49 protein-coding genes and 6 pseudogenes (1 of these 55 running past the window's edge) are annotated in these 57,671 nt (G+C 68.3%); 25 read left to right on the top strand and 30 right to left on the bottom strand.

Annotated features, from left to right (window positions below; all coding sequences use genetic code 11):
- The 3 genes from ACFYZ8_RS05770 to ACFYZ8_RS05760 all read right to left on the bottom strand — a co-directional run.
- Positions 1-3,188, bottom strand: partial view of an AAA family ATPase gene (locus ACFYZ8_RS05770; protein ID WP_388531980.1) — the 5' portion only. Its footprint begins 1,423 nt before the window's first position; the window shows 3,188 of its 4,611 coding nt (coding positions 1-3,188); it begins with the start codon at positions 3,186-3,188; its stop codon lies off the left edge, out of view.
- Positions 3,185-4,069: a hypothetical protein gene (locus tag ACFYZ8_RS05765; protein WP_388531982.1), complete on the bottom strand. Its 885-nt coding sequence runs from the start codon at positions 4,067-4,069 to the stop codon at positions 3,185-3,187. Before ACFYZ8_RS05765 ends, ACFYZ8_RS05770 begins: the two co-directional genes overlap by 4 nt.
- Before the next feature lie 576 nt (positions 4,070-4,645).
- Positions 4,646-4,840 (bottom strand): hypothetical protein, encoded by a 195-nt coding sequence (locus ACFYZ8_RS05760; protein WP_389049748.1) that lies wholly within the window; start codon positions 4,838-4,840, stop codon positions 4,646-4,648.
- Between the two features lie 527 nt (positions 4,841-5,367).
- Here ACFYZ8_RS05760 and ACFYZ8_RS05755 point away from each other — a divergent pair.
- The 3 genes from ACFYZ8_RS05755 (at position 5,368) to ACFYZ8_RS05745 (ending at position 7,506) form a co-directional block, all read left to right on the top strand.
- Positions 5,368-5,679 (top strand): hypothetical protein, encoded by a 312-nt coding sequence (locus ACFYZ8_RS05755; RefSeq protein ID WP_388531984.1) that lies wholly within the window; start codon positions 5,368-5,370, stop codon positions 5,677-5,679.
- A 6-nt stretch (positions 5,680-5,685) separates the two neighbouring features.
- On the top strand, positions 5,686-6,621 hold the full coding sequence (locus tag ACFYZ8_RS05750) for a helix-turn-helix domain-containing protein (protein WP_388531985.1): 936 nt from the start codon (positions 5,686-5,688) through the stop codon (positions 6,619-6,621).
- 90 nt (positions 6,622-6,711) lie between these two features.
- On the top strand, positions 6,712-7,506 hold the full coding sequence (locus ACFYZ8_RS05745) for a DUF5677 domain-containing protein (protein WP_215171597.1): 795 nt from the start codon (positions 6,712-6,714) through the stop codon (positions 7,504-7,506).
- 571 nt (positions 7,507-8,077) lie between these two features.
- Here ACFYZ8_RS05745 and ACFYZ8_RS05740 read toward each other — a convergent pair.
- Together ACFYZ8_RS05740 and ACFYZ8_RS05735 are read right to left on the bottom strand one after the other, a co-directional pair.
- Entirely contained in the window at positions 8,078-9,046 is a 969-nt protein-coding gene (locus ACFYZ8_RS05740) for a TniB family NTP-binding protein (protein WP_388532135.1), read from the bottom strand.
- Positions 9,047-9,132: 86 nt separating this feature from the next.
- Entirely contained in the window at positions 9,133-10,029 is an 897-nt protein-coding gene (locus tag ACFYZ8_RS05735; RefSeq protein ID WP_388531987.1) for a Mu transposase C-terminal domain-containing protein, read from the bottom strand.
- A gap of 847 nt (positions 10,030-10,876) precedes the next feature.
- Here ACFYZ8_RS05735 and ACFYZ8_RS05730 point away from each other — a divergent pair.
- The gene (locus tag ACFYZ8_RS05730; RefSeq protein WP_388531989.1) at positions 10,877-11,368 is read left to right on the top strand and encodes a hypothetical protein; all 492 of its coding nucleotides are present in this window, start codon (positions 10,877-10,879) and stop codon (positions 11,366-11,368) included.
- 303 nt (positions 11,369-11,671) lie between these two features.
- On the opposite strand, the gene ACFYZ8_RS05725 is transcribed toward ACFYZ8_RS05730, so the two are convergent.
- The 7 genes from ACFYZ8_RS05725 to ACFYZ8_RS05695 form a co-directional block, all read right to left on the bottom strand.
- Entirely contained in the window at positions 11,672-12,601 is a 930-nt protein-coding gene (locus ACFYZ8_RS05725) for a hypothetical protein (RefSeq protein WP_388531991.1), read from the bottom strand.
- Positions 12,598-14,190, bottom strand: coding sequence for a hypothetical protein (locus tag ACFYZ8_RS05720; protein WP_388531993.1), 1,593 nt, complete (start codon positions 14,188-14,190; stop codon positions 12,598-12,600). The genes ACFYZ8_RS05725 and ACFYZ8_RS05720 overlap by 4 nt, the downstream gene beginning before the upstream one ends.
- A gap of 142 nt (positions 14,191-14,332) precedes the next feature.
- On the bottom strand, positions 14,333-14,926 hold the full coding sequence (locus tag ACFYZ8_RS05715) for a hypothetical protein (protein ID WP_388531995.1): 594 nt from the start codon (positions 14,924-14,926) through the stop codon (positions 14,333-14,335).
- Positions 14,923-15,300, bottom strand: coding sequence for a transposase (locus ACFYZ8_RS05710; protein WP_388532137.1), 378 nt, complete (start codon positions 15,298-15,300; stop codon positions 14,923-14,925). Before ACFYZ8_RS05710 ends, ACFYZ8_RS05715 begins: the two co-directional genes overlap by 4 nt.
- Entirely contained in the window at positions 15,192-15,572 is a 381-nt protein-coding gene (locus ACFYZ8_RS05705) for a transposase (RefSeq protein WP_388531997.1), read from the bottom strand. The genes ACFYZ8_RS05710 and ACFYZ8_RS05705 overlap by 109 nt, the downstream gene beginning before the upstream one ends.
- Positions 15,573-16,224: 652 nt before the next feature.
- Entirely contained in the window at positions 16,225-16,458 is a 234-nt protein-coding gene (locus ACFYZ8_RS05700) for a hypothetical protein (RefSeq protein WP_388531999.1), read from the bottom strand.
- A gap of 120 nt (positions 16,459-16,578) precedes the next feature.
- The gene (locus ACFYZ8_RS05695) at positions 16,579-16,761 is read right to left on the bottom strand and encodes a hypothetical protein (protein WP_388532001.1); all 183 of its coding nucleotides are present in this window, start codon (positions 16,759-16,761) and stop codon (positions 16,579-16,581) included.
- 75 nt (positions 16,762-16,836) lie between these two features.
- On the opposite strand from ACFYZ8_RS05695, the pseudogene ACFYZ8_RS05690 reads away from it, so the two are divergent.
- Positions 16,837-17,229: pseudogene (locus ACFYZ8_RS05690) on the top strand (cytochrome P450); the annotation flags it as partial.
- A 131-nt stretch (positions 17,230-17,360) separates the two neighbouring features.
- Here the strand turns inward: ACFYZ8_RS05690 and ACFYZ8_RS05685 are convergent.
- The gene (locus tag ACFYZ8_RS05685) at positions 17,361-17,567 is read right to left on the bottom strand and encodes a hypothetical protein (RefSeq protein ID WP_388532148.1); all 207 of its coding nucleotides are present in this window, start codon (positions 17,565-17,567) and stop codon (positions 17,361-17,363) included.
- Positions 17,568-18,014: 447 nt separating this feature from the next.
- Here ACFYZ8_RS05685 and ACFYZ8_RS05680 point away from each other — a divergent pair, with 447 nt between their 5' ends.
- Positions 18,015-21,593: a HEAT repeat domain-containing protein gene (locus ACFYZ8_RS05680; RefSeq protein ID WP_388532002.1), complete on the top strand. Its 3,579-nt coding sequence runs from the start codon at positions 18,015-18,017 to the stop codon at positions 21,591-21,593.
- Positions 21,594-21,665: 72 nt separating this feature from the next.
- Here the strand turns inward: ACFYZ8_RS05680 and ACFYZ8_RS05675 are convergent, their stop codons facing one another.
- The 4 genes from ACFYZ8_RS05675 to ACFYZ8_RS05660 form a co-directional block, all read right to left on the bottom strand.
- Positions 21,666-21,863 (bottom strand): hypothetical protein, encoded by a 198-nt coding sequence (locus tag ACFYZ8_RS05675; RefSeq protein ID WP_388532004.1) that lies wholly within the window; start codon positions 21,861-21,863, stop codon positions 21,666-21,668.
- Between the two features lie 178 nt (positions 21,864-22,041).
- Positions 22,042-24,615 (bottom strand): M48 family metallopeptidase, encoded by a 2,574-nt coding sequence (locus ACFYZ8_RS05670; protein ID WP_388532006.1) that lies wholly within the window; start codon positions 24,613-24,615, stop codon positions 22,042-22,044.
- Between the two features lie 68 nt (positions 24,616-24,683).
- A complete protein-coding gene (locus tag ACFYZ8_RS05665; RefSeq protein WP_388532008.1) occupies positions 24,684-25,154 on the bottom strand; it encodes a hypothetical protein in 471 nt (156 codons plus the stop codon).
- A 114-nt stretch (positions 25,155-25,268) separates the two neighbouring features.
- On the bottom strand, positions 25,269-25,538 hold the full coding sequence (locus ACFYZ8_RS05660) for a hypothetical protein (RefSeq protein ID WP_388532010.1): 270 nt from the start codon (positions 25,536-25,538) through the stop codon (positions 25,269-25,271).
- Positions 25,539-26,057: 519 nt separating this feature from the next.
- Between ACFYZ8_RS05660 and ACFYZ8_RS05655 the strand changes: the two genes are divergently transcribed.
- Positions 26,058-26,528, top strand: a complete 471-nt coding sequence (locus tag ACFYZ8_RS05655) for a transposase (protein ID WP_388532012.1) — start codon at positions 26,058-26,060, stop codon at positions 26,526-26,528.
- A gap of 183 nt (positions 26,529-26,711) precedes the next feature.
- Here the strand turns inward: ACFYZ8_RS05655 and ACFYZ8_RS05650 are convergent.
- Positions 26,712-26,813: pseudogene (locus ACFYZ8_RS05650) on the bottom strand (IS5/IS1182 family transposase); the annotation flags it as partial.
- Entirely contained in the window at positions 26,783-26,893 is a 111-nt protein-coding gene (locus tag ACFYZ8_RS05645; RefSeq protein WP_388532139.1) for a hypothetical protein, read from the bottom strand. The gene ACFYZ8_RS05645 and the pseudogene ACFYZ8_RS05650, both read right to left, overlap by 31 nt.
- A gap of 483 nt (positions 26,894-27,376) precedes the next feature.
- Here ACFYZ8_RS05645 and ACFYZ8_RS05640 point away from each other — a divergent pair, with 483 nt between their 5' ends.
- Both ACFYZ8_RS05640 and ACFYZ8_RS05635 read left to right on the top strand, forming a co-directional pair.
- Positions 27,377-27,553, top strand: coding sequence for a hypothetical protein (locus ACFYZ8_RS05640; protein WP_359040020.1), 177 nt, complete (start codon positions 27,377-27,379; stop codon positions 27,551-27,553).
- A 211-nt stretch (positions 27,554-27,764) separates the two neighbouring features.
- A complete protein-coding gene (locus ACFYZ8_RS05635) occupies positions 27,765-28,316 on the top strand; it encodes an AAA family ATPase (RefSeq protein WP_388532014.1) in 552 nt (183 codons plus the stop codon).
- A 22-nt stretch (positions 28,317-28,338) separates the two neighbouring features.
- Here the strand turns inward: ACFYZ8_RS05635 and ACFYZ8_RS05630 are convergent.
- Positions 28,339-28,521 (bottom strand): annotated as a pseudogene (locus ACFYZ8_RS05630) (ATP-binding protein); the annotation flags it as partial.
- 279 nt (positions 28,522-28,800) lie between these two features.
- Here ACFYZ8_RS05630 and ACFYZ8_RS05625 point away from each other — a divergent pair.
- Positions 28,801-29,760, top strand: coding sequence for a S41 family peptidase (locus ACFYZ8_RS05625; RefSeq protein ID WP_388532016.1), 960 nt, complete (start codon positions 28,801-28,803; stop codon positions 29,758-29,760).
- On the opposite strand, the pseudogene ACFYZ8_RS05620 reads toward ACFYZ8_RS05625, so the two are convergent.
- Positions 29,705-30,007, bottom strand: a pseudogene (locus ACFYZ8_RS05620) (transposase); the annotation flags it as partial. The gene ACFYZ8_RS05625 and the pseudogene ACFYZ8_RS05620 overlap by 56 nt on opposite strands.
- 222 nt (positions 30,008-30,229) lie before the next feature.
- Here ACFYZ8_RS05620 and ACFYZ8_RS05615 point away from each other — a divergent pair.
- The gene (locus ACFYZ8_RS05615; RefSeq protein WP_388532018.1) at positions 30,230-31,048 is read left to right on the top strand and encodes an IS5 family transposase; all 819 of its coding nucleotides are present in this window, start codon (positions 30,230-30,232) and stop codon (positions 31,046-31,048) included.
- A 223-nt stretch (positions 31,049-31,271) separates the two neighbouring features.
- Here the strand turns inward: ACFYZ8_RS05615 and ACFYZ8_RS05610 are convergent, their stop codons facing one another.
- Both ACFYZ8_RS05610 and ACFYZ8_RS05605 read right to left on the bottom strand, forming a co-directional pair.
- Positions 31,272-31,811: a hypothetical protein gene (locus ACFYZ8_RS05610; protein WP_388532020.1), complete on the bottom strand. Its 540-nt coding sequence runs from the start codon at positions 31,809-31,811 to the stop codon at positions 31,272-31,274.
- Between the two features lie 185 nt (positions 31,812-31,996).
- Complete coding sequence (locus ACFYZ8_RS05605; protein WP_388532021.1) at positions 31,997-32,983, bottom strand: cellulase family glycosylhydrolase; 987 nt, start codon at positions 32,981-32,983, stop codon at positions 31,997-31,999.
- 781 nt (positions 32,984-33,764) lie between these two features.
- Here ACFYZ8_RS05605 and ACFYZ8_RS05600 point away from each other — a divergent pair.
- Positions 33,765-34,927 (top strand): annotated as a pseudogene (locus ACFYZ8_RS05600) (phage/plasmid primase, P4 family); the annotation flags it as partial.
- Positions 34,924-35,233, top strand: a pseudogene (locus ACFYZ8_RS05595) (DUF6009 family protein); the annotation flags it as partial. The pseudogenes ACFYZ8_RS05600 and ACFYZ8_RS05595, both read left to right, overlap by 4 nt.
- Before the next feature lie 11 nt (positions 35,234-35,244).
- Here ACFYZ8_RS05595 and ACFYZ8_RS05590 read toward each other — a convergent pair.
- Positions 35,245-36,053, bottom strand: a protein-coding gene (locus ACFYZ8_RS05590; protein WP_388532023.1) for an IS5 family transposase whose coding sequence is annotated in 2 segments (ribosomal slippage) — positions 35,245-35,703 and positions 35,706-36,053 — 807 coding nt in all. Because the reading frame shifts where the segments join, the coding sequence is not laid out codon by codon here.
- 164 nt (positions 36,054-36,217) lie between these two features.
- On the opposite strand from ACFYZ8_RS05590, the gene ACFYZ8_RS05585 reads away from it, so the two are divergent.
- From ACFYZ8_RS05585 to ACFYZ8_RS05570, 4 genes are all read left to right on the top strand, one after another.
- Positions 36,218-36,652 carry a hypothetical protein gene (locus ACFYZ8_RS05585; protein WP_359040008.1) on the top strand — a complete coding sequence of 145 codons (435 nt, stop codon included), beginning with the start codon at positions 36,218-36,220 and terminating at the stop codon, positions 36,650-36,652.
- 677 nt (positions 36,653-37,329) lie between these two features.
- The gene (locus tag ACFYZ8_RS05580) at positions 37,330-37,644 is read left to right on the top strand and encodes a hypothetical protein (protein WP_388532025.1); all 315 of its coding nucleotides are present in this window, start codon (positions 37,330-37,332) and stop codon (positions 37,642-37,644) included.
- A complete protein-coding gene (locus ACFYZ8_RS05575) occupies positions 37,641-38,384 on the top strand; it encodes a hypothetical protein (protein ID WP_388532027.1) in 744 nt (247 codons plus the stop codon). Before ACFYZ8_RS05580 ends, ACFYZ8_RS05575 begins: the two co-directional genes overlap by 4 nt.
- Positions 38,385-38,791: 407 nt before the next feature.
- Positions 38,792-39,097: a transposase family protein gene (locus ACFYZ8_RS05570; RefSeq protein ID WP_359040000.1), complete on the top strand. Its 306-nt coding sequence runs from the start codon at positions 38,792-38,794 to the stop codon at positions 39,095-39,097.
- A 414-nt stretch (positions 39,098-39,511) separates the two neighbouring features.
- Here ACFYZ8_RS05570 and ACFYZ8_RS05565 read toward each other — a convergent pair whose 3' ends face one another.
- A complete protein-coding gene (locus ACFYZ8_RS05565; RefSeq protein WP_388532028.1) occupies positions 39,512-40,759 on the bottom strand; it encodes a hypothetical protein in 1,248 nt (415 codons plus the stop codon).
- A gap of 636 nt (positions 40,760-41,395) precedes the next feature.
- Between ACFYZ8_RS05565 and ACFYZ8_RS05560 the strand changes: the two genes are divergently transcribed.
- From ACFYZ8_RS05560 to ACFYZ8_RS05535, 6 genes are all read left to right on the top strand, one after another.
- The gene (locus ACFYZ8_RS05560) at positions 41,396-41,752 is read left to right on the top strand and encodes a Mu transposase C-terminal domain-containing protein (RefSeq protein WP_388532141.1); all 357 of its coding nucleotides are present in this window, start codon (positions 41,396-41,398) and stop codon (positions 41,750-41,752) included.
- A 484-nt stretch (positions 41,753-42,236) separates the two neighbouring features.
- Complete coding sequence (locus tag ACFYZ8_RS05555) at positions 42,237-43,031, top strand: hypothetical protein (RefSeq protein ID WP_388532030.1); 795 nt, start codon at positions 42,237-42,239, stop codon at positions 43,029-43,031.
- Positions 43,028-43,330 (top strand): hypothetical protein, encoded by a 303-nt coding sequence (locus ACFYZ8_RS05550; protein ID WP_359039992.1) that lies wholly within the window; start codon positions 43,028-43,030, stop codon positions 43,328-43,330. Before ACFYZ8_RS05555 ends, ACFYZ8_RS05550 begins: the two co-directional genes overlap by 4 nt.
- 413 nt (positions 43,331-43,743) lie before the next feature.
- Complete coding sequence (locus tag ACFYZ8_RS05545) at positions 43,744-44,355, top strand: hypothetical protein (RefSeq protein ID WP_388532032.1); 612 nt, start codon at positions 43,744-43,746, stop codon at positions 44,353-44,355.
- Entirely contained in the window at positions 44,352-45,095 is a 744-nt protein-coding gene (locus ACFYZ8_RS05540; protein ID WP_388532034.1) for an AAA family ATPase, read from the top strand. The genes ACFYZ8_RS05545 and ACFYZ8_RS05540 overlap by 4 nt, the downstream gene beginning before the upstream one ends.
- Before the next feature lie 13 nt (positions 45,096-45,108).
- Complete coding sequence (locus ACFYZ8_RS05535; RefSeq protein WP_388532036.1) at positions 45,109-46,209, top strand: hypothetical protein; 1,101 nt, start codon at positions 45,109-45,111, stop codon at positions 46,207-46,209.
- Between the two features lie 20 nt (positions 46,210-46,229).
- Here ACFYZ8_RS05535 and tpg (ACFYZ8_RS05530) read toward each other — a convergent pair whose 3' ends face one another.
- Positions 46,230-46,784, bottom strand: a complete 555-nt coding sequence (tpg, locus tag ACFYZ8_RS05530) for a telomere-protecting terminal protein Tpg (protein ID WP_359039453.1) — start codon at positions 46,782-46,784, stop codon at positions 46,230-46,232.
- Between the two features lie 222 nt (positions 46,785-47,006).
- On the opposite strand from tpg (ACFYZ8_RS05530), the gene tap reads away from it, so the two are divergent.
- A complete protein-coding gene (gene tap, locus ACFYZ8_RS05525) occupies positions 47,007-49,232 on the top strand; it encodes a telomere-associated protein Tap (RefSeq protein ID WP_388532038.1) in 2,226 nt (741 codons plus the stop codon).
- Between the two features lie 6 nt (positions 49,233-49,238).
- Positions 49,239-49,796, top strand: coding sequence for a telomere-protecting terminal protein Tpg (gene tpg / locus ACFYZ8_RS05520; RefSeq protein WP_359039449.1), 558 nt, complete (start codon positions 49,239-49,241; stop codon positions 49,794-49,796).
- Positions 49,797-50,259: 463 nt separating this feature from the next.
- Here tpg (ACFYZ8_RS05520) and ACFYZ8_RS05515 read toward each other — a convergent pair whose 3' ends face one another.
- The 4 genes from ACFYZ8_RS05515 to ACFYZ8_RS05500 all read right to left on the bottom strand — a co-directional run bounded on the left by ACFYZ8_RS05515 (position 50,260) and on the right by ACFYZ8_RS05500 (position 56,735).
- Positions 50,260-51,603, bottom strand: a complete 1,344-nt coding sequence (locus tag ACFYZ8_RS05515) for a helix-turn-helix domain-containing protein (RefSeq protein WP_388532041.1) — start codon at positions 51,601-51,603, stop codon at positions 50,260-50,262.
- Positions 51,604-51,802: 199 nt separating this feature from the next.
- Positions 51,803-52,045 (bottom strand): hypothetical protein, encoded by a 243-nt coding sequence (locus ACFYZ8_RS05510; protein WP_359039445.1) that lies wholly within the window; start codon positions 52,043-52,045, stop codon positions 51,803-51,805.
- Positions 52,046-52,208: 163 nt separating this feature from the next.
- Complete coding sequence (locus ACFYZ8_RS05505) at positions 52,209-53,132, bottom strand: hypothetical protein (protein WP_359039443.1); 924 nt, start codon at positions 53,130-53,132, stop codon at positions 52,209-52,211.
- Positions 53,133-53,669: 537 nt separating this feature from the next.
- Positions 53,670-56,735: a Helicase associated domain protein gene (locus ACFYZ8_RS05500; RefSeq protein ID WP_388532043.1), complete on the bottom strand. Its 3,066-nt coding sequence runs from the start codon at positions 56,733-56,735 to the stop codon at positions 53,670-53,672.
- Positions 56,736-57,671: the final 936 nt, after the last annotated feature.

Here is a 57,671-nt window from a genome sequence, read left to right as displayed (position 1 = left end):
TCGAAGACCTCGAACGTGCTGTTCCTGCCGCCCGCGGCGAGCAGCGTCCTGCCCGAGGGGAGCTGCAACGTCGCCAACGCCTTGACTGAGGGGCCCATCACACCGTCGAGGGGCCTGAGAGGCAGGACCGGTGTCTCCTCGTCGAAGGGATCACAGATGATCAGTCCCGTGTCGGTTCCGACGGCCAGCCGGACCCGTCCGGTCCTAGTCCTGAAGGCGGCGAGGGCGAACACGGCTCCTGTCACCGGGAGCCGGGCCGCATCGCCGCTCTGCGGGTCGTAGATCCAGACGCCGCGGGCGGTGCCCACCGCGAGCAAAGGGCTCTCCGCGGGGGCGGTCAGCACGGCCAGGGCGCGTACGTACGGGGCCGGCCGGAAGGGCAGGCCGAACTCCGTTCCCGTGCGCGGGTCCCACACGCGCACCTCACCACCATGGTCGCCCGCCGCGACGAGCGGGCTGCCGTCCGGAAGGGTGAAGGACACCAGCGAGGCGAGAGGGGTCGACATACGTGCCAAGAGGTTGTCGGGCACCCGCAGTTGGCTCCACCGCGGTGTGATGCCGGAGCGGTAGAGGGGTAGGGGCCGTGTCGCGACCATGTTCCCGGCGGCACCACGCCCGACAGCCGTGCCCAGGAGGGACAGGCGGAGGCTGTCGGCCCGGGCCGCCGCTCCTGCATCGCCCAGAAACGCTTCGATACGGGCCCACGCGGCGAGGCACGCGGCACCGGTGTGGAAGTCGGCGGGGAGTCCGAGGGCTGCCCGGACCGTGCCGCTCGTCTCCCATGGCAGGAAACGCCAGGGGACGTGCAGGTCGTCGACCAGCCCGGCGGCGGCGACGTGCGCGATGAGGTGGCGTCGTAGGTACGGGTGTGGGGGCTGGTCCGGTGCCGGAGGGAGCAGCTCTCCGAAAGCCCATACGAGTTGCGCGTGCGTGGCGGTGATCGAGATCTCGGGGAAACGCTCCGCCGGGTCCGTGTCCGGGAGACCGAGTAGGAACTGCGGTGAGTACCGGAGGGTTTCGCTGATTCGTTCGTGGATCGGCCGGTACACGGTCCGCTCGTCCTCGACCGCGGTGGTCAGGTAGCCGTTGAGACGACTGGCCATCACTTGGCGGATGACCGCGTCCGGGTCGGCCACGGGGGTCAGGCACAGCGCCCGCACCGCGGCGGGCCAGATGTCGGCCCAGGGCAGTCCCGCCCCCTGCCCGAAGGCGGACGTCCGCAACACGGTCATCAGGTGTTCGGCCGGGGTGTCGTGCCAGCGGGCCACCTCACCGAGGTCCTCGCGAAGGAGCGCCTCGGTCCCCTTGCGCAGGGTCCGGCGCCACGGAGGGTCGTCGGGGCTCGGCAGAATACGCATCGAGCGAAGTCGCTCGGCGGCGATCCGGGCGTCCAGGAAGGACGGGGACACCTCTTCGGCGACTGCTGCGGCCAGCGAGCGGTGCTGGTACCGGAGCTGGGGCTGGGCGGGGTCCAACCCCAGGAGCTCCGGCCGCCCTTCCTCGGCGCCGCCTTGGCCTTCGTACGGGGCCTGGAGCAGCGCGCGGACGTACGCGGCGATGTCGCCCATGGTCGCCTCGACGTCGTCCGTGCGAATCAGGTTCCCGGAGTGAGTGGCCCGGATGAGAAGCCCGAGCAGGTCGGTGGAAGGGGCTGTGGGGGTTGAGGTGGAGGGGCGCCGCGCTTCGCTCTCGGCGACCGTCGTGTACTTCCTGGGGCTGCGGACGCCCAGAAGCAGCCGGACAGCGGGACGTCCGTCCGTTTCCATGCGCAGTTGGGTGAGGGGGCGGAGCAGGTCGGTGATGACGCGCGTCGGGTTTCTGGCCTCGTCGATGCCGTCGACCACGAGGGTCAGGGGCCGTCCCCGCAGCAGGGCGAGCTCCTCTACGAGCTTGCACAGGGCCACCACTGGACCCTCCTCCAGGGGCTTCGCCGGCCCGCTGGATGCCGTCCGGGGGCGTGCCGTACGCGCCGTGCCGAAGACGCTCGGGGAGCCGCCGAGCGCCTCGTACAGGGTCTGGGCGAGTTCGTCCGGATCGGAGTTGCGAGCGAGGAGGGCCGCGTCCACCGACCCCACCGGGACGTCGAGTTCCTCGGGGATGTCGGCGATGAGCGGACCGTAGTGCGGGTCCGCGCGGAAACGGGCGTCGCTGAGGGTCACCATGCGGGCCAGGAGGGCGGACTTCCCCGAGCCGGCCTCGCCAGTGACGATGAGTACGTTCTCGGTGCCGACCAGGAACGCGAGCACCCGCTTGACCAGCTCGGTGCGCCCGGTGAAGTACCAGCCGGGGGCGCCGGCTCCCGGCTGACCGGCGGCGCGTGAGATCCAGTACGTGTCGAGCTCGGTCCGGGTCCACCCGACCTGGCTGAGGGAGGCACCGAGTACGGGTTCGACGGCCGTGTAGCTGGGGTTCGGAAGGCAGGGGCTCGGCTGTTGGTGCGCCCTCTGGACTGCGGCGGACGGGGTCGGCCAGATCTCGTGGACGTCGGCCATGGTGTTCGCATCGAACACCGCGCCGACGATGCCCTTCCAGTCCTGCCAGCTGAGGTGGGACCCGGCGTAGCCGTTGGCCTGGTCGGAGCAGTATTCGTGGGCGGCCCGGAGCAGGTTGGTGAACTGACCGAGCCGGGGTCTGCTCTCGTCGTTCCCGGCCGCGAGTACGACGAGCGAGCCGAGCGAGCGGCGCCCCTCTCGGAGAGCCTTCAGGTTGGCCTTGAGCTCGGTTTCGAGCCTGCCGGAGAAGCAGGAGTCGACCATCACTAGGGCGTGCGTGGCCCGGGAGTCGAGCACGGTCGCGATCAGTTCGGCGGTTGGGAAGGCAGTGCTGAGCGGCCGGTCCTCGTAGGAGTCGGGCAAGCGCAGGAAGTGCTGTGGGGAGTTGGCGGGGGCCAGACCGTGGCCGGTGATGTAGACGACGAGGGCTTCGTCGTCGTCTACCTCGGCGAGTTCCTCGTCCAGGAGGAACTCGCGCAGGTCCCTCAGGTTATGGAGCTGTTTGGGCCGGGCGGGGGAGAAGCGGCGCCCGTCGTCGAGGCCGGGATCGGCCCACCAGCCCTCTACGACGGTCACCTGCGCCGAGACGCCCGTGTTGAACTCCTGTTGCTGTGCCGGCGTCCCGTCGTCGTACTCGGTGACGGCTATGACGAGGAGGCGACGGGCGTACGTGCCGGTGACCGGGTCGCGCGTCATGGTCGGCCGCCCGCCACTGCGCGGGCCACCGGCTCGCTGCGGAGGTAGCGCACGGCACTGTGGGGGTCGCCCGCGCCGTTGCGGACCGCGGCATCGACCAGCCCCGGCGCCACCCGGCGCAGCCCGGCGCCGCCGGTGACAACGTCGTCTGGGTCGTAGACGTTGATCCACCGGACGTGCTCGGGCAGACGCAGGTGGTCGCCGTCCTCGATCTTCATGAGCCGCCGCACCGAGGGGATACCCAGTGGGGAACCACAGGTGATGAGGGTGTGGACGGCGGGCCCGGGGACATCTCCGGGCGTCCGGCCCCCGGCGTCGCCCTCGTGGCGGAACAGGTCGTAGGCGATGACGCTGCCGAGCGAATGGCCGATGACCACGGAGGTGGTCGGGGTGACGTGGTCCCGGACGAGTGCGCGGACCTTGACGGCCAGGTTCGGCTCCGTCAGATAGGAGCGGACTTCCCGCATCCGCTGGACGAAGAACCGCCCGCCGCCGCCGGGGAAGCGGTGGTCATAGGCCATCAGCAGTCGGGTGATCCGGGGCGGCCAGAGCTTCGGCGGGCCCAGTACGGCCAGCGGCTGTTCCTCGGCGTAGGCCAGGTCCTGCGGCCCGACGACGTCACCGAGAGCCTCCGCTACGAACTGTTCCTCCGCCGGTGTCATCGACGCGCCGTAGAGGTCGTCCTGCGGCCCCAACCGATCCGTGCCCTTGGCGAGCAGGGAAGTCCAGTGTGGCATGCGGAGCGTGGCCGGGCGGTCGGGCTGGTCCGTGAACTCCTTGATGCCGCGCCCGAGCGCCTTCCCCCAGTCCCGGGTCAACTGCTCCCCTGAGGTCCTGGACTGCCCGATCCCGTGCACCCCGACGATCTCCACTGCCCGCATCGTTCCCCACTCCGCCCGGCCCGTTGCGTGCCGGCATCCGTCGACCATCGGCACACGGTCCGGGTTTCCGGGTCGTCGGCCGGATCATGATTGTGCTGTATCTGGACAGGACTTGTCGCCCTTTTCGGCTTGGCCCAGGACCCCGACGCCGGCCCCGCCTATCTGCTGGCCTCGCTGCCCTCTGACAAATCCGTTGCTGATCACTAGAGGCCGTGACGTGGTTCGGTGGATGGGTTTGTGCTGGTCATGGGGCTGGCAGGATCGTGCCGCAGCGACCGCTTCGGCGCCGTGGTGACGGCGGGACTGCATCGGCTCATGAGACTGCCGCGCAAAAGCGAGCGGGATCGCGGCCTTCGCTCATAGCCCCCGCCCGCATGACCCGGGCCGGGGAGAAGCTCGGGCCCGCCAACTTCATCGCCCCCGAGATGCGCAGCGCTGACAGCCGTGATCGCGGCGAGCGGGCCGATGTCTACTCCCTCGCCAAGACCCTCTTTGTCCTTGCCCATCCGAGGCGAGGCCCCTACCCGCCGGATGGGACGCATCGTGTCGACGCCGGGGAGTTCAGCCTGTGGGCCCTCACCGCAGGCGAGCTTGTGGTGCGCGCTGTCCGCGGACGGGCTGTCCGTCTGTCCAGCGGTCGGGGCTGCTGGCGAGCGCACAGGCGTAGCACGTCACGGCGTCCTTCAGGTTCTTGAACAAGGCCGGGGTGACGACACGCATGCCCGGCACTGCGATGGCCCTGGCGTCGCTGAACTGGCTGGGGTGCAGCATGACCGGCAGGGCTTCCACTTCCGCGTTGTGGTCGCCCGGCTCCGGCAGGCGTCAGGCCTGTCTGCCCGCACCGCACCAGCACAAGGGCGCCCGCGGACGCGGTCTCGTCCCGCCCGCACCTCCTCGTTTCCTTGCTGTGGCCGCGCCGGTCGGCTTGCCGAGCGCGAGGAGACGCGTTTCGGCCCAGGCCGGGGCCCCGGGGCGGCGCAGGGTTGGGATGACAGCTGCGGAATGTGCGGGCCCGGGGGACCGGGCGGCGTACGCAACAAGCACAGCTGCCCGCGCGATCGGTCTCCTGCGTGCGCCGGGCACGAGGCCGTGGGTCCCTCGAAGCGGCGTCCGGACTACTGGGATGCACCTTGCGGAACCCGTTTCAACAGCCCGTTTTCGGTATGGGACTTGGCCCGATGACTGCAACGATGACGACACGTGCCGGTCGGTCGGCTTGGCCCCGCGATCCGGCGCCGCTTCCCCCAACCTCGTCGGGCCCCGCTGCCGGAGCCCCTGTCATCCAGGAGCCAGTTGTGATGTCCCCCGAGGACAATCCCGTGCCCCCTTCCCTGCGTGCGGTTGCCGCCGCCGACGTGCCCCCGGCCAGCCCGGCCTCCTCGCCCGGAGGCGAGGGGAGTAAGCGGCTCAACGGCGCCGAGGCCGCCATGATGACCGTCGTCTTCGCCACGGCAGTGGTCCTGTATCTCACCGGGTCGACCTTCGGCGAGGTCATGCGGATGGTCGCCGCTGTGGGTGGACTGGCAGCAGTGATCCTGGCGTCGGCGACGGGCCGGATCCCCGTACGGGCCTGGATCCGGAAGCTCGGCAGACTCGCCGGGGAGGAGTGAACGGCCGTGGGACGCAAGGAGAACCCAGTCGTCCGGAAGGTGCCCGCCGTCGGCCGGCTCGCCGACTTCCAGCGCACATGGCGCGCGACGGCGGGTCTGACGTACGAGGATCTCGCGCACGCCACCGGCTGGTCCGCCGCCACCCTGCGCAATGCCGCTTCCGGTCGCCGCCCGCCGCGCCGGGACGTCGTGCGGGACGCCGTCACCCACTGCGGCGGACCCGAGCAGGAGGCCATCGACCTGTGGAGGCAGGCTCGTTACCACCAGCGGCTGGCCGACCGCCCCCGCCCCCAGGCTCCCGCCGCGCATTTGGTGCGCACCGTCGTCGACCTGGCCGCGCTCGTCGAGGAGCTGTACGAGAAGAACGGCGCCCCGTCGATGAGCGAGATGGAGCATCGTACGGACGGCCGGCTCGGGCACTCCACGGCGCACCGCCTCGTCACCAAGAGGACGATCCCGGCCGACCGGGACCAGTTCAGTGCCTTCCTCGACGCCGTCGAAGTCCACGAACCCCTGCGCTCCCAGTGCGTACAGGCATGGGACCGGGTGATCACCCTGAACGGCCCCGTACGGATCCAGCGCAAGGTGCCGCACCTGTGGCGACTGCGCCAGGAGTTGGACGCGCTGCGCACGGTTGACGATCTGGTGGCCGCGCTGGGCGCCCTGCGCTTGGCTGCCGGGTCTCCGACCGACCAGCAGATCTCAGAGCACTCCGCCCGTATCGGGTTGTGGGCTCCTGGCACCGCTGTCGAGCGCATTATGGCCGGGCTGCAGCCGGGCGACCTCTTCTTCGGTCCCGTGCTCGGCGCGCTCGGCGTGCCGTCGGACGAGCAGATCCTGTGGCGGCAGGCACGGCAGAGGGTGCTGAGCGAAGACAGGGCACGGCGTGAGCCGCCCCCGCCCCGCCGCACCGTTACCGGCCCCGAGGAGATGCTCGGATAAGTCGCTCCCCGACGAGGGCGCGTCTGTGCATTCTTCGAAGCCGCATCAAACCGATCGTGCCGCCCGCCACGCAACCCTAGAGTCCTCGGTGTGACGACCCTTGCGAACGACCAGGAGTCCGCCGACCGCGCCCGGTCGACGGCCGCCAGCCTCCTCAAGGGCGCCGACGCGGCCATCGCCAACGGCGTGCGGGTGCCTGCCGACAAGGTGCGGGTGTTCGGCCCGGTCTACAGCTGGTGGCGTCTGGTCTGCCGTACCTCCGAGGCCGTCCTGCTGCTCACCGAGCGCGGCTTCACCCTCGAAGCGGCACCGATGGTCCGCAACATCCTCAACCACGCGTACGCCATCAACTGGCTCGTCGACAACGGAGATGCCGCCGTCGATGCCCTCGTCGCCCGCGGCGACGAGGAGCGCGAGAAGCTGTGTAGGAAACTGGAGGAAACCGGCTGGCCCAACGCGGACGAGTTCCGTGCCGTGATCGACCAGGCCGCCGCCCAGCAGCAGGCCCCGCCTGTCCGCACCCTGGCCGAACAGACCCTCCACGACAAGCTCAAGCACGAGCTGACGAACTTCTACGACATGCTGGACCGCTACGACGTCGCCGACGTCTACCCCGTTTACTCGCACCTCTCCTCGCTCTCGCACACAACCATCTCCACCGCGAGCGCATACGTCGAGCAGATGATCGACGGCTCCCTGCAGATCCGACAGGAAGCCGCCGACCTTGGCCACGCCGACATCATCCAGCTGGCCCTGGCGCTCCTGCAGACCGCCACCGTGATGAGCCCTCTGATCGACGGCGATCCCCTGCGCGCCAGCATTGACGAGGCCACTACCGAGTTGGGCCTGGAGAACACCCAACTCCTGCCAGCCCGCGTCAGATAACGGGCCGGACCACACACGCCCCCGTCCTCCATCTGAACGGGACCCCTCTGGGGTTGCGGCCGCAGCCCAATGACCGTCGCCGCTATCGCCCGGTCATCCTTCAAGATCGCTGACACTGAGAGGCCGCGGGCGCTGAGTTCACGTAGGCGGCTAATCCAGGCCTGCATGAACGCGTCGGAGCCGGGCAGCCGCAGCAGCCCCTGTCCGGTGCCGTCCGGTTCGGCGAGAGGCGCCTCCAGCCAGGCGGCGAGCGCGGCCATTTCAGGGGACAGACACATCACGACTGTGTGGGGGACACCAGACGGGTTGATCATCTGGGGCACGAGCTGGGAGGCAACCTAACGCTCGGAGGGGGGTTTGTTGGTGTGTCGCGGGCTTGCTGGCCTGGTGTGTTGTGGGTTCGTTGAGAGAGGCCGGGTGCGCGGTTCCAGCGGGTAGTTCGAGGTGTGAGCTGGGGTTGTGTTGTGTGTGCTGAGTGGGGCCGGGCTCGTTGTGGGTTTCGCTAGCGTGTAAAGGATCGGTTGGTGTTTTTGCTGGTCAGGGCTGTTTTGCCTGTTCGGTGGGGTGGGGGTTAGCGGGCACGGGTGGGGCGGTTGTGTTGTTCGGCGAGGTGGTCGAGTTGTACCGCGTTGAGGGCAGCTTTGGTGATGCCTTCGGTGCCGTCGTGGATGGCGGTGATGGCTGCTTGGCGGATAAGCCTTGTGAGGGATCCGATGCGGCCGGCGGTGCGCTGGTGGAGGTAGGGGGCGTGCCGAGGGAGGGTGCCGGGTTTGTGGTGGTGGAGGTCGAGGGCGTTCTCGATGTCGGTGATGACGTCGCGGAACGGCTGGCGGGTGCCGTGGCGGGCGGGGAGGGGACCGCAGGTGATGAGGGTGGCGCGGCCGGCGAGCTGGGCGCCGCGGGTGCCGCTGAACAGGGGTGTGTCGGTGACGTTGATGCCGGCGTACACGAAGGTCGCGGGCAGGCGTTCGGTGAGGTCTTTGAGCAGGTCGGCGGCCTGGGCGCCGGTGGTGGTGCGGGGGTTGAGGCGGTGGATCTCGTCGATGAGGACGAGTTGGACGCCCGCTTGGGTGTAGGTGTGGCAGACGGCGTCGGTGATCTGGGTCTGGGTCATGCGGGTGGTGACGGGGATGCCGAGGTAGCGGGCGAACTCGGTGATGAGGGTTTTCGCGGTGGCGCCGGGCGGGACCAGGACGTACGCCACGGGTGCCTCGCCGTGGGCTGATCCGGGCGGTGCGGGGTTTTTGCGGGTGTGGGCGAGGTGGCAGGTGCGGCCGACGTTGAGGAGGGCGGTGGTTTTCCCGGCTGCGGCGGGTCCGGTGACGATGAGGGAGGGCCGTGCGGTGGTCTGCTGGTGGCGGCCGAGGATCATCAGGGTGCGGACCTGGGTGGCGAGCTGGCTGATGGCGGGGGTGCGGATGGTGACGAACGCGGAGTGGTAGGCGAGGCGTTCCTCAAGGCTGCGGGGCGCCTCGCCGGGCTGGGGCGGGGCGGGCGGCTCGGTGGTGGCGAAGCGCTGCCAGCCCTGCCAGGTGGTCAGGGGCCAGGACGGCTCGGCCGTGTGGCCGCTGCCCGCGTCGGCGGGTGCGCTGCGCGGTTGGTGCGCTGCGGGATGGGGGCGGGTGTTCACCACTTGTCGGCTTCCTCGTATGCGTCGTAGAGCCCGAATCCGGCGGCCGCGGTGGGGCGGGTGTCGTCCTCGGGGAGGTCGTCGAGGTCGTCGATGCTGTCGTCCTCGCCGTGTTGCGCCGGCTCGCCGGTGGTGGGGTCGGTGCCGTATTGCGGGTGCCGTGCGGCGGGAACCGGCAGCGTGGTGGCGCGGGCCAGGAGGGCTTGTTCGGTGGTGGTGGCGTGGCCGCTGTGGACGCGGCGCATGAGCTGGTCGAGGGCGTCGGCGAGGTGGGCTTCGTGCTGCTGGCTGTCGTCGTGGTTGTTGCGGTGGGCGTGGGTGCGGATGTGCTGCCAGGTGTGGTCGTTGAACGGCTGGTGGACGTGGTCGCGGTGGATCCAGGGGATTTCGGTGAGGTCGCCGTCGGTGAGGCGGATCCAGATCTGGCGGACGTCGTGGGGGTTGTAGTGGATCTCCCATTTCCCGCTCCGGCCGGCGACGGGGGAGGGCTGGCCGCGGTAGGGGGCGAGGAGATCCGCGTCGTAGGTGCGGTGGTGGATGGTGATGCCGGCGGGGGTGATGGCCTGCCAGCGTACGGGCAGCAGTTCGAGGTAGTCGCGGCCGGTGAGCGGGACGGGAACGTGTCCGGCGACGGCGACGAGCGCGGCCCACATCTGGTTCGGTGTGAGGGCTTTGCGGGGCATCATCGGGTGGCGCAGGCCTTCGTGGGGGCGGTGGTGGTAGTGCACCAGCCACTCATCGAGTAGGTCCTGCAGTTGGGCGACGCTGTAGCAGGCGTCTTTCTCGGTGTCGGGGCCGCGGCGGGTGACGTCGGAGCCGGTGTAGCCGGGCAGGTGCTTTTCCCGCGCCGGCCTCGATGCGGTGCACCAGTCGCCGTAGCTGAGGGGGTGCACGCCCTTGGCGATCGTGGCTGGCTCTGACGTCGGTCAGCGGCTCCGGCATGTTGGCTTCCGCTGGCCCCAGTTGACGGGTCGTCACACGGACGCATTGAGGGGTGGTGACGGGGCGAGGTGGCCCCACCCCGGCTCTTGCGGTGAGACGGTTTCCATGGTCTCCGGCAGGGGCGGTGGCGTGGATGTCTTTATCCAAACAGGAGTTGTTTGACCGGATCCGGCGGTACAGCTGGCAGCGGCAGATGTCGATCCGGGCCCTGTCGCGGAAGTACGGAGTCCACCGCCGACTCGTGCGCGAGGCACTGGCCTCGCCGGTGCCCACCCCGAGGCGTCGGCCGGTACGGACGTCGCCACGGATGGAGCCGTACAAGAAGACGGTCGATGCCTGGCTGCGGGCGGATCTTGATACACGCTCCGCCACGGCGTTGCGTGCAGGGCTGACCAGCTTGGCGGCCTCAGCCGGATCGCGGCAGCAGGAGCTCCCCGCCCGCCACGGCCGTACAGGGGGCTGCTCACGCTCGCGCGTCCGTGACGGCGGCAGTACGGCGAACGGCCCTCCACGGGGGGCAGATGGTATTCCGGCCCCCGCCGGGCACGGCACCCGGCTCGTCGACCTGGTGAACACCATGGATCCCAAGCTCGTCGCCGCGGCCTTCGGCATGGACCCGCAAGCCACCCTGATCTATCTCGCCGACCATGTCGACCCCGGGCGCCGCCCGATCACTGATCGTCAGCCAACGTCAGAGAATCCGCTGGTCAGCAGTCTCACCGTGTCCCAGACTCGGACGGGTGCGAGGGCCCTCGGTAATCAGCACAGGGAACCCGCGGCCGAAAGAAGGGATCGAGGATGGCCCACCTGCGACTCGCCTGGGTCCTGTCCGGACGTGGTTGGGCCGACTGCATCGTCAGCGACCACCAGGCGGAAGCCGAAGTCACGGCCTCCTATATCACCACTGCCCCCGAAGATCTCTTGACGGCAGTAACCCGGCTGATCGTCGGCGAGACAGAATGCCGAGCGCAGTTCGAGGCCGAGCCCACCGCCTTCCGATGGATCTTCTACCGTGAAGGCACCAACGTGTGGATCCGCCTACTCGAGCTGGCCAACGGTAGCGCCCACGACAACAGGGGGACCGAGATCTGGTCCACCCAGCAGAACATCGACGTCGTTGCCCGAGCAGTGATCCGCTGCTTCGACGAGGTCGTGAGGGAGTACGGCGAGAGCACATACCGCGGCAAGTGGGGTGAGCACTTCCCCCGAGCCGAACTCGAAGCCCTCAGGACCGCGTGGCGCGAACATCGAGGCGCCTGGGCAGCCTCCTCGACACCAACGAACCCGTGATTTTCGGCAGCACCTGGCACGGGTTCGCCGGAACATGTGCGCTTTTCCAAAGGGCAGGTTCGAAGTCACCATGACGGCGTCCTGCTCGTAGCGGGAGGCGATGAGCTGGGAGAGGAGGTTCGCCGATCTCCGCCCAATCCTCCGCCTTCAGCCCCCTCTTGTATTGAGAAGCCTTCGTGACACCGAGTGCGGCGCTCTGCTCCGTCGCAGGATCGTCGACCTGATGGGTCGGCCACGGCTCCAGGACTGAACTGCCGTGGTCGGCTCCGGGAAGGTGACGCCGGTCATACCCCGACCAGAGGATCAGAAGGACGGACAGTTGTACTGCGTAGCCAGGGGTACCGTGACGCAGTATGTACTGCCCGCCGCCGATTGTGGGACGGCGAAGACGGCGGTGCGCGAGCGGGGCATTACGACGCTGCCGAGCTGTCGGACGAGGGTCGCCTGGTCGCTGGCCCCGGCAGCCAAGCGGTAGAGCCCGATGGGAATCGTATCTCCCTGCTTGAAACCGTCGACTACCAGTCGGCGCTTGTCCTCACCGCGCAGCCGTGCCCGTTCTGGGTTCGTCGGTACGGCAACCGACTGCGTGTAAGAGGCGGTGGTGCTCCCCTGGGAGGCGGTGATGGTGAAGTGGCCTGCTGCCGCCAGGCTTTCACGGGCGGTGGACTGGGGGACGAAGTCCCAGGTTTCACTTTGCATCATGCCGTTGCCGATGTCGTACACCCGCAACCGCGCACCGTTGAAGAGCGACTCTGGAGGCTCGTACTGGTCGAAGGTGAGCTCGCCGGTGGTGGGCTGCGCGGTGGTGGTGTAGCCGTGGCGACCGTCAGAGATGGTGACGGTGACCGCTCGCTGGGCCGTGAATCCGTGCAGGCACAGCGCATTTTCGCGATTGAACACGAGGTTGCTGGGGCCCTGGATTGTGCTCATCCATACGGCAGGCGAGGTGGCGAACCCCGCAGGCAGAGAGGACAGATCCCGCTGACAGTCTGGGGCGGCGCCGTCGCCTGCCGCGAGGTTTCTGAACTTCCCTTGTAGTTTTGGGCCCTTGCGCGGCTTGGATGTACGTGCGCCTGCGGCTTGTCGGCTCTCCGCTGCGGCTCCTGTTGTCGTGTTCGTTCGACGTGTGGCGTCCTGGGTGGCCGAGCCGCATCCAACGGCGGCGATAAACAGCAGCACCAGCCACCCGGCTAGTTGTCGACGCTTCATCAGAATTTCCTTTCCTGTGCTCACCGTGCGCTCCCAGACCCGCACTGCGCGCGGGCCTGGTTCCTTTGCTGATCGAGGTACTTGCGGTCCGTCTCGTAGTCCTGCCGGCTCGCGGCACCGGTGCGGAAGGCATTACGCAGTTGGTCGAGAGAATCCCGCGCGGCCTGGTCTCCGGTGACCAGATCGCACCGAGCGAAGGCCCAGGCGGCCAGCCATCCAAGCCACTGGGCGCGCCTGACGAAATGGCTCTCCAACGCGAGTGCCTGGCGGATGCCGGAGATCGCGGCCTCTAGGTGCCCTCGGTCCGCCTCGCGCTGGGCGGCGATGGAAGCGGCTAGCGCCTTCAGCTCGCGAATGCCTACGCCGGGCCCTGCGGCCCGGACGCGCCGCACAACGGCATCGATGGTTCCGTCGTCCTTGGTGAGGCCCGCATTGATCCGGCAGTACTCCACCTGGGCCAGGTTGACCGCGGCTTTGAGGCGGCCCAGCGTGGTGAAGTTCGCATCGGACATCAGCCGTCGGAGGGTGGAGGTGACGCCGACAATGTCCGTGTCACGCAGGGCTCCGGGAGCGCAGTCTGTCGCAGTCACAGCGCGCAGATAAATGTTGTCGGCCAGGCTGAGCTGTGCCCGGAGCCGGATGGGAGAGTCCGCCGGGATAGCACGGTAGTCGGCGCCGGCGGCCTCCAGCGCGGAACGCGAAGCCGCCTGCCCGTTGACAGTGGTCTGTTCCAGGGCGTGGCCCCGGAACAGGTGGACAAGGTCGGTGGTGACGAATCCGGAGCCGGAGTTAAGGTCCGATGTCCCTTTGCCGGGCAGCAGCCGGGCGAAGCCGGCTACGGCTTCGGTGGTGCGGCCTGAGCGCCAGGCGTCCAGGGCGGAGGTGAACTGGGCAAGACCGCTGGCTTGCCGGACCAGCTCGGCCACCAGGGCGTTGCGACTGTGAGCAAAGCTGAGGCTCTGGTCGGCGGGGACCGGTTCGCTTGTGTACCAGCCGGCAAGTTCGGGGGCGTCGGGCACTTGGTCGGCGCGGACATAGACCGCTGGGCGGACGTTGATCTGCCCGCCGGAACCGGGGGTGACGATGCCGCCCAGGAGGACGGCCGCGTTGGACTGCCCGACAAACTTTCGGGTGCGGCTGTCGAGTCGGCGGTGATCGCCGTGGAGTAGTTCGGTCAACGGAAGCGCGTACTGCGTTGCGTAGTCGCGTACGACTGTGCCCTTGGGAAGGGCCTTGCCCAGGGCCTGGGCAAAGGTCGAGGAGACATCGTCCAAAATCTGCTGGTCTTGCCCGGAGCCATGGTCCTTGAAGCCGACAACGGCCACGTCTTGAGGTCCGGTCAGCCGCGGCAGCGGGGGCGGTGGGGCCTGGAAGCGCAGGAGTACCGCGACCCCGCCGGCAAAGACACACCCGATGACGACTGCGTATGTAGCGCGCTGCCACCGAGGCACCTCGGCCAGTTTCTCCCGCAGAAGCTGGGTGACGGACCCCAGAAAGCCGGTCAGGCCGACCAGGACACCGATGAGGGTCGCTGCCCGGCCGGGTTTTGCGCCTAAGGCATTGGCCAGAGTGAGGGATGCCGCCAGCGCAAAGCTGATACCGGCCGCAACCACCCAGATCTTTGAGCCACTCCGGGAAGGAATTGTCGCACTTGGTGCATTTTCACCCATCATCTCGCATATTACGGGTTCTCCCTGGTGATGGCTCGTAGGCGCTACAGACCATCACCAGGGAGTTCTCTGAGTGTGTTTGTAATCAGAGATGCCGGGATGTGGGCCGTGACAGCACGTCAGCAACCTGTGCGAGGAACTCTGACTTGCCTGCTCCGAAAAAGTGCCTGCCGGACTTGCGTGAGCTTACGGTCGGGACGTGCCAGATCGCCGAGCCGAAGCCCGTGATTGGCCGAGGAACTCCGCGTGCATCACGAGGCCCTGCGAGGCGGTAGCCGGCAGGTCGACGCCAGATCGTCGAAGACGAGGCCGAAGACGCGGGGGTGTTCTCTTCGAAGAAGCGGACGGTGTCGGCTTTCGCGTCCGTGATGGCCACCGGGCCGGGGGAGCCAGCCGTGTGCTTGAACCCGTTGCGCAGATCGTTCAGGCGCTTGATCCCGTACTGTCCCTGGAGTTCGACCCCGCCGGGGAAGGTGTCCGGGTGTAGCCCCTCGAAGAACCTTTTGATGAACGGGTCCCGGTCCCTCACGATGGCGCCCAGGTGCTCGGCTGTGACGATGAGGAACATTTCCACGGCGTCGTGGAACGTCAGGACCGAGGTGAAGGAGAGCGGCTCGGGAAGGAGCGACTGCTCGATGCCCTGGCGGTGCAGCAGCCTGATGAAGGCCAGGTTCTTCATGTCGAGATCGGCTTGCTGATGGCGACGCTCCTTGGTGTACGGGGACGACGTCCCACCGACAGGATCCGCCGCTTGCGCAGCTCTTTGCGGTGTGGGTTGGAGTCGTAGCCCTTGTCCCCGAGCAGCGAATCGGGGCGGCGGCGTGGCCGGCCGGGGCGCCCGGCCACCGGCGGGATGGCGTCGACCAGGGCGAGGGTCTGGGTGACGTCGTTGACGTTCGCCGCGGTGGTGATGACCTTGAGCGGGGTGCCGCGTCCGTCGCAACTCAAATGGTGCTTGCTGCCCGTCTTCCGGCGGTCGACCGGTGACGGACCGGTGTCGGCTCCCCTTTTTTCGCGCGGATGTGGGAGCCGTCCACACTCACCCTCGACCAGTCGAGTTCGCCGGCCGCATTCAGCTCGGCAAGCAGAATGCGGTGCAGTCGGTCGAAGACCCCGGCCTGCTGCCACCGCTCCAGACGCCGCCAGCAGGTCTGTCCGAAGCCGAACCCCAGCTCCAAGGGCAGCAGTTGCCAGGCTATGTCCTTGTGGAGCACGTACAGGATGCCCTGCAGACACAGCCGGTCAGCCACCGGCCGAGGCCCCGGAGATCGCTCCGGCCAGGGCGGCAACAGCGGCTCGATCAGCGTCCACAAGTCGTCATCCACGATCCACGGCCGAGTACTCACGCCCTCCCGAACGGCCGAATCGTCACATCGGTCACGCCCGGCCAGGACTCCTCAACAAGATCGTGTTACGAGCTCTTAAACAGCCTGAAACGAGAGGTGCGGAAGCGGGCAAGCGGGCCAGAATCTTTCCTGCCGGTTGCCGGACAACTCCATCGCCGCCACCGGCAAGCCGCCAGGGAAACCAACAGTGCTCCGATAGGCCCGCTTCGCCCGGGACGCGTTGCCCCAGGCATCACGCACCAGGTTGTGAGCCCGGGACCTGATGTCGACGCGGCAGACGTGCGGGGAGAAGTCAGCCCGCCGTACGAGGAGGGCATCCGCAAGCTGGCCCTCGAAACGACGCCCTGCGCAGCCGCGGCACCCGCAATCTCGCCGGGCACCGCCGGTCGGGGCCAGGGCCATGGTCTGCGACAGCCACCAGGACGTGCTGAGGAAGTTCTCCAGGGCGGGCAGCGGCACCCGGAGCCGACCCCCGCCGCGGCGGGGGTCGGCTCCGGGTGCACCGCTGTGGCGTCGATCAGTCTGTGCCCCACCGGCGTGCTCGCGTCGATCAGCTCGTGCAGCTCCTGGTGGTGGGCGCGCAGGCCCGCACGGACCAGCTGATCAGCACCTTCCGCACGCCGGGGGAGTCTCACATTCGCCGGACGTCGCCCGCCACCCGCGCGGAGGCTTCGAGTATCCGGGCGACCACCTGCCGTCTGTGCGGGGTGAGCCATTGGATGGCCGCGCCGATAGGGCACCACGTCCACATCCCGAGGCCCTCACCGAGCAGTTGTCCGGCCGCGACCGCTTTCGCCGCCCGCGCCAGGGCGTACGGCCGTCCCTGCGCCGCAGCCTCCACCGCCCGCCACAGCGGGCCGGGCACGGTGTTGGCCCCAGGGATTGTTCGCCCAGCCGCGGCCATAGCCGCCCGGCGGCCCCTGAGCGGCCGGCGCATGAAGCGTCCGCAGGGTGCGGCTGAAGTGCTACAGCCCGACAGGTCCTGCTACATCATGGCCGCCACCACGGCGGCGACGACGGTGACCGCGGCGACGGCGACCATGACAGCCCGTCCGTCGCGCAACGGCAGCAGCCTGGTGAGGCGTTCACTTTCCGCAACACAGCACTGATCACCGGGCTCGGGCTCCAGGTCCAGCCAGTAGGCCCCCAGTAGGGCCGCAATGGGCACAGCGTCGTCACCGAGATCATCCACAACCGGGCTAACGAGTGATCAAGGAATCCGAAACAGGGCTGAGCTGGCGGGATGACCCCAGTGGGACACGGCACGATGGCGGTCACCGCCTTGCCCTCCGCATGGATGTCGACCCGGACCTCCATTGGCCCGGCTTCTGGCCGACCCGTCGCTCGCCGAACACGCCGTGGAAGTGCTCATGTGGCACCAGACCATGATCCGCGCCAGCCCCACCCGGGCCGCCCTGGAGGACGTCGAGCTGGCAGGAGAGGTGATCAGGGCCGGCGAGGCGGTGACGGTGTCCCTGGTCGCCGCCAACCGCGACGCCCACCGCTTCCCGACCCAGACACGCTGGACATCGCCAACCCGGCTGCCCAGGGGCAGTTGGGCTTCGGTTTCGGCATCCACCAATGCACGGGCCAGCAGCTCGCGCGCCTGGAGATGCAGATTGCCCTCAAGGAACTGTGCCGGCGTTTCCCCGGTCTCCGGCTCGCGCGGCCGGCGCAGGACATCGAGATGCGCGACACCGTGTCCATCGACGGCGTCCACTACCTGCCGCTCCTTCTCGGTGCCGAACAGGGGCGAACCGCCGCGCCTCAACGGACGGCGACGGTGACGATGAGCCCGATGACCAGCAGCGTGACACTCAGGGACTTGCTGAATGCGTCACCGGCCCGGGAAAAGGCCGAGGCGGGACTCGCCCCTCCTACGCGGGCCGCCAAGCCGACGACGGCCGCAATCAGAGCGGATGCCAGAAGGGCAAGGCAGATTCCGAAAAGCAGGGTGATCATCGCGGTGCTCATGGAAGACTCCTTTTCCTCGATCGGAAGCGTTAGGAAGCCGGCCCGCATCAGTGAAGCGGCATCTGGGCCGCTTCGGCAGCCGCTGCTCGCCTCATCCGATCGAACGTGCAGGTCAGGTCTGGTTCTGCGAGTTGTCCGGGCCGGACGGGACCGGACCGGACCGGACCGGACGGCAGGACGTGCCGGAGGGGGAGTCTCATGGCAGGCCGAAAGCCCGCAAGCGCGGCACGGCGGGAGTTCACCAAGCGGCTTCGGGACTTGCATGAAGCAGCCGAACACCCTGACCTGACAGCACTGGCAACGGCCGCCGCCCCACCCCCCAATGTGGCAGGGGTGGCAAGAAGGTCGGGGGGCACCGGCAGCGGAAAGCCTTTGAACAAGTCGGTTATCAGCGGCTGGATGAGCGACAAAGGCAACCACCCGAAGAGTTGGGACAGCTTCAGGCCCGTGCTGAGAAACTTGATCAAGCGGGCGAAGGAAGCAGAGGCATTTACGCCGGAGAACGAGACGCTGGGCGATGAGGATCAGTGGAAACGCTGGTACAAGGACGCCGTTTCCGCACGCGGAGCCAGCTCCGCCCCGGCCGGCTTCGACGCCGCGTGCAAGACGTACTTCGCCCAACTGCGGCGACGGCACGCACAGCTCGCGGTCGTCGCTTCCTCACATTCGCCGGTCCGCCCCGACCCGCTCCGGCTGACCGACGTGTTCGTCGCCCCGGCCGTTCGTCCGGAGACGCCGGCGCAGGGTGGGGGGCTGGGCGCACCGCCGGCCCGCCGCGCCGACGCATCGGCCTCCGACCGTTGGCCGCTGGACGACGGCCGGACCCGCCCCGCCTTCCAGGTACTGGCGCAAGAAGACGCGGGCCGGATCGTGCTGCTCGGCGACCCGGGCCACGGCAAGTCGACACTGGCTCGCTACCTCGCGCTGACGCTCGCGGACGCGATGGACAAAAAGCATGAGGTGGACGCGGATCTCGCGCCGCTCGCGGGGGCGTTGCCACTCCTGGTGGAGCTCGGCGCGTACGCCGACCCGCAGTGGCGCACCGGCACACTCCTCGACCTCGTCGACCGCCTTCACCACGCCCATGGGCCCGGCCTGCCGAAGGACGTGCTGGACGCGTACCTGCGTGCCGGTGGCCGCGCGGTACTGATCTTCGACGGGCTCGACGAGATCTTCGACCCACGGCTGCGCGAGGAGGTCACCGGCGAGATCGCGGGGCTCGCGGAACGCTACCCGAGCGCCCGCATCGTGGTGACGTCCCGGATCGTCGACTACCAGCACGCCGTACTCGAGCGCGAGGGCTTCCGCGTCCATGTACTGCGGGACTTCGACCGGGCGCGGATCGAGGCGTTCGTGACCCGCTGGTACCGCTTGGCCTTCCCCGAACAGCCCGCCGAGGCGGCCCGTCTGCGGGAGCGGCTACTGGCCGCCGTCGACGACACACCGGCGGCGGCTGAGCTGGCGGGCAACCCGCTGATGCTCACCATGCTGGCCCTTCGCGGTGAACACCGGGATCTGCCGAGGGACCGGCGCGCGGTGCTCGAACAGACCGTGAGCACGTTCATCGCCCAGTGGGACCCGGGCCGGTTCGCGCGCGACAAACGGGTAGCCGAGGACGCGGGGCGCCTGCGCGCCAGCGAGCGGATGGAGCTGCTGCGCCGCGTGGCACATCGGATGCGGACCGGGGCGGGTGGGACGGCGGGAAACCTCCTGACGGACGGGGAGCTGACCGCGGAGCTGGACGGTTACCTGCGCGACAAGCTCCCACCTGATCGCTCGCCGGCGCTCACCCGCGCGATGCTGGAGGAGTTCCGCGTACGCAACGGGATCCTCAGTCACTTCGGCGGCGCGATGTACGGATTCCTCCATCGCGCGCTGCTCGAATACCTCGACGCGGCGGATCTCCACCACCGGCTCACCGTGGAGCGCAGCCTGACCGAGGACGCGCTCGTTTACCAGGAGTACGGCGGGCACTGGAACGACCCCTCCCGGCACGAATCCCTCGTCCTCACCGCGGGCATGGTCGAGCCTCGGGTCGCCGGACGGATCGTCGACCACCTCCTGGTGGCGGATCCGCTGTGGTTCGTCCGCCTGTCCGGGGCGTCTTCGGGCGAGATCCCCCACCACATCGTGCTCGCCGCCCGCTGCCTGGGTGAGGTCCGCGACCCCGGCGCACTTCCTGCCCAGTGCTCCGCCGTCGTCAGCGCGGTGATCGCGCTGATCGAGCACGTGGTCACGGAACGAGTACGGGCGGGTTCGCCGGTGATGCTCGCGGTGGAACAAACCCTGCCGCCCGTGTTCGCCCGGCTCGGCGCGCGCTGTCCCGCTGTCCATCGGCTCTACTACGACTGGTACCTGGCGCGCGGTCAGTTCCTCAGTGTCATGAGGGAAGGGGAGAACTTCGCGTGGCTCGAGGTACCACCGGCCGCACAGGTCGGCGCCGCACTGCTGGGCGAGTACCCGGAGTTCTACGAAAACCTCTACAGCCAGGCGGTCTTCGGTCCCATGCCGGCCACCAGGGTGGAGGCCCTGCGCGCGCTCGTCCAGGAACGGCCCGATGACCCGCGACTGGCCGAACTGCTGCGCGAATGCGCTGAGACGGACCCCGATGGAGACAGGAGGGAGGGCTGGGTCCGGTTGTTCGCCCTGGCCCGTCGCACGGACCCGTCCGCCGCACGCTCGCTGCGACACTGGCTCGGCGACGACGACACCTACCTCCGCCGGGGAGCCTTGAGAGCACTCGTCAACGGCTGGCGCGACGAGCCCAAGACGTTCGCCGCGATCCGCCGATACGCAACCGATGACCCGGATCCCGAAGTCCGCCTCACCGCCGTGCGGTGCCTCGCTTCCGGGTGGCCGGGCGACCCCGACGCCGGGGCCGTCGTCCGCGAGCGGGCCGCGCGCGACCGGGACCCAGACCTGCGGGCTGACCTGTTTCCCGTCCTGGTCCAGGGCTGGCCCGACGACCCGCGGACCGCGGCCCTGTTGGAAGCCATCGCCGCAGATCCGGCTGACGAGAGGTGGCTGCGCGAGACCGCCAAGCGGACGCTCGACTGGATGCGGGCCGGACCCGTCCGCCCTGACGCTGGCCTCGCGACCTTCCCCGCGCCGCCGGAGGATCCGCGCATCACCGCACTCGGGCCACTCGTCGTCGAGCGTCGCGCCGACGCACGTACTCCTCTACTGCTGCGGGAACGTGCCGAAGCGCACCCGGACGCGGACGTCCGCGTGGCTGCTGTACGGGTTCTGGCCACGGGATGGCGCGATGATCCGCGTACGCTGCCGTGGCTGTGCGAGCTCGCCGCCTCACAGGCGAGCGAGTCGGTGCGGCAGGCCGCGCTGTGGGCCCTCGGCTCTCTGTGGCCGGGAGACCCCGAGGCCGGAGCGGTGCTGCACCGCATCGCCGACGGCGAGGGCGAGCCGAGGACGCGCGAAACGGCTGTTCTCTCCCTTACCTCCGGATGGCGCGACGACCCGGACACCCGGCTCCTGCTCCGCAGACTCGCAGTCGGCCTAGACGCCACGTACGTACGAGCGACGGCAATACGGATGCTGGGCGCGAGCCTTCGCGACGCCCCCTGGACCGAGAAAGTGCTCCGCGAGCGGGCTGAGACGGACCCCGATTCCTACGTCCGTACGACCGCAGTCCGGGCCCTCGCCCTGGGCTTCCGCTCCTCACGGACCGGCGATCTGCTGCGTCGGCTCGCCGTCGACGACCCCGACGAGTTCCTGCGCGCTGAAGTCATCCACCTCCTGGCCGCGGGCTGGCGCGCGGAACGGGCGACCGGCGAGCTGCTTCGGCGCATCGTCACCGACGGCACCGAGGCGACGAGCCGGCGCGCGGCGGTCGAGGCGCTGGCCGGTGGCTGGCGCCACGACCCCACCACCGAGGTGCTGCTTCGGGAACGGGCCGCGGACGACTCCGATTGGCGACTGCGACAGGCGGCCGTGCGGGCGCTCGCCGACCGGTGGCCCCACGACCCGGAGATGCTGGCCCTGGCCGAACGCCTTGCCGACGACATGTGACGGCCCGTCGGCCCGCGACGGGTCTACGGGCGACCCGTCACGGCTGCTGCTCCTCAAGGAACTCGATGCCGATCAGGCAGGTGTGTCGTCGTCGGTGCCGGACTTGCTGTACGTCAGCAGGCGGTCCAGTCGCTGGCCGGAGCCGACGCTGTCGGTCGCGGACTTCGCGTCCCAGGTCGCGTCCGCGACCAGCACCACGCCTTGACTTGCGAGTTCGCGCACGGTCAGGCGGGTGGTCTCCTCCTGGACCAGGTCATTGTCGTACCTCACGTGACAGCAAGTGATGCAGCCATTTCGGGCTTGGATGACCGATGGCCTCAGCCGGCGCCCAGCAGTTGTGCGGGTCCTCCTCAGCTGGCGGCCCAGTGAGCGCATCTGCGCTGGCGTGGCGCGGGGCGCAGGCCGGGCGAGGCAGCCCGCGATCGTATCCACCGCTGCCCTTGCCATGTCAGAACGCCTGTAGTGGGGACCCCTCTGTCACACACTGTGCGCGGATCCGTTCGCCGGCATCGACGAAGGCGGGGAGGTCCTGTCTCTGTGCGGCGCGGACGAAGTCCTTGAGTGCCGTGGCGAGTGCGGTGTTGTGGCCGTCCTCGGCCAGACCCACGGCTTCGAAGAGCCCTGCGGTCTTGTCCGCTCCGGTCGTGAGGTCCGCGCTGCCCATGACCTCGTCGAGCTTTTGGCAGGCACGCGCGGCCGCCCCGCGGGAGGCCACTTCGGGCCGCCCTGCACTCGTGTCGACCGTCAGTCCGGTGAGCGCCACCGTCAGGGCCAGTGCGCCGGCTGTGGCGATGACGGCCCTCTGTCCGCGGGAGACGGGCGCGAGTGCGGCGTGGACACGGGGCGGTGCGTCTCGCCGACGTGTCCACCAGGAGCGGACCGTGGCGGCCGTTCCAGCTCCGATCACCGCGGTCGCGGCGCCCGCCACCACCATCCGCAGCAGGCTGTCGCGCACGGCGGACGGATCAAGGTTGAAGCCGCAGGGCCCGGAAGCCAGAGCGAGCACGTTCCAGCATCCACCCGCGATGGCCGACCCGAGGAACACCGTCGTCGCGAGGCACCCAGTCATGAACGCCGCCATCAGCCCGAAGAGCACCGCGGGGCGGCCGTGTGCGTGGTGCAGCCGTGCGGTGACGAACGTCGCCACCACCCCTTGCAGCAGCACGGCCGAGATGACCATCCAGTGCTCGAACACTCCGGCGTAGCCAGGGCTGCCGCGGAGCTCCGCGGATACGCCGAAGTGGGCCGCCAGGCGGGCGCCGACCACCACGACGGCGAAAACGGCCGTTCCCCCGAAGGCGGACATCACGACCCGCCGGGCCCAGCCGGACGACGGTGCGCTCGCACCCCGGCGCCACAGCACCGCGAGTGGAAGAGCCCAGAGAGTGGCTGCGGCCAGCACAGCGGGTGTCCAGCGATAGAAGAGCAGGGCCATGGGATAGTTCAGCGCCGCCCACGCCCACAGCGGTCCCGCGGGGGCCACTGCCATGGCGGCGCGGTGGTCGGCCACCAGTCCTTCATTGATCACTTGGAGACCGTCCGCCATGTCGTAGAGCAGCAACCACCAGGCGAGCAGGACGGCCAGTGGCACCACCGCCGCCACCCAGGCGACGGGCCAGGCTCGGCTGAGGGGGCGGCCCAGGGGATCGAGCCAGACCGCCGCGCCCTGCGCCATCCAGCGGAAGAAGAGCACCAAAAGCACGCCGAGAACGAGAGACCACATTCCGGCTGCCTGCGACGGAAACAAGGCTCCGCGACCGCCGATTCCGTTGTCCGCCTCGATGTAGCGGCCCACCACGAGACCCACGGTCAGACCGAAGGCTGGCAGCACCGTCGGGGGGCGGACCCCGTCCGCCGTTTCAGGGCCCGAGCCCCTCGCCCAGGCGGCGGCCCGCCACATTCCGGCCCCGGTTGCGGCCACGACCAAGGGGGCGAGCACGAGGGCGACGGCCCAGGGAACTGTCCGAGTGTCCGGACCGATGAAGGCCGTCAACAGCAGGGTGTGCAGACTTGACACCGCGACCGTGGCGGAGAGTCCGACAGCCAGGCATTCGGTGAAGCCGAGACGGAACAGTCCCGCCGGGCACCGGACCTGGGCGGCACGCTGCCACCCGGGGGGATGGAGCCGCAACGGCCCCCGGAGCCACAACGATCGCCGTTGTTCAGGTGGTGGTGGGGCGGTCAGCAGCCTCAGCAGCCCTGCCCGAGCACCGCTCCAGGAGGCGGCACGGACATCGGCGGCGGTCTCCCGCACACGCAGCACGGCTGCCGCCGTCAGAAAGACCAGGCCAACGAGGACCACCGCCCGCCAGCCCACGTCGAACGCGCTCTCGGATCCCGCCCCGGCCAGCACGACGGCGAGCGGAATGAGTCCGAGCGGCACGAACGACAGGGTCAGCGCCACGGTGAGGTAGGTGATGTCGATGTCCCGGTTCCGAATGTGCGCCAGTTCGTGCAGCACTACGGTGCGCAGGTGTTCCGGGTCCTCGGTGCCTTTGTCGATGAGTCCGTCGTTGAGCCTTACCCGGTAGTCGCCGAGTCTGCCGAAGGCGAGGGCGCCGGCCTCCTTGCGGTTCGGGGCCACGTAGAAACGCGGCTTCACGCGCAGCCCCGCCTGTGTCACCAGGGACTCAAGGACCACCGACAGCGCGGCTTCCCTGGGATCGATGTCCGGTCGCAAAGGTTCAAGCCGCTGCCACCTCGTTCGCAGCCACGGGAGGACGACGTGGACGACAGCGGTCGTGAGTGCCAGCAGCGCCAGGCCCGCGAGAACCCACAACGTCTCCTCCTCCCTACCCGGCGCGGTGCACGCAAGGAACTCCTTCGTGTAGCTGCCTGGCGCGGCCCCCGGTGCGACGTCGGCCTTCACCACACAGTCTTGAAAGTGGTCCGCGGCGTGGGGACGGATCGTGTAGTAGAGCAGGTTGCAGATGAACGCGGAGGTTCCGAACAGAGCGGTGACGAGCAGGACGAAACGGAACCTCACCCCGTCGGGAAGGCCGAACGGGTCAGGGTGGCCCACCTCGGCGTGGTCGCAGCGATGTCCTGCCTGCCGTGTACCCGCGGGAGCCAGCGGGAACGTCCACACCCTCAGGACCTCAGTTCCTCGACCAGGGCGTTGGCGAGCCGCAGGGCGGTGTCCTCGTCCAGGTCCAGGTCCAGGGCAAGTTCGCGGGCGCGGGCGTGCATCGTGCCCAACTGTTCGGCGGTGAGGGGCTCTTCACCCGCGGAGGTCGCGCAGGGTGGGTTCGGCGTCGCGTCCTCGGCGGCCGGCCGGCGCAGTACCCGCCGGAGCAGCCGTGCGACGCCTTCCCGGCTGCGGTCGATGGCTGATGTGGCCAAGGACTCGGTGAGTGAAATGAGTACGCCCTGTACGACGGCGAGGGCGAAGGGGGTCAGCGCTACGACGGTTTCTGAGGTACCCCAGGCGAGCAACTCCTCCTTCGGCCTGGCCCGCAGGCTTTTTCGTGCCGCGTTCAGTTCCGCCTCGGGGTCCTTGAGGAAGGCGTCGCTGCGGCGCCTGAACAGCGTCAACTCCCGCGGTGTCACCTGGCCGATCACGCCTCGAGCGATATCCCTGACGAGTTCCTCGTCCACTGCACCGCCGTCGTCCGGTGCCCGCCCGCCCTTACGCCTGCTGATCAATTCAGCCCCTTGTCTCACCACTGATTGACGTTATGTGTCGCTGGTCTGGCGGACATAACTGACGCCATCCAGCATAAGATTTTCGAATTCGTATCCGTAGCCTGCTTCGAATGCTTCGATCGCCCACCGGCGATAATGAATCGGCCCGCCCGGCACGTAAAGGGTCAAGGACGTTTCCTCAGTGACGGCGGTTCCTTCGAATACCCTGCCGTTGTTGAAGAGCAGGGTCACTCTGCCGTCGGCATCGAACCTGATCTTGTCGAAGCGTACGTCCGTGCCGTCGCCGTCCCATTCGCCCACGAGCTCCGGAGGGACGGATCCCCTCGGAAGGGTGGCCACCGGTGGATCGGGCTCGGCTTCCACGGGGACCGACGCCGAGGGGGAAGACGAGGCAGCGCCAGAGGCAGCGGAAGTGGAGGAGACAGGCGAGGGCCAAGAGGGAGGCGGGGACGACGAGGAAGACGATGAGGAGGAATCAGAACCGCCGCACCCCGCCAGGAGAACGACTGCGAACAGCGCGCCCCCGGCCCACCGCATCATCACCTGACGCATCAGTCGCCCCTCGTTCCGGCAGATCCACCCATTCGAAGAATTGCTGGAGCCATCAACTCTCAGGAATCGTAACGGCGTCGCCGCTTCCCTTGGGATTCCCGATCCAAGCGGTCGTATTCGGCAATCAGATGCCACATACTTCACCGAATCAATCACAAACGGCCTTTGTGTGAACCGGAAGCCGTAGAAGTGAACTTAAACACGCGGCGTCCCGGGACGCGAGGAGGGTCATCGCGGATCCGGTGCACCAGGATGCAGCTGCGAGCCGTGCTGAAGAAGGCCGGCCGCAAGAACACCATCGACAGAGAGGTCGAGCGTCTGCACAGCGAACTTCGCGCGTCGCAAATGCGCCACCTTCCCCTGGTCGAGGAGGCAATGGGGCGCCAGGCACTCGCGCTGCTCCGGCAGTTGGAAGCTGCCTGCACGAGCGCCGACGATCTTGCCGAGGCCACGGTGCAGGCGTTCGAGGCACATGCTGGCGCCGATATCATCACCAGCTTCCCAGGGCTGGGCCCGCTCAGCGGTGCTCGGGTTCTGGCCGAGATAGGCGACGACCGGACTCGGTTCGCCGACGCCAGAGGGCTGAAGGCGTACGCGGGTTCCGCCCCGGTCACCCGGGCCTCCGGCAAAAGCGTGTCCGTCGCGGCCCGCAGAGTGAAGAACCAGCGCCTGGCCGGAGTCGGCTACATGTGGGCCTTCTCAGCGATGGCCCATTCAGACGGAGCGCGGGCTCACTAGGACGGCCGACGTGAGGCCGGAGATCGGTCACACGGCCGCCCAGAGGAACGTCTTCAACCGAATGTTCGGCTGCCTGCACCGCTGTCTGACTCATCGCGTCCCGTTCAACGAGAACACAGCCTTCCCGACCTCGCCAGAACCCCCTCGCGCCCTCGCAATTGACACGTTCTTCGCATCGGATGTCTTCTTGGCGTTGTCCGTACCCTGACTTGTGGCAGGGACGCTGGTGGAGGTCTTGACGCTCTGCGCGTCGATCACGCACGCCGACGGCTCCGCGTTGCGGCCCCGCGCGCCGAAGGATCCCTTGCCGTCGCCGTGTCGGGCCGGTAGAAGGCCGGCCCCTTCCAGTTCCTGATCCTGAGCATCAAGTCGAAGCCCACCAGGTGCGCCAAGGTGAAGACAGACAGCGACTGGCCCTGGGGAACGGGCACACCGCACCACCGTTCACCTCTGGGTGCGGGAAGTCGTCGGTCTGCCGGCTGCCCGCGACCCGCGTCTGCACCGTGCGCTGAGGAAGATCGCCCGAAAGGGTGGCGGGGTGGAGTGCTGTCGGGCGGCTCTTTGATACGCACCTGGCAGCGCACCGGGACCGATAACTAGAGTAAGTACGTGTCCTACCTTTCAAGCGCGGGTCGCGGACGGTCATTCGTAAGATCGTCGGGCCGAGGGGCTCCGGGTATGGCTCTGAGTGCCTAGCCGTCTGATGGCTTCAGAAACTTGGCCGCCCGGAACCCCACGACGATTCGACCGCTGATGGGGAAACGCGACACGATCGCTCTGTAGGACAGCGCCGGCGAGGTCGTCTGTGGGTTCAAGGTGACGACGAACCGGCGGAGGGAACGTGCTGCGTGGTGACCGGACCGGAGGGCGAGCGGCTGCTGTCGCGCCGGGCCCTGAACGACGAGCCGGCACTGCTGAAACTGGTCAGGGACGTGCTGGCACTGTCCCAGGACGTGCAGTGGGCGATGGATGATTGTGTCGGTGGGAAGCAGCAACGCGTGATGGTGAGTTCCGGGAACACTTGAGGGGGCTCAGGCGCAGAAATGTCGGCGAGTTTTAGGAACGCCGCACGGCCAGGCCGCCGTCGGGTCAGACCGTGTAAGGCCTCTCGCTCGCGGACTCCCGGAGACCTGGGCGAGGGCGTTCTTGGCCCAGGGGACGGAGCGGACAGCTCACCAGGACCGAGCCCCGAAAATACGATTGCCGACCACCAGGCACGCTGACACGATTGCGGGCGTGATCACTGCTGAACGGCCGGACTGCCTGATCATGACGGGGATGCCGGGGGCCGGGAAGTCGACGGTGACCAGGCTCGTTGCCGAACGCCTGCCACGCTCCGCCTGGCTCGACGGCGACTTCATCAGCAGGCTGATCGTCAGCGGTCACGTCTGGGCGCTTGGCGAGCCTGCCGACGAGGCAGCGCGGCAAGTGGAGCTGTGCAACCGTAATCTGTGCACGCTGGCGAACAACTTTTCCGACGCCGGCTTCACGCCCGTGATCGACTGGGTGATCCCCGACCGCGAGCAACTGGACTTCTTCGTGTCTCTCCTCCCGGCTCGGCAGGTCTTGTTCGTCGTTCTCGCACCGGGCATCGAGGCGTGCCAGTACCGCAACACCCTCCGTGATCCACGGGAGCGGTTCGACTTCGACGGCTATGAAGATCTCGATGCCGGCATGAAGCGCGAGCTCGGCGATGTCGGCTGGTGGTTCGACACCGCGGCCCTTACTCCCGAGGAGACCGCCGATCGCGTCATCCGGGAAGCTCGCCATCGCGCCATGGTGAACTGACTGCAAGCTCCCCGGCTCTGTTTCAGGTCACGGCAGTCTGTTCGGCCTTGGCACGGGGCTGGGCAAGGCGGTATGAGTCGGTGCCGGTCTCGATGATCGTGCCGTTGAAGGTCAGCCGGTCGACGATGGCCGTGCAGAGCCGGGGATCCGTGAACGTCTTGGTCCACCCGCCGAAAGCTTCGTTGGAGGCGATGGCGACACTGTTCAGCAGGCCGTGCTCTCCCTCGCCCGCCGCCGAGCCAACGTCCTGTGGGCCATGATTCGTGACGGATCGCTTTACCAGCCGTCACAACCAGTCATGGCCTCGGCTTGACAACGCCATTGGGAAGTTTCTGATCCGGGTGCTCCGTCAGTAGCTGATCGTCGGCGCTAGGGTTCCGTGTGAGTCGAGAGCCTGTTCGGGGGATGGATGCGGCGGAACCGTTCACTGCGCATGGCGGTCTGCGCTGGCCTGGTTGGAGTAGTGCTCGCCGCGACGGGGTGCATGAGCCGGTCGCACGATCCAACGGCTACCGACATGTCGCCCGGTGCCCGGACCTACCTGTCGCAGGCGCTGGACATCATGGAGAAGCACTCTCTTCTTCGCCACAAGGTTGACTGGTCAGACTTGCGGAGCAGGGCGTTCTCACAGGCGCGCGGCGCGCAGAAGACGGCGGACACATACGGGGCGGTCAACTCGGCTCTGTATGTGCTGGGTGACGGGCACAGTCTCTTCTGGGAGCCGGAGGAGGCAAAGCAGCGTTTCGGAGCCTCAGTGGTCAGCTTCGACGGCTTGGAAGGCCGTTCCCTGAAAAGCGGTGTGGGCTACATTTCGTTGCCTGGTGTGCAGGGGTCTCAACAGGCGTACGACCAGTACGTGCGGCAGGGCCGGGATGCCGTGGCGAAGGCCGGCGCGGGTGAAGCCTGCGGCTGGGTGGTGGATCTGCGCTCGGACACCGGAGGCAACATGTGGCCGATGCTTGCGGTGGTAGGCCCGGTCCTGGGCGATGGCACGGTCGGTGCGTTCGTGGATGCCGACGGCAGCAAGTCCCTCTGGGCCATCAAGCACGGCAGTCCATACGAAGACGGCAAGTCGGTCGGTTGGAGTGATGGCCGACCGTTCGCCAAGAGCGCCCCGCCGGTCGCGGTCCTGACGGGCAAGAGAACAGGCAGTGCGGGTGAAGCGGTCGTGGTGGCCTTCCGGGGACGTCCTGACACCCGGTTCTTCGGCGAGCAGACCTATGGCGTCCCCACGGGAAACGAGCCGTACCACCTATCCGACGGAGCTGTGCTGGTCCTCACGGAAGTCAAGGACGCGGACCGAACGGGCCGTGCGTATGACGCGCCGATTCCTCCAGACGTGGAGATTGTCAAAGACCCACGGCCGGTAGCGCGTAACCGGGACGAGGTCCTGCAGGCAGCACAGAGCTGGCTCCTCGAACAGGCTGGCTGTCGTCGACCGTGAAATGCTCCGGCGGTTTCCTCGACCAGCTGGGGGTAGCTCCCTTCCGGGCGAGATGCCTGGTCATGAGGGTGATGGCGGCCCATGTGATCAGGGCCTCGGAGTGCTGGATGAGCCGTCCGTAGTCCCTCGCGTGGCGGCGGGCGTGCATCATCCACGCGAGCGACCTCTCGACGACCCACCGGCGGGGCATCACGACGAAACCGGAAGCGTCCTTGGGGCGGCTGACCGGTTTGATCGTGAGGTTCAGAGGGTTTACATCACTAATTCGCCAGTTTGAAATGCTATGCGGCACGACTTCGAGGGTGCTGGTGAGTCAAGAGAGAGTAGCGGCACCTGAGAGGCGATAAGGCAGCCTTCTCGTCTGCACTCCTCCTGTTTCATCCCAAGACGCGCTCTCCTGCCCCGTTCGCTTCGCGCGCCCGGTGTGCACGCCTGGGCCGGGCAAGAGATGCCCGGTATCCCAGGAGTCATGGCTGAGCGTCGTCGGTATCCCAGCGATCTGTCCGATGCCCGCTGGGAGTTGGTCGAACCGATCCTGACCGCCTGGCGGGCCGAACGCCGCGGCCGTGGACTGGACATCGGCCGTCCGCCGGATCACGACCTGCGCAGCCTCCTGGATGCGATCCTCTACGTGAACCGCACCGGGATCCCCTGGCGCTACCTGCCGCACGACTACCCGCACTGGAACACCGTCTACGCCTACTTCGCCCGCTGGCAGGAGGAAGGCGTCTTCGACCAGCTCAACAGCCTCCTGCGCCGCCAAGTCCGCAGGCAGGAAGGCCGCCAGGCCGAACCCAGCGCATGCGTCATCGACTCACAGAGCATCAAGACATCCACCAACGTCCCCGCGGCCGGCCCGTGCGTCGACGCAGGCAAGAAGATCGTGGGCCGCGAACGGAGCATCGTCATCGACACCGTCGGCCTGCTCCTGGCAGTGCTGGTCACGGCCGCGAGCGTGCAGGACTCCGTCGCCGGCCGGGCCCTCATCGAGAAGGTGGCCGCCGAGCACCCCACCATCCGCAAGACCTGGGTCGACGGCGGCTATCGCCAACACCTCGTCGAGCATGCCGCCACCCTCGGCATCGACATGCACATCGTCCGCCGCGACCCCATCAACAGAGGGTTCACCGTCCTGCCCCGCCGCTGGACCGTCGAGCGCACCCTGGGCCGGCTCATGAACCACCGCCGCCTGGCCCGCGACTACGAAGCCATGGTCCAGCTGACCATGATCAACCTCATGACCCGCCGCCTCACCGCCGAATCCACCCCGACCTGGCGCGGAACCTAGAACCCTCCAAAAAAGGGGCATCCAGGGACCAAACATTGGAGCGAAACGCCCTCTGACGTGCCCAGCGAGGTGGACGGCGTCGACGGCTTCAGCGCGGCCCCGCATCCCGGCTTGTAGGCGCGCAGCGCCCCGCTGCTGAGGTGCACGAGGACGTCGTTGCACCGGTTCCCGCTGAGGTCCCCGAACGGCACCGCCTTGACCGAGGTCGCCCAGCCAGCACCGCTCACCTTTTCGAGAAGGTGCCCTTGCCCGTGCCTTGTTGGAACGTGAGCCCGCCGCCGGAGGAGAGGGTGAGCAGGTCGCTGATGCCGTCGCGGCCGGCTTGAACGCGCCGCATGGGAGCGGCGAGCGCCCCGGCCGTCATCAGGTGGATGCGTTCGTCGGCGTCCACGAAAGCCACGCGGCCGCTGTCAGGGTCCCGGGTCCAGCGGACGCGTCGGTCCGAGGTGCTGCCCTCGGGCATGAGGTTTGTGGTCGCGGACAGATCGGCCAGGTCGGAGGTGCCTGCCTGCCCTGAGCGGATGTCGGTGTGCACCAGCTCGCCACGCTGATTGTCATGGGGGACCAGGAACCCGTCGGCCGGCAGAGCGTCCCCCACAGGCACGGACAGCGACCGTCCGCGGGAGCGGTCAAACACGCCGGCCTTGTTCTGCGCGGCGCACGCCCAGTAGACGAAGCGGCCGTTGACCTGCAGCTCGCTGGGCACGCACGCCGAACCGACGTTGACGTCTACCGCCGCGGCACTTGAGCCGAGGCGGCTCACCGCCCGAGAGCAGCGCGTTCCGGCCTTCCGCGGCGCTCACCGCCCCGTAAAAACCGTCAACGGTCAGCGTCTGGACCTCACCAGTGGGTGTACGGCGGTGTATCAGCTGGGAGTTGTCCAGGTCGTTGTAGACGCGACGAAGAACGTCAAGATGGGGCGGAAAGCTCTTTCGGCCGTCTGTCCGGTTACAGGCCCCAGCCCCAACGCAGTTGTGCCACGCCCGAGGAGTTGTTCACCGCCAGTCCGCTGCCGCTCTGCCGGGTGATCGAATAGCTGTCGTCCGAGCGCAGGCCGGGCCAGTAGACGACGCCCATCTGACGGGACCTCGTCAGGTCCGTGGTGGCGGCGAAATACGCGGTGAAGGTGTTGCCGTCCTGGTTCCCGCCGTAGTAGTTCAGCCCGGTCGTCATCGGGGCGCCGGCCTCGTCGATGATGGTGCGGGACGAGTATGAGCCGAGCCGGTTGCTCAGGTTGGTGGTCCACGCCGAGCGGGTCGTGTCCGAGGCCCAGTATCCGTAGAAGTGCAGCGACAGCAGTGTGCCGTTCAGGGCGCTGGCCGCTCCGACGCCCGTTACGTTGTCGTTGTAACCGGTGCCGCTGATGAGGACCCGCCCGCGGGGGGTGCTCGAATGCCGGGACAGCCACGACGAGCAGAGCGACACCCAGTCGTTCAGGCTGTAACCGAACGGTTCGTTCATCGGCTCGAAGTAGACGTTGCCGTTGCTGCCGTAGTCGCTGATGACCTTGTCCCACATGGTGTTCCACGCGTTCATGTCATCGACTTTGCCGTCCTTGTTCGCTTCCCAGTAGCCGAAGATGACCTTCATGCCGTGGGACAGGGCCGAGTCGGCGGCGCCCTTGTACCGCCCCCACCAGTCCGAGTTGACGCTCTGCGGGTTGATCGGCAGCCGCACGGTGTTCGCGCCGAGCTGCTGCTGGAAGCCGCTGATGATGCCGTCGGCCTTGGAGCGAACGCTGTCGTAGCTGTCCCCGGCCGTGAGGCCGGTCGGGATCACCCAGCCGTCCACGTAATTGTCGCGGCTGTCCGCCCAGTTGACTCCGCGGAAGGAGTTGGTGACGGCGGATGCGCCATGAGAAACCGTCAGCAGTGGCGCGAGGAGTGCTGCGATCAGGAAGGCGCGCAGACGGGTGCGAGAGCGGAGGTGATTCACACGAACTCCATTGTCCGATTGGTCGATGTTTACGTAAACATCCGTCCTGACGTGGGGCTATCGAGTCGAAGACGGGGAGATTTCTGAATGCTGATCCTCTATCGATTCAGTGTCAAGAGCCTGTCAGGATCCGAATCCCGTGTGACAGCGGGCGGGTTGGGGCGGACGACCAATGGGTGCTCACCGGCGTGGACCCCGAACGCCTTGCCTGGGACGCCGCACACCCCGACCTGGGCGACCAGCAAGCCGGTGTTCATCGGCGCCCAGGTCCCGCAACATGTCCACGGGGATGGCCGCGACCTCGCAGGCCCGGTCGGCGTCGCCTCCAAGAAGGCCGGCACGCCGCCGCTCCGCCGGGCGCCCAGCAGGCCGTCCTTGCCGCTGGCGGCGGCCGCGGACCGGCCGAGCGCACCCTTGCCTCGATCCTGGCCCCCGTCGAGGCCTGCGGCCAGGTCCCCGAGGGCGCAGGCTTCTCCGGCAGCCTCAACCGGGCCGCCTACACCCTCGGCGGCCTCATCGCGGCTGGCCGTCTCCCGCACCTGGAAGCCGAGCAGGCACTCCAGGACACCGCGGCCGCGTCCCGCCCCCGGCCAGGAACTGCGCATCGAGCAGATCATCCGCAGCGGTCTGTCTGCCGGCCTGCAACGGCCCCTCCACGCAACGGGGAGGCGCCCGTGACCTCCCCCAGCAATGAGACTCTCTTCGAGTTCGACCCCGAAGCCGTCGCCGCCCAGATCCGCACGCAAGGCCCCGCGGTGCCCCTCCCGGCACAGTCCGCCGCCGAACGCCCCGCGGCCGGGCGATGTCGACCGCCGGGATGAACGCCATGCTCACCCAGGCCCGCTCCGCACCCGGCATGGTCCTCAAAGCCGACCGCCTGGACGCCGACCCCTACGCCCTGTGCACCCCCCTGGCATCGTCGACCTGCGCACCGGCCTCCTCGGGGATCCCGAGCCCAACAAGGACTTCCACTCCCGCTCCACCACCGTCGGCCCCCAGCAGACCCCCGTCCCGCGCTGGCTGCGTTTCCTGCACGACACCTTCGGCGACGACGCCGAAGGCCAGGAAATGATCGGCTACCTGCACCTGCTGCTCGGCTACTCCATCACCGGCGACGTCGGCGCCCAGATCCTGCCCTTCCTGTGGGGCACCGGCAAGAACGGCAAGTCCGTCCTGCTCGACGTCATGATGAAACTCCTCGGCGACTACGCCGACGCGGCCCCGCCCGGCTTCCTCATGGCCAAACCGTTCGAAGGCCACCCCACCGACCTGGCCGAGCTCCACGGCCCCCGCGTCTACGTCTGTTCGGAGATCAAGCCCGGCGACAAGTTCGACGAGGCCCGGGTCAAGCTGCTGACCGGCGGCGGCCGCATCAAGGCCCGCCGCATGCGCCAGGCCCCCTTCTCCTTCGAATCCACCCACAAACTCTGGCTGCTGGGCAACCACAAGCCCGAAGTCGGCACCGGTGGTTTCGCGTTCTGGCGCCGCATGCGCCTGATCCCCTTCGAACGCGTCGTCCCCGACGACCGCAAGATCGACAACCTGGCTGACCTCCTCGTCATGGAGGAAGGCCCCGGCATCCTGGGCTGGCTCATCGACGGCGCCCGCCGCTACCTGGGCGGCGGCCGCGACCTCGCCGGCCCCGAGCGCGTCCGCATCGCCACCACTGCCTACGCCGAGACCGAGGACCACACCGGCCGCTTCTACGACGAATGCTGCCGCCTCGCCCCGGACCTGCGCGCCGAACAGACCACGCTCTACGCCGCCTACACCAGCTGGTGCCACAATGAAGGCGCGCAGATCATCTCCTCCCGCGCGTTCGCCGCCCGCACCCGAGAACTGGTCGGACTCGCGTCGCCGAAGGAGATGAAGGTGTCCAACCAGCGCAAGTACTACCCGGGCATCGGACTGCTCACCGACGAGGAAAGGGAAACCGGCACATGAGTTCCCTGATCGACGCGGACGAGATCAGCCACGAGACCGACATTGTCTGGCTGGAAGACATGGACGAACTCGCCTACGTCCGCCAGAGCATCGACCGCCTCCCCACCCGCAAAGGCCGCCCCCCCGTACCGGCGCCCCGGCCGCATGGTCGGCTACGCCATCCTCGGCCCCGAAGCCAAGGCCTCCCGCGCCTCGGGCACTTTCCGCCGCCGTGTCTTCTGGCTCCAGCCCCACGACCGCGACGCCGACCCCGCGGGTCTCTACGCCAACAGCGCCCCCGCCGAAGCCGTAGACCCCCGCACTCTTTAGACGTCATTTCAGTTGGCGAGTCTGCGGTGGCATATGAGAGTTGCGGCGATGGCGGTGAAGGCGAGGAAGTGCTCCGGCTTGCGTTCGTAGCGGCGATGGAGGCGTCGGCAGCCGGACAGCCAGGAAACGGTTCGTTCTACGACCCAGCGGTGCCGGCCCAGGCGTTGGGACGATTCGATGCCTTTTCGAGCGAGGCGGTGCCGGATGCCTCGGGAAGCGAGCCATCGTCGCAGGTGGCGGTAGTCGTAGCCCTTGTCCCCGTGCAGCTTGCCGGGCCGTCGGCGTCGGGGCCCGCGTCGTGAACGGATCGGTGGGATGCCGCGGACCAGCGGTATCAGGGCCTGGCTGTCGTGGAGGTTCGCGGCGGAGATCCCGATCGACAGAGGCAGACCACGACGGTCCACGATCAGGTGGATTTTCGAACCCTTCTTGCCGCGGTCGGTCGGATTCGGTCCCGTCAGCTGCCCCCTTTGAGGGCCCGGACGCCGACGGAGTCGATCGCGCACCGCGACCAGTCCAGTCCGCCGCGGGAACCAAGTTCGTCCAGGACCAGGCGGTGGAGCTTCGCCCACACTCTGGCCTCGGTCCACTCGGTGAACCGGCGAAAGGCGGTCACACCCGACAGGCCGAAACCCGGCGGCAGTTGGTTCCAGGTGCAGCCCGAGGTGGCCACGAAGATAATCGCGGCCAGTACCTCACGGTCCCCTCGCCGACGATGCCCTCCGCCCTGTGGGCGTTCCGGAGCGGGCGGGACCACCCGCTGGAACAACTCCCACAGGTCTTCCGGCGCCAACCGTTCGACAAGCGCAGCAGTCATCACCCCAGACTGCCGCAAGATCACACCAACTGAAATGACTTCTTAGCCTCGCGTCAATGGCTACAAGACCGAACGCTCCGAAGGCGGCCCGCCCTCCGCAGCCATGCAGGAACTCGGCATACAGCTCCCGCTGTAGCAGCCACTCCTGAGCCCGCCGAGCACCGATGACCCAGGTACTCATCAGCCTCATCGCGGTCGCCGGCACCTTGCTCGGCGGCTGCCTGGGCTACTTCCTCCAACGACACGCCGGCAACCGCGCCGAACGGAGAGCAGCGGTGCTCGCCTACACCGGAGCCATCACCGAACTCATACACGCCCAGCAGGACTGGTGGTGGCGCAAGCACGAACAGCCGGACGGACCCGAGCACAAGGCCGCGCGCGTCGAGGGACAACGGCTGCGCCGCGTGGCCCGGCAGACGATCAACGGTCTGCTGTTCACCGTAGGCGACGCCGAGTTGGTCGCCGAAGCCCGCCAGATCCTCGAAGAAGCCAACACCGTGCACCGCGCCGCCGACCGGACGGAGATGAGTGCCCGCGCGGCCGCCGTACGAACGGCCCTCGACACCTTCATCCACCACGCCTCAGCACGAGTTCGCTGATCCACCCACATTCAAAGGGCCCGCCAGTGGCTTCACCCCCGACGTCATCCGGCTTCTCCGCCTGCTCAACCCATCCCACCCGTCCGCGGCCGCGACGGACGTCCCACCGCGGACGCGCAACGTGCTTACAGCTGCTCCCCCAGTCGACTCACCCGGAGCTACGGTCACGGGATCGGAGGTTCTGATGGCGGGCGAGGAGTTCGGTGATGAAGTCCGTGAGGACCTGCTCACCGCCCGGGCTGGTCAGTTCCCAGCCGCCGAAGCGGTAGATCTCGTATCCGGCGCGGGGCGGCTGGACAGCTGCGAGGGCTGGCTGCTTCGGGGCCGTTTGGCGTCCTGGTCGAGCCCGTCGACGAGCCGCTCGGCAGTCAGCTCAGGAGTGTGGCGAAGGTGCCGGCTACGGCGGCGGCGAGGGTGATGACCGCGGCGAAGGTGACGGCGGCGCGTGTGAGTGCTGTGGGGTAGGTGGCGCCGTCCATGCGGGCGCGCCGGCCGCGGCCAGCAGCGCGAGGACGATCACCAGAGCGGTGGCGAGGAAGAGTGAGGCGACGGTCACGGCGGACTCCCGTTGCGCGAGGGGGTGTTGAGTGGACGAAGGTCTCGGAATCCGTGTGCACCATGGTTCGCCGGGATGAAGATGAACACTGGCGAACACATCACGGCCCGGGGGCGAGCACGTGCGCGACGACCAGAATGGCCGCAATCAGGCGCTCACCACGCTGCGCAGGAGGCTGAGTGACGGGCTGGCCACGCTGGGGCTGATCAAGACGGAGCCGGCTGGCCGGGTGGGACTGGGGCGTACGACGGTGTCGCAGGCGTTTCAGACGGACGGGCCGGTGCCCTCGGCGCAGACCGTGGCGGTGCTGGCCCGCGCGCTGAAGTTGCCGGTCGAGGAGTTGCTGGCGCTGCAGCGGGACGCGGCCGGGAGCGGCGGCGGCGAGTGGCCGGGGCCCGGCAGGCTGATCGGACAGCTCTGTGCCGTCTGGCGGTGATGCGAGGGGAGGCCGGGGACCTGGACGGGGCCGAACGCCTTCTCCGGCAGGCCGCCGATCGCGGCAACGCCGGCGCCGCCCTGTCCTTCCTGGCGGTGTTGCGGGAGCGGGCCGGGGATCAGGACGCCGAAGTGCTGGCCAGCGAGGCCGCTCACCATGGCGCCACCGCTGCCCTCTCCCGCCTGGCCGAGATGCGGGAGGGCGCCAGGGACCGGGACGACGCTGAACGCCTGGCCCGGCTGGTCGCAGACCACGGCCACACCGGAACTCTGCGCCATCTGGCGGCGATGCAGAAGGAAGCCGGGGATCGAGACGGGGCGGAACGCCTCCTCCGGCAGGCCGCCGAGCGCGGCGACACCGACGCCCTGTCCCCCCTGGCGATGCTGCGGGAGGAGGCCGGGGATCAAGAAGCCGCCGAAACGCTGGCCCGCCAGGCCGCCGAGCATGGCAAGACAGATGCACTGGAACACCTGGCGATCATGCGCGAGGAAGCCGGAGACGGCCAAGGCGCCTCGTCCTTGGCCGGACAGGTGGCCCACCACGGCAGCGTCGGCACCCTGGAGCGCCTGTCGGTCATGCGCGAGGCGGCCGGCGATCGAGTCGGTGCCGAACTCCTTCTCCGGCAGGCCGCCGACCACGGCGCCAACACCGTCCTGCACCCTGCGGCGCAGATGCTGTTCACCAGACTGTGGCCGCATGGACTGGACCCCGACGGCACGCCGACGCCCCAGTGGCGGTGATCCACGCGCTACCACCAGGACGGCGCGCGACAGGGCTGGGTATTCAGCTGCTGAGAACGAAGATGCTGCTCCCTCCGCCTACGACCCGGTGGCGGCCGAGGAGGGGCCCCTCGGGCAGGGTGAGCAGGCTGACGTCCCGTTGGTTCGACCGACGTCTCGGTGCCCTCTCCGTGGGTGAGCCGGTCCAGTTCTTCGCCGTAGCCGCCGTAGAAGGCGACCCGCTCGCCGTGGACGGCCACCGCCTTGGCGCCCCGGACACGGTTCGCCCACATCTTCATGGGTCGGTCGGTGCAAGCGGGAAGTCCGTGTACGGGCACGCCCAGGCGGTGGTGCCCGACACGTTCAGGGCGTAGCAGTCGAAGAGACCGGGGATGCTTGCGCCGTCTGACGTCCAGTAGAGGTGGCCTGTGCTCCTGGCCGACGGGCCAGCAGTCGAGATCCTCGCCGATGCCAGCTACCAAGGCCTGGGCGCCCAGACCGGCGGCCGGGTGATGACACCACCGCACCGCAAGTTCAAGAGGAATGCCCCGGAGCGGTACGAGGAGATGTACGAGCGCCAGCGCAAGGCACACTCTTCGCGCCGTATCCGTGTCGAGCACGGCATCGCGCATTTGAAGAACTGGCGGGCCCTGGCCCGTCACCTCGGCCGCCGCGAGCATATGAGCGACACCATCCAAGCAATCGCCTGTCCCACCAGCAGACCGTGGACCTGAAGCCGACACGGCAGACGGAACCGGGGCCACACCGAAGTTCGCGAGGTCTCACCGCCTATCGTGCACGAGTTCGTTAGCGCATTGCTTCGACGATGTCTTCGGATCGGAAGGCACGACGGCCGCGGCATAGCGGTCGCGATTCACACGAGAGGCACGAAGACGATGACCGGACCGGACGGGCGCACAGTGCCAACTGGGTCGGGTTGGTGACGCGTCGGCCGCTGCTGGTTCCCCACCTGTGGCCCCAGCATGCCGCTGACACGGAGGAGGCATTTCGCGGCCCGGCGACTGCCGTGGAGCAGTATATGCATCCCCAACCCCGGCTCGCTACTACGCAGAAGGCATATCGCCCTTCAGGGGCGACCGGGCGTCCCCAGAGAGATATCGATCCGAAAGTGTCGCCTGGGTGGACTTTTATTTCTTGGCTGCTTCCATGAGTTGAGAAAATGTTCGGTCCGTCGATTGGGTCATGGTCTTCATTCCGTACGGTTCCTGTTCAGAATCGCTGAGGATTTCCTCACCATCCGGATCGCGAGAGATAGCAACGGTCAGGTACGGATCGGTGCCAGACCTGGTGAAAAAATCTCCTTCCCTCCATTTTGGCAACACCCACCAGGCGGTAGCATAGTCGGCTCGGTGTGTCATGTTGAGCATTTCGCTGCTCCGGTAGATCCTCGAATGAAAACGGTAGAATTCGTCCCCCTGGGCTGCGACCCATCCTGGGGCGTCCCAGATATGTTTCCCGTTCTCAGAGTCCGTGTCCCAGGAAGCCTCCGCTGATTCCGGATAACTGTTCCCCAGCTTGCATCTGTCAGCTCTAATGAAAGATGCGTTTGCGCTCAGCGCTACGCGGCCGATGCCAGACTTGATGGGTACCTCCACAGTGGCGTCGAGTGAGAAGTCGTCGCCGGGGTCGAGCCTGGAACCTGGAGACGTGATGTCTCCGGTACCCAACATGTGAGAAGGGGAGTAAATGACATGAGGTAGCGTAGAGCCGTAGCTCCACATGTCATTCTTCCAGGCACTCATGTCACCATCGTCTTCTGAGAACTTTGTGGGATACCCGTTGACTTTCCACATGGTTCCCACGACGTAAATGCGCACTGAGCCGGAGTTGCGGAACTCGATATGAGCCGGCACTTGAAGGGCCGACCCGTCCGCACTCAAAGTGGGCTTTCCGAAGGAGACGCCAAAGGGGACCTTCACGGGAGTGTTGTACGGGACGTACATCTGGGAGTAGGCGAGGCTGGCGGCTCCGACGACCGCGGACACAGCAGCACCCAGGGCAAAGCCGCGTGGATGAGGGATCCCGCGCCAGACATTTTGCCGAGTCAGCTCCCACAGTGCCCACACAACCCAGAGTGCCAAGCCGATCCAAAGCCAGAGGAACGGAGTATGTTCCCGACCCTCGATCTGGATGATGAGGAACATCAGATTAGTGCCGGCCACGGCGCCGACACCAACAAGGACCGCCGCGCCCGAGTACGGCATGACCCTTTTCCCCCAGTAGTCGAACAGAGCAAGAACCGCAACGAGCTCTACCAGCGCGGCGGCGATGAGAGTGACTCCCATGAGACGTCCGCCATACGCCAGCGCATTGAAGGCGTCCTCCATTCCCACGTGCAACAGCACGGCAGCGGATACAAGAAGCCCCAGGGTCATGCCCACGGCTTTACCCCGCCTTCTCCATGGACGGTCGGGCCAGCGCTCGCTGTCGGCCAACCAGTGGACACGTGTGGGGTCATTGAGGTCGATGTCACGCGGCAGTCCCACCCGACGCAAGAGCCTTCGCAGCTCTCGGGGAGACCAGGCGCTACCCACGGGGCTACCCCCGACACGTACGGGCCGCAAGCCTCGCTCGTCAGGCGCCTGTACCACTACAAAAGGTTGACTGATCATGACAGAAGAATGACTGCCGACTTGTGCCGACAGCGGGAAGGACACGCCTGCGATCGGGTGTTAATTACATCTGATGGTTGTAAATCGGATGGATTGTAAGCACCTTTGGAGCGATTGAGAAGGTGGTGTCATATTTTCTCCAAACCTACATGCTGTATCAAGTCACCCACGCACTATGCTGAGGCCCACACGAAGGACAGCCATGCCCCGTGTTCTCCTTCTTTGCAGAATGTGGCGCGTAAATGCAAACAGAATTCAGGCGCAAGATGTGCAGCAGTAGGGGGGGAGCATCTGATCCCAGACTCTGCACAGCCAGGACTCGTGATGCATCACCTGAGGACAAATTCACACCCGAAGGTGGCATAGTGCCTCAATCTCACCCAAGAACGGCCGGTTGTCCTGTTCAAAAAACGCGACTACGTGAGCGCGTGGATGACCGGCCAGGCCGGGATCCAGGTCCGGGTCCGCTTCATGCCCCACCACGACCACCGCATCGAGGTCTACCACGCGGCCACGGGCCGTTACCTGGGGCCTGCGGACCTGGCCGACCAGGCCACCGGCGAACAGTTCAGCGCGTACGGCGGGTGCGATGTGCCGTGTTGGTGTCAGTGGATGCGTGGCAGTGACGGTTTGTCAGGCTGGGATGTTGTCGCTGGTGGCGCATTGAGCGGGGGTGTGGTCACTGTCGTGGGGCGGCGCTTGTGGCGGTCACGGCTGTCATGGGCCGGTACACCCCGTCCCGCTCCACTGTCGTGAGAGCGGCACTTCTGAACGATGGTGGCGCTGATGGTCCTGTCCTGTTCGGCGAAATCCTGTTACGCCTGCTCGGCGGACATGGCAGAGCAGCGGAATAGAGTCGCCGTCCCGGCCGGGTGGGCCCGGCCACGAGGGGGGAGTCGGCGTGCGCGTGCGCAGGTGGTCCAGGTACACCGAGGACGAGAAGCAGCGTCTTGGGCGAGGTCTCCTAACGGTTCTCAGGGAAGGGGGTGCTCCGGACGCGGAGGCGTTTCTCGCCCGGGGCGATGAAGGGGTAGTTATCGAGGTTCCAGCCCCGTCATACGAGGGGGTCGTCGACCGCTACGGTCGCGCCCCTATCGAAGTACGAAGCGCCTGGGTCGATGGAGCAGTCCGAGGGATTCGGCTTCTCGCAGAGCGGGTCGGAATCGACCTGACCTGTCACGGTGAGCACAGCAAATAGGGTGCTGGGCATGGCTCCCACTCACTCCCTGAATCCGGGTTCGTGCACATCACGGTCCCGTGGGCGGACGCTGATCACCTGTTAGCCGCCCTTGCGGGAGTGGTTCCGATCGTTCCGGCGGACGAGTCGCAGTCAGAGCCAGTTGCGATCGAAGTGCGCGCAAGCGAGGTCTGCGAATCGGCCGAGGTGATTGCCTGTATGGAGGCGGTCACTTCTGCAGGAATCGCCCTGGCAGGGGCCGTGACGGCTCTGCGGGCTGCTGCGCGTGACGTGGGGGTCGACACGTACGCCGCTTCACGGCATCGCCTGACGGGCGTCTGTTCTGCTGTTTCTCAGAACACCGACCGTCGAATTCCCGGCCCTGACATCTACGACCCCTTCTGGGACGACCCTGTCGGCAGATACCTCATCCAGGTCAACTACCACTTGGCCGGCCTGCGAGGTGTCAAGACGTCGCGCCTTTGGGGCGTCGTTGAGGCGAGCCGGGAGGATCACGCTCACCAGGATGGCGAATACACACTGAACGAGGCTCACATCGCAGAGGCGATCGTGCGGTTCGATCCGGGCGTCGACTACGACCGCTTCTGCGCCTATATGCATGTGATGCGCGTGCATGGGACCAAGCGGAACTATGCGGAAGCGCGTGAACCCTCCCTCCGGGCTGAGCGCGAGGCTGCCATGCAGAAACTGGAGGCCGACCGGGAGGCACGGGCCCGGGCGCAGGAAGCGCGCGCTGCTGCAGCAGCCGAGCGGAAGGTTAGGACAGGCCAAGCCGCCCAAGCCGGGGCCGTCAAACGGAAGGATGTGTTTTACGTCGTGACAGGCAAGACCGGGTGACCGGCAAGCCGGGGGTCAAGTTCGGCATCAGCAACGGGGACGGAGAGGTCCGGCTGTCGCGGCACGCCCGCGACGGCTACAACACCCGACATCGGCTCTTCACCGGCCTTCCTGAGGGGGTTGCCCGAGAGGCGGAGAACGGGATGCTGGCGCGCCTCAAGGGCGCAGGCCACAGGCCGCTGCACGGACGCGAGTACTACCCGCAGGCTGCCCTTGGACTGATTCTGGACTCGCTCGATGGGGACCTGACCCCTGCTGCCGACTCCGTGGACAAGGAAGTAAAGGCATTGACCGGCTGACCGATCAGCCCTCCGACTCTGGGTCGGTGGGCTGGTTCGGTGACGGTGCGTCAGGGCTGGGTGTTTTCGCTGGTGGGGTGTTGAGGAGGGGCAGCTTCACTGACGTAGAGCGGTTTCTGCAGGGGGCGCGGCTGTCATGTGCCGGTACACCCCGCTCCGCTCCACTGTCTCGGGAACGGCACTTCTGATCCTTCCGAGGACTGCGCGGCGGCACGGTGGCCGGTGTCGGTCTTGCCGCGGGCGGAAGGGGGCGGGGTGGGGGAGCCGGGCGCGTGGGGTGAGATCACGGCCGGGCTGAGGGTGTCCAGGCCGGTGCTGGTTGCGCGGCTGCTGGAGCTTGATGCGGCTGGGGCGTTGACCACGGCGCATGTGCGGGCGGGCGCCCAGGTCGGCGGGGTGAATGTGCGCACGGTGTGGCGCTGGCTGGATGCGGCGCGGGGACGGAGGGCCGCCTGGAGCCCAGGCCGCGGGCCCGGCTGGAGTTGTCCGACCAGGCGTGGGCGGTGCTGGCCCAGGCGGGCGGGAACGTGGCGGCGCTGCACCGGCATCTGAAGGAGACCGACGGCGAGGTGCCCTCGCTGGCCTCATTGCACCGGGTGGTGCGGCGGGATGTGGAGGCCGGCCGGGTTTTGCCGGACCGCACGGTGGCGCGTCGGGAACGGGATGAGCAGCAGACGCGGCAGGCCCTGGCTGACCTCGCCCTGGCCGGGCCGTGTGAGGGCGGCGCGGCTAAGGCGGCTGTGCGCCGGCCGCCGCACCCTGCGCCGGAGGCGCCCCGGCGGCTCGGCGCGCTGACCGGTGCGCAGGCCGAGGCCGAACTCGCCCAGACCGCCGACACCGACCTCGCGCAGCTCGCGCTGCCGGACCTCATCCCGCCCGCCGCGCCCCCGGCCGACTGGCGCACCCCGCCCTCCCTCGCCACCCGGACCACTCCCGGCCAGCCTGCTCCTGTCCCGTCCGAACCTGCCTCCGACGGCCCACCCGAACCCACTGCACAGACTGCTGAAGACGGAGATGTCTCGTGACCGCGGCCACCTACCAGTACGTCGACCTGCCTGACGCGTCCGTGGTCACCACCCGCGCCCTGCTTACCGCCCGGGAGAACATCTCCGACACGGTCGACGCCCGCGCCATGATGTGCATCCACGGCGGTGCCGGCTTCGGCAAGACCCTCGCGGTCAACATCTGCCTGCGGGGACTTGAACCGGGCGAGGACGTCCGCAAGATCACTTTCCGGGCCCGGCCCACCGCCCGCGCGGTGCGCTACGAACTGTTCACCGCGCTCGACCTGGTCGGCGAACCGCCGCGCCATCCCAGCGAGTTCGACCGCTTGTTGAAGACGGCCCTGGCCGAACGCCCCCGCACTTTCCTTGTGGATGAGGCCCAGTGGCTCAATGGGGAGGCGTTCGAGTACTTCCGCTATCTGTGGGACGAACCCTCAACCCAGCTCGCGATCATCTTCGTTGGCGGGGAGGGCTGCCACACCGTGCTGCGCCGTGAACCGATGCTGTCCTCCCGCATTTTCATCTGGCAGCACTTCACTCGCCTTACCCCCAGCGAGGTCCTCGAGGCCATTCCCTTGTTTCATCCGGTCTGGGCCGACGCCGCCCCTGAAGACATCGCCTTCGCCGACCAGCATGCCGCGCACGGCAACTTCCGTGCCTGGGCGCAGTTGACCGCGCACACCCGCACCGCCCTGGCCCGCACCGGCCGCCCCCGTGTGGACCAGGAGCTGCTGCGCTGGGCCTTCAGCCGCCTCGCCTGATCACCACGCCGCCATGCCGCCCGCCGTGCCACCGTCCGTCGCCGTGGTCCTCGACCCAGGCGACGACGCGGTCCACACGCATACGGCCCTGGCCGCCCATCATCCGCCGCCCGGCCGGGTCACCCTCCACCCCGGGCCGGGCACGACCAGCGAGACCGGCCTCGCCCACGACCTTCTCGCCGCCCTGGGCAAACCGCCTCTGCTCCAGGGAGGCTTCCCCGCCGGCCGTCAGCCCGCCTGGGAAGCCGCCACCGCCTGGATGACCGCCCTTCCCGTCACCCGGCTGACCGTCCTGCGCGCCCACCGCCTCACCGCCCGCCGCACGATGCGCCTTCTGCAACTGCGTGCCCTCACCGGCATCCGTCTGACTCTGGTCTGCCACCGCCCGTACCTGCCCGCCGCCCTGCACAAGGCGCTGCAGACAGCCGACTATTGCGTCACCGCCGACTTCCAGGCCGCCCGACGCCACTACTACGGCACGACCGCTCCCGTATCCCCGCCTGCGGAGGAGCCCGCCCGGCCGGCCAACCGGTGGCTCACCCTGCCCGCACTGGATCGCCTCGTCTCCTACGACAGCCCCGCCACCTGTACCGTCCCGTGCACACCGCCGCCGATTACCTTCCGGCACCGGCCGCCACCCGCACCCCCCACCCAGCAGACAGCTCGGGAAGCCGTCCGACGCCTGGCCGCCGCGACCGCCCACCCCCGCCTGGCCGCAGCCCTCGCCGCCACGCTCTTCACCGGCGCCTCCTTCCAGCAGCTCGCCACCGCCCGCCCCGGCGACTATGACGACGTGGCGGCCACCCTGGCCCTGCATGACCGCGCCCGCTACACCGATGGCTGCGCCACCCACCCCCTACCCCCGTGGGCACGCCTCTTCCTGAAGGCCGCCGTCTGCTTCGCCCAGCTCGCTCCCGGCCAGGACCAGCATCTGCTGGCCGGCCCCCACGACCGCACCCACCTGCTGCGCGTGGCCGAGGCCGCCAGGCTCCGCCCGCCCCAGCCGCCCGCAGGCCAGCGCACCCTCCATATCCAGTGGGACTGGCGCGAACGCAAGGAAGCACAGCGCTATGACGCGATGCTGACACGGCACCAGATGCCGCCCTCGCACTGAGCCCCAACTCCGGTGCACGGTCAGTCGATGGAGAAATCGGCGAACTCCACGTCGGTGAAGGCGATCCCGAGACCGTGGGCACGCTGGCCCCAGTCCCGGAAGTAGGCATGCCCCAAAGCGCGGGCGAGGATCACCATCTGCTGCTGCTCACCCCTGCCGGCGTCCCGGGCGGCGAACAGCTCGCGGGCCACTTCTCCCGACAGGTACTGGGTGATCAGCCGTACTCGCGGATCGTCCGACGATCCTGCCGGAGCGGCGAAACCGAACCGCGCCCTGGTGTGGAAGACGAAACCGTCGGCCTCGGCCCGGGCCCGCCGGCGGGCCCGCACCAGAGGCTGCCAACGTGCCCTGACGGCCTCATCGATCAACCCCGCATGCACGGCACTGGGGCGGCGGCGCATTCCCGGCCGGGTAGTGACCCACCTCTGTACCGTGCGCTGGGAGATCCCCAGGAGGACGGCCACGTTCTTCGTGGAGCCCTTCTCCGCCTTCAGCAGGAAACGCACAGCGGCGTCACGCGTGGGCACAGGACGGGTCAGCAACGCTCGTTCGAGCCCCTTGACGATCTCACCCATGCCCGCCCCCGAGCGTTCTGCCACCGCCATGGCTGTTGCACGGCAGCCGTCTGCTCTCTCAGATCTCTCACACCAAGCCGCTTCCCTCGGTCAGTTCAGGCATAGCCGAGACACCACTGCGGACCTTCGGCTAAAGGACTTGCGGCAGCCGCTTACGCCGTCCGTACGCATTTGGTACGCGAAATGTGCGCTTCACGCTAGGGTCGGGGCTGGAGGTGCTGCATGTCCGAGCTGTTCGACGCGGTCGACGCGCTCATCGCGTCCCGCTCCCCGCTGCCGCCCCCGGCGGAACGCAAGCGGCTGCGCCAGGCGCACGGCCTGACGCTGGACGAGGTGGCCGCCGCACTGCAGGTGCGGCGCGCGACGGTCAGCGGCTGGGAGGCCGGCAAGACCGAGCCGCGGCCGCCGGAGCGCGACGCATACGCCCGCATGCTCAAGCAACTCGCCCACCTCTACCCCGCAGGCGCTCCCGTGCCCCCTGAGGACACGGCGATCCCTGAGACGCCTGCCGTTCCGGCCGCTCCTGCGCCATCGGCAGTTGAACCGGCCCAAGCCCGCACCGCACCCACAGGCCCTGCTGCGGAGCCCGCGAACACCGCACTCCGCCCCGCTGCCCCTGCCGCTGTATCGCGTCCGGCGGCCGCGACCAGGCCGGCGTCGCGCCGTCCAGCCGCTCGGAAGGCCGCCCCCGCAGGCACGACGGAGGCCGGCACCGATCCGCGTTTCGAGAACGGCCCGCTTGCGGTCGTCGACGTCGACGCAGATGGTCAGGTGCTGGCGTACTGCGTCGGCGGCCTGGTCCTGGACGTAACCGCGAAGTCGCTTCCCGCGCTGGTGGAGTGGACGCTTGGCGAAGGGCGGCTCGGTCAGCCGAAGTTGTCGGGGCCGGGCAAGGATGCCGACCCGCTGCTCGTGCTGACCGGGGCCGCGTGCGAGCACTACGGCCTGCCCGTCACGCTCACCAAGGAGGAGCGACTGGCCGGCCGGATCCCGGAGGGCCACAAGGTCATCAAGCAGCTGACGCGCGCCAACTGGCAGCTGACCAAGCGGGGCTTCGGACCGTGGGCAAGGATCTACCGCCCCGCGCAGGGCTCGGAGCGATCCTGCGTGCAGCTGTGCATCCCGTCGTGGGATGCGCTCGATGCCCGGCACTGGGCCGACGCCGCCCAGCTTCCGCCGGCCGAACTCGCGCGGCTCCTGGGCACCTATGCAGCCCGGGTGATGACACCGCGCGGCTCCACCGCCGTCACAGGCCTGGAGCTGATGACCGCCCTGCACCCGCCGACCCGCGCCTCCGAACCGGACGCGGACGGCAGGCGGCATTCCGAGCACAACCCCGGCTCGCTGGGCAAGGATCCGGTGGACTGCGCGCCGTGCGAGGCCCCCGACGGGCACCCGCTCCTCGCCGACCTGCCGCGCTTCCACCAGCGCACCCCGGCGGAGGTCCTGGTGGAGGAGGCGTACGACTGGGCGCGCCCGCTCACCGACGCCGAATGCCTGCGCCCTCATCTGGTGGGCATCGATGTGAACATGGCCTTCGCGGCCGGCGCGAACGGCCTTAACGTCGGCCTGGGCGAGCCGACGCAGGTCAAGAACCCCGTCTTCGACGCGAAACTGCCCGGCTCCTGGCTCGTCGACCTCTCCCACGTCGACCTGTCCCGCGTGAAGGTCGCCAAGGACAAGTGGGCGGACCTGGACGGCGAGCTGCTGCCGAGCCCGTTCACGCCGAAGGGCGAGCGCCCGGATGGGCCGGCCTGGTACGCGACGCCGACCGTGGCGTACGCGGTGGAGCTCGGCTACGACGTGACGCCGATCGAGGCGTACGTCCGCCACGACAACGGCCGCTACCTGGACGCCTGGTACAACCGGCTCCGCGATGCCTACCTCGCCACGATGGCCGACCTCGGCGTGCACGCCGACATGCCGCCAGCCGAGTTCCTCGCGGCGATGGACGGCTACCGCCGGCGTGACCCCCAGCTGGCGATCGTGGTGTCCGCGATCAAGGCGACCGTGAAGGGTGGCATCGGCAAGCTGCGTGAGCGCCCGCGTGGCGAGGGCTGGAAGCCCGGGCAGCCGTGGCAGGCCCTCGCCCGGCCCACCTGGCGCCCGGACATCCGCGCCGCGGTCATCTCCCGCACCCGCATCAACATGCACCGAAAGATCGTCAAGCACGCCGCCTTCACCGGGCAGTACCCGGTGGCCGTCCTCTCGGACTGCGCCGTCTACGCCTCCGACGGACCGTCGCCGCTGGACTTCCTGCCCTACCGGGACGGCAAGCCGCTGCCGGGCGGCTTCAAGCTCGGGGTGAATCCGGGCCTGGTGAAGTGGGAGGGCACCCAGGAGGTGCTGTGGGGCGAGGGCGTGCGCGAGCAGTTCAACGCCCCGCAGCTCAATCTCGCCCGGTATATCAAGGACGGCACCGTCACCGACGTCGACAGCGGGGAGTAGTAGGCGATGAGTGTGTTCGGGGACGGCCTGGACGCCGCGGTGCAGAAGGCGTTCACCCGCCCGGCGCCCAAGAGCGCGCCCGCGCAGATGCGCTACCTGGTCAAGCAGCTCAAGAGCACCAAGGCGGTCGCCCAGATGCTGCGCGTCTCCCAGCGCACCGTCGAACGGTACGTCAAAGACCAGATCAAAAAGCCGCGCCCGGACCTCGCCGCCCGCCTGGAGGCCGAAGTGAAGAAGCGCTGGCAGCCGCAGATCCGGGCCAAGGCGCGGCAGAAGGCGGCGACCACCGACGGCATCGTCATCGACACCCGCGCCCGGATCGGCTACACCGCGCCGATCGGCACGACGGACGAGGACCGCCTCCGGCACCTGACTGTCGCGCTGCCGCCCCGCTACGCCGCCCGCCTCTTCGACGCCCAGGAACAGGGCGCCAGCGACCAGCAGCTCCAGCAGATCGCCGCCGAAGCGCTCAAGGAGGTGTACTTCCAGGACAACGGCCGCCGCGCCGGCCAGCTGGAGGAGGTCCGCTTCACCGACATCGAGCACCTTGAGTTCGACCTCTGACCCACCGTTGCCTGGAAAGTCCGGGGCAGGTTGCGTGAGCAGGCGTACGGGCGTGGGCGGGGTGATGCAGTCAACCGCCCGTCGGTGTGCAACCTGGCCAGCCGCCACTGGGCCCGCTCGATGCGTACCTCGGGGGGCGATCACCCGGTGCATCTACTCGGTGGCGGCCATCCGGTACTGCGTCAGCACGTCCAGCGCCAGGCGGTCTCCGCTGCCCGCGTCCGCGCGGCTGCTCGCTTCCCGTCCTGCCCGGCGCGGCATGTACCAGTCACGGCAGCAGTCGGCCCGACCAGATCACGGACCGCGGAGACCCGACCGACTACGGTCACGAAGCGACAACGCCTCCGTGGGCCAGGCCCGCATCCCCTCACGCACCCGAGCCCACGCCCCGCCGCAGGAAGAACAGAGAAGTGGGCGGGGCCGCGCGCGACGCCGGGCGGACAAGCCGCCCGGGGCCGGACGACTACCCCTTCTTCTCCAGCAGCTTGGCCGTGATCACGCGGTCCGCGTCGACAAACGGGTTGACGCTGACATCAAGGCCGAAGAGCGCATAGATATGGCGCAGAGCTTCATACGCGTCGCGCTCTGGATCCTCCAGCGCCTGCCAGCTGTGGTTCCAGGTGGCGCTCGCTGCGGGCTGCGGCGAGCCGACGAACGGGAAGGTGGGATCGTCCCCGGCAGCCAGTGTACGAGCCGGCCTGCGGGTGAAGCCCGAGGCGACGATCCGGTGCGTCCACATGCCGCCGACCAGCGGCAGGACATGCCGGTCGACCAGTCGGAAGTACTCCAGAGTGATCTCTGTCAGCACGAACACGCTGATCCTGCGGCCCTCGCCGCCGGAGTGCTGCTCCATTGCCCAGCCCAGCATCTCCGAGGTGGCTGCCGCGGCACCGGTGACCGCTCCGTCCGATTCGATCAGCAGTCCGCGACGGGGAGCGTCGGCCAGCAGGAGACCGCCCTCATGAGGTTCCGGATGTGTGTATGCCGTGGACCAGTTGAAGGCGTGGGCGCCCCGGAGTGTGTCCTGGTGGCTCAGGACGTCCCGTAGCCCCTGCTCGGCGTACATGCCGGGGACGAGCCCGCGCGGATGATCGGGGACGCTCTGGAAAAAGAGCACCGGCCACTCCTCCAGGTCCAGGGCGTTGTGCAGGTCATCCCGACTCCTGGCGCGGTCAGCAGCCGGAGCGGGCGCGGCCTCAGGGCCGCGCCGCGTACGCAGGCCGTCGTTCAGGAGCCGGTACACCTCGTCCTGCGGGAGGAAGGCCGTGGTGTCGCCGTTGCGGATCGGGATGGTCCAGCTGTTCTTGATGAACTGACCGTTTTCGGTGATGCCCCGGGTGACCATCGCCCACCGGTCGGCCTCGGGCAGCGCCGGTACCTCGATCACGAAGTAGTGCCCAGATGCCTCCGGGTCGCCCTCGGGGTGGTCGTACCAGAAGAACTTCACCTGGAGCAGCGGGCGCACGTACTCCGTGATGACATCCTTGTATTTCGTGCTGTCGACCACCTTCTTGTCGAAGGGCGTGACCTTCTCGGCGACCTCGTAGAGCTCGGTCTGCTTCTTCTTCGCCTTGAAGCCGCACACGATCAGCCCGCCGCCGGCGTTCGAGAACGCGGCGACGTCCTTGGCGAGCTCGAACTTGCCCTTGTCGGTGCTCAGGTCGTACGGCCCTTCGGGCGGGACGCTCTTGAAGTCGACCCACTCGCTCTCTGGCGTGCCCACGATCTCGTACGGCTGCTGCACGGCGAGATAGGAGACGAGCTGAACTCTGCTGTCGGCGGCCATGTCGTCGGAGCGTACGCGCACGAGGGCATGGCCCGCGCGGGGAATTGCACGCCGAACTGCGACTCTTGTTCCGCGCTGGTGACCGAACTCTGGCACCCGTGCAGTTGGCCCCGTACGACTGCGCGCGTGCGGTGACCCTCGTACGGGGGAGCCGCTGGTGGCCCGGCCTCGGGACCGGGACCACCAGGTCGGCGTACGTGGGATCAGCGGGTGCGCCGGGTCAGCGCTGCTGGATCCACCAGATGATCCACCCGGTTCCGCTCGCGCCCACGGTGCCGGCGGCGCCGCGGAGGATGCCGTAGCCCGCAGTACGGGCGAGGGCGCGCAGGCGACGGCGGCGACCGCCGTCCAGCAGCTGCCGCAGCTGGGCCCGGATCTCGGACCAGGCGTGGCGCAGCTTGCCGTTGCCCTGGTGATGCCGGGTCGACGCCGGCTGGTCAGTGCCCTTAGGCTCGTTGAACATGCTGATGGTGCCTCCTTGGGGAGTGACTGTCGGTTTCTTCACTGGGCGGCTCCCTGCTCCAACAGGGGGCCGTCGCCCGTTTGCGGGGACGGCGGCCTGCGCCGCGCCCGGCCCGTGTATGGGGCCGGGAGTCATGGGCCGGGACAGAGCGTTCCGGCGGTGCTCATCGCGGGGCCAAGGCCTCCGAGAGCACGGGGACGCCGGAGGCGATTTGCAGCGCGGTGGCGGCCGCTCCCGCCGGGGTCCAGACGGCGGCCGCCGCGTCCCGGTCCGTCTTGTTGATGTTCAGGTCGAACGGCGCGGCGAGCGCCCAGCGCACACCCGTGCTCTGGCCGAAGATGGATGAGCCGTCCAGGTACTGCTCGGTGAGGAACTCGTACAGCAGCCCCTTCGCCTTCAGCTCCGCGATGCCGCGCCCGACGGTCGCCGGGGAGATCCCATACCAGGACGCGAACTGCGTGTCCTTGTGCAGGACGAAGGAGGGCTTGCGCTGGCTCATGAAGATGAACAGCATCGCCTTCGCCGGCATCGCCAGCGACTTGTAGTAGTCCTGCTCCCAGTACTCGAAGGGCACCTTGAAATAGATGTCCTTGCGGGAGCCCTCAAAGTTGCCCGATGGCAGCGTGTACGGGTCCCCGGAGCCGTCCTCGTGCAGCTTGGTGATGCGGGTCATCCGGCCGTCCGGCGCCGTGCTGATCAGCTTCAGTTCCTTCAGCTTGGCCAGGTGCCGGGAGACCGCGGCGCTCGCCGTGCCGTCGGTGGCGAACGAGATCCCTGCGGCGCGACCCCATGTCTCGGACCGGCGAGTGACGCCCCAGTCGCCGTCGACGCGACCGCGCGGGAGTGGGCCTCGTGCGGCGACGCAGTGGACCAGCAGGAAGAGCTCCAGCCGCTCGGGGCTGCGCAGCAGGTGACGGAGGGGGCCGGGCTTCGTGACCAGGCGGGGGCCCGGGAGGGTGTCCTGGACGAACGCACGCCGGATGGGGACGGCACGACTGGTGCGTTTGGACTCGTCCAGCAGCATTCGTATCGTGTCGCCCTGGCTCACGGCCTTGTCCCGCTTGAGAACGGTCAGTTCGGTGTTCACAGGCCCAACTATGCGCCCCAGCGTGGGCGGTTCGGGTGCCGGTTACGGAAGCGCGCACCCGGCCGGGCGCCTGCTCAGCTCGGCTAGTCGGAAAACATGTGAACACTGATGACCCCTATAGGAAGCCTCTCTCCACCAAAGACCGCAGGCTGGACCGTGTTTGGGGCCCGCAACTCATGTGCGTTCAGATTGCAATCTTTGGCAGTCTGGACCCCAACGTTTGACAATCTCAACTCGTGACTCCGTGCTTGGGAGGAGACGGCCCGAGTGGGTCCTGGCGGACCGGGACACGCCCGCCCGCCGGTGCCGCTATCCGCATGTCGTCTCCACCTGAGCGACACGCTCCGGTCGGCCGTGACAGGGTTCGTACGACTGCGCCGACACCACGAGAGCCCGGGCCTGTACAGGGCCGGGCTCTCGTGGGGGAGCATGCAGCGGTCGTCTCAGTACGAGTCCTCCCGTTCGGAGGGCGGCCCATACTGCTCGAGGAGGTCGCAGGTGCAGGGGCCGCCCTCGTACAGCACCGTGTCGCACTCGTCATGGTGGTGCCGTACCCGCGGCCGTTTCGGCGGAGCGGCTGGCGCTGGCCCGGGCGGCGGCCCGGAGCTCGATGTCGACGACGGCGGAGGCGATCTCGTCCTTGCGCCACTGCTCGGGGGAGTTGTGGCGCACCAGGCCGCCCGCGTAGGCCATGCGCAGTAGTTCGGCCTTGGTGTGCTTCCGCATCAGTTCGGCGACGCGCTGCATGCGTGCCCGGCCGCGGGCCGCCTCGGTTTCGCGCTCTTCGTCCGTCAACGTGTCGGCGTGGGGGACATGCTGCCCCTGCGCTGGCACCTCCGGCGGCATGGGCTGCGCCGGGCCGCCGTCCGTCGGAGCCGGGGCAGCTGGGCTGGCCTGCTTGGGTGCTGCGCCCGCCCAGTCGACACCGAGTTCGGCGAGGGCGGCGAGCTGTTCGGCGCTGAGCTTGTCGCGCCTGGCGCGGGTGTTCGAGACCCATACGCCTAGCTTCACGACCACCGGCTCCGTCTCGCCGTCGACCGCGATCTCTTCGTTGTGGCCCCTTGGCACCGGCCGGTCCGCGCCTTCCCGCTCCACCCACTGCGCGAGCGCCGCCAGGCCCCGCTGGAACGCCTGGGATGCCTTGCCCTGCCTCTTCGTCGCGCCCTTGGCAGCCGGGGCGGGAGACGGGGCCTCAAGCGGCTTGATGCCCAGCGTGGACAGCCGCTCCTGCTGCTCGGGCAGGAGTCGTGCCCATATGGCCGACTGGGTCTGCTGCTGGAGCCACTTGCCGATGTCGTCGCCGTCCATGCGTACGCCGGGTGCGATGTCGGGGCGCTGGCCGTCGGCGTCGACCAGGTCCGCCAGGACGCGGTAGTGGCGTTGCCAGTCCAGCGGCCACGGGCAGTTCCAGTCGGGGTCGATCTCCGTCAGTTGCGCCGCGCGTACGGCGGCCCGCTCCGGGGCCTTGCCCAGGCCGTTCTTTGCGCCCTTCCGTCGGAGGTTGGCCATGTGCTGCCCGATGGGCACCATCGCCTGGCCCTCGCCCCACACCGCGTCCTGACGCGGCGCGAGATGCCCGGTCGCTCGCCGGTAGGACCGCAGCGCGGCAAGCTTGGCCTCCCACGCTTCCTCGCCGGGCTCCCAGACCATCCCGGCCTCCGGCGCGTCCAGGAGGACCTTGCGCCGCTCCTCCAGCTCACCCGCCCGCAGCGCCTTGCGCTGCTGGTGCACCCACCGCCCGAGGGGGAAGCCCTTGGTGACGCCGACCTCGACCTCAACGTCATAAGGCACGGCGTAGACGCCGGTGATCTTGTTCTCCTTCCGCCAGCGGATGAGGGCTTGGTAGCCCTCCAGCCACACCAGCGACTCGGGCCGGTAGACCCGCGTGCGCAGGAACGCGGCGATGGTCCCCGCGTCGCGCGGGCTGGAGAAGTGGAGCAGGGCGGACTCGGCAGCGGCGTCGGTGTCGTAGGTCTCCTTGTCCTCGTCGTCGCCCTGGCCGGCGCCGATGATCCGTCCGTCCTCATCGCGCTGGAGGTGGACGGTGCGCTTGCCGTGGGTGAGGGCGCGGGAGGCGAGCTGCTCGACCAGGCGCTCATCGTGCGAGCGCAGGCCCTGGAGCACGGCCACGAGCGGCTTGAAGCTGGCGGAGGCGACCATATCCGTCGGGTCCTCGCCGGGCTCCAGGAACACCGGCACGATGATCCGCGCGACCTTGGTGGAGCCGTCCTTGTTGAGCCTCAGCGCGCGGCCGATGTTCTGCACGATCTCGACCTGGGAGCCGCGGGTGTCCGCGAAGCACACGGCCTCGACTCCGCGTTCGCCGGTGATGTCCACGCCTTCCCCGAGCACGCGAACGCTGGCGAGGAAGGCGCGGTGCACCCGGCGACCGACCGCGTCGATGCCGTTGGCGAACTGCCGGAGCACTTCCCGGCGTTCGGTGACGAGGTGGTCGCCGCACAGCCACGCCGACCAGACCCGGTCCGGGGGTACGTGGCGGCCGGCCTCGAGTTCGTAGAACTGCGCGTCGATGGAGGACTTCGGCAGCTTGTCGGCGGTCGCGAGGTCGTCGGCGGTGGCGTCCCGGCTGTACAGCTCGGCAGCCGTCTCCGGCAGCTTCTCCGCGAACGCCGCGGCTTCTTCCACCTTCTGGTGGAACGTCATGACCGTACGGAGGTTCCACTTCGCCGCGTGCTCCAGGAGCGCGGTCTGCAGAAGCGCCAGGCGCCGGCCTCGCTGCGCCTGCTCCGACTCCCCGAGGACGGGGGAGGGGTCGTGGATCTCCAGGACGTCGATCTCGAACCCGGCCAGGATCTCCCGCTCGATTGCCTCCGACAGCCCGAGCTCCGCCAGCCACGCGCCGTACGTGCCCTCCGGGTCGTCGGCCATGGTCGCGATCTCCGCCTCCTGGCCCTCCGCGCCCTTCTGCGGGCGGGCCGCGGCGAGGATGCGCGGGGTCGCGGTCAGGTAGAGCCGGTAGTCCGCGGGGATACGGGCGTTGTCGTGGATCGCCGCCCACGGCCGCCCAAGATCACCGGCCGTGCCGTGCGCCTCATCAACGATTGCGAGGTCGAAGCCCGCCATGCGCTGCCCGTACAGCCGCTCTCCGCCCGCCAGAGCGGCCTCCAGAGGCCCGCGCACCTTCCGCTGGCCTACGGGTGCGTCGATGTCCTCACGGTCCACCAGCGAGGCATAGGTGGCGAACACGACCGCCGGCCCGGAACCGGCCCACAGAGCGAGCTGGATCGGGTTGGTGGTGGTCCGCACGCCCAGCTCCTTCAGCACCGGGTCGTTCTCCAGTGAGCACACCGCGACCATCGAGGCCCGGTGACCGACCAGACGCCACGCCTGGGCAGTCTGCGCGAGCAGATCCAGGGTCGGGACAGTCACGAGGATCCGCCCGTCCCGGAAGGACTCCAGCGCGCACGCGGCGGCTGTGATCGTTTTCCCCGACCCGGTCGCCGACACGATGGTGCTTCGGAAGCCACGCGAAGGCACAGAGGGTCTTGCAAAGAATGGGGTGCCCACCCAGGCACGGAACTTTGCTTTCTGTTCCAATTGATGTGGACGAAGGCTAATCGGACGATGTCCCGTTGAAACCATTCTTGCTCCCCCTCCAGGTTCGTCCTTAAGACTACCAACTCTGACAGCTTCGCCCCATGCCTGATATCCGCCAACGGTACATGCTGCATCAGCAGCGCGATGACCTGGGCAAACCCCTCAGGCGAAATGAGAGGTTGCCTTTAATTCGGGTGGGGCGGTCACCCCAGCGCTCTTTCTGAAATTCTCACAGGCCGCATTCTGAGGCTTACAGAAAGTGTTGACCTGGCCATCTGACCAGCGTAGAGTAGTACCTAACAGCACAGGAGGACGTTCCTGTGCAAGCTTCAAGCACCCAGAAGGGACTTGATTTCAATGAATTATTCACAGAACAGGAACCTAAGTAGATGCGTAACAGATTTTCAGGCATTAGCGAGATAATCCTCAGCGCTTGCGGATTGACCCTAGACGTTCTAATGATTGGCGGACCCATTCCCATTTTGGTGGGAATTGTAGGTCTCGCACTCTCCATCTATCACGTAATTTGCAGTTTTAGAAACAAGAAGTAGCAGCCGCGTTACTGGTGATCGCCTCAACGGCGGTCACCAGTTTCCGCCAATAGTACATGCGGCATCAATCTGATGCACCCATTGCACTAGAACCGACACGAACGAGCCACCCCCACCCCTCGTAGCCAGCCCGGCCCGCGCCAGCGGGCCTCAACGGTTCTGGAGGCGCAGCCGGAAGGACCGTCAGGCGGGGGGAGCGCAGCGGACCCGCCGGCCAGGCTGGAGCGAAGCGGAAGCCTGGTGGCGGGACACAGTCCCGCCGGTCCGGGAGCGCAGCGGACGGACCGTCACCCTGCTTGCGCAGCAAGCAGGGTGTGTGCGGGTGGCGCAGCCACCCGCCAGCGCTCACGCGGAGCGGGAGCGCAACACCCGCGCGCAGCGCGGGTGTTCGCTTGCACATCGCGAAGCGATGTGGTACCCGCTCCGCGGG

Source organism: Streptomyces sp. NPDC001668, from assembly GCF_042893155.1.
GTDB lineage: Bacteria > Actinomycetota > Actinomycetes > Streptomycetales > Streptomycetaceae > Streptomyces.
This window is presented reverse-complemented; position numbering and strand designations above follow the sequence as displayed.

Excerpts from the sequence above, each read along its gene's own strand:
- ACFYZ8_RS05765 (WP_388531982.1), bottom strand. The coding sequence starts at position 4,069 with ATGCGGGCAGTGGAGATCGTCGGGGTGCACGGGATCGGGCAGTCCAGG.
- ACFYZ8_RS05760 (WP_389049748.1), bottom strand. The coding sequence starts at position 4,840 with ATGCTGCACCCCAGCCAGTTCAGCGACGCCAGGGCCATCGCAGTGCCG.
- ACFYZ8_RS05755 (WP_388531984.1), top strand. The coding sequence starts at position 5,368 with ATGTCCCCCGAGGACAATCCCGTGCCCCCTTCCCTGCGTGCGGTTGCC.
- ACFYZ8_RS05730 (WP_388531989.1), top strand. The coding sequence starts at position 10,877 with ATGGCCCACCTGCGACTCGCCTGGGTCCTGTCCGGACGTGGTTGGGCC.
- ACFYZ8_RS05715 (WP_388531995.1), bottom strand. The coding sequence starts at position 14,926 with ATGAAGAACCTGGCCTTCATCAGGCTGCTGCACCGCCAGGGCATCGAG.
- ACFYZ8_RS05685 (WP_388532148.1), bottom strand. The coding sequence starts at position 17,567 with ATGAGCACCGCGATGATCACCCTGCTTTTCGGAATCTGCCTTGCCCTT.
- ACFYZ8_RS05645 (WP_388532139.1), bottom strand. The coding sequence starts at position 26,893 with ATGCTCAGGATCAGGAACTGGAAGGGGCCGGCCTTCTACCGGCCCGAC.
- ACFYZ8_RS05625 (WP_388532016.1), top strand. The coding sequence starts at position 28,801 with ATGAGCCGGTCGCACGATCCAACGGCTACCGACATGTCGCCCGGTGCC.
- ACFYZ8_RS05615 (WP_388532018.1), top strand. The coding sequence starts at position 30,230 with ATGGCTGAGCGTCGTCGGTATCCCAGCGATCTGTCCGATGCCCGCTGG.
- ACFYZ8_RS05585 (WP_359040008.1), top strand. The coding sequence starts at position 36,218 with ATGACCCAGGTACTCATCAGCCTCATCGCGGTCGCCGGCACCTTGCTC.
- ACFYZ8_RS05565 (WP_388532028.1), bottom strand. The coding sequence starts at position 40,759 with ATGACCCTGGGGCTTCTTGTATCCGCTGCCGTGCTGTTGCACGTGGGA.
- ACFYZ8_RS05535 (WP_388532036.1), top strand. The coding sequence starts at position 45,109 with ATGCCGCCCGCCGTGCCACCGTCCGTCGCCGTGGTCCTCGACCCAGGC.
- tpg (WP_359039453.1), bottom strand. The coding sequence starts at position 46,784 with ATGGGTGAGATCGTCAAGGGGCTCGAACGAGCGTTGCTGACCCGTCCT.
- tap (WP_388532038.1), top strand. The coding sequence starts at position 47,007 with ATGTCCGAGCTGTTCGACGCGGTCGACGCGCTCATCGCGTCCCGCTCC.
- tpg (WP_359039449.1), top strand. The coding sequence starts at position 49,239 with ATGAGTGTGTTCGGGGACGGCCTGGACGCCGCGGTGCAGAAGGCGTTC.
- ACFYZ8_RS05510 (WP_359039445.1), bottom strand. The coding sequence starts at position 52,045 with ATGTTCAACGAGCCTAAGGGCACTGACCAGCCGGCGTCGACCCGGCAT.
- ACFYZ8_RS05500 (WP_388532043.1), bottom strand. The coding sequence starts at position 56,735 with ATGGTTTCAACGGGACATCGTCCGATTAGCCTTCGTCCACATCAATTG.